General features: G+C 70.0%; 57 protein-coding genes (1 of these 57 running past the window's edge). 26 read left to right on the top strand and 31 right to left on the bottom strand.

Annotated elements, in window-relative coordinates; all coding sequences use genetic code 11:
• The 3 genes from BLQ91_RS19280 to BLQ91_RS19270 all read right to left on the bottom strand — a co-directional run.
• Nucleotides 1-871 carry the 5' portion of an alpha/beta hydrolase gene (locus BLQ91_RS19280; protein WP_090098304.1) on the bottom strand. 590 nt of this gene lie to the left of the window's left edge, so only the first 871 of its 1,461 coding nucleotides appear in the window; it begins with the start codon at nt 869-871; its stop codon lies off the left edge, out of view.
• A 54-nt stretch (nt 872-925) separates the two neighbouring features.
• Nucleotides 926-1,642 (bottom strand): MerR family transcriptional regulator, encoded by a 717-nt coding sequence (locus tag BLQ91_RS19275; RefSeq protein ID WP_090098302.1) that lies wholly within the window; start codon nt 1,640-1,642, stop codon nt 926-928.
• A gap of 177 nt (nt 1,643-1,819) precedes the next feature.
• On the bottom strand, nt 1,820-3,532 hold the full coding sequence (locus tag BLQ91_RS19270) for a S8 family serine peptidase (protein ID WP_090098300.1): 1,713 nt from the start codon (nt 3,530-3,532) through the stop codon (nt 1,820-1,822).
• A 246-nt stretch (nt 3,533-3,778) separates the two neighbouring features.
• Between BLQ91_RS19270 and BLQ91_RS19265 the strand changes: the two genes are divergently transcribed.
• Nucleotides 3,779-4,867: a sugar ABC transporter substrate-binding protein gene (locus tag BLQ91_RS19265; protein ID WP_090098298.1), complete on the top strand. Its 1,089-nt coding sequence runs from the start codon at nt 3,779-3,781 to the stop codon at nt 4,865-4,867.
• A 91-nt stretch (nt 4,868-4,958) separates the two neighbouring features.
• Nucleotides 4,959-6,062, top strand: a complete 1,104-nt coding sequence (locus BLQ91_RS19260) for a sugar ABC transporter substrate-binding protein (protein WP_090098296.1) — start codon at nt 4,959-4,961, stop codon at nt 6,060-6,062.
• A 4-nt stretch (nt 6,063-6,066) separates the two neighbouring features.
• On the opposite strand, the gene BLQ91_RS19255 is transcribed toward BLQ91_RS19260, so the two are convergent.
• Both BLQ91_RS19255 and BLQ91_RS19250 read right to left on the bottom strand, forming a co-directional pair.
• On the bottom strand, nt 6,067-6,834 hold the full coding sequence (locus BLQ91_RS19255; RefSeq protein ID WP_245733667.1) for a hypothetical protein: 768 nt from the start codon (nt 6,832-6,834) through the stop codon (nt 6,067-6,069).
• A 12-nt stretch (nt 6,835-6,846) separates the two neighbouring features.
• Complete coding sequence (locus tag BLQ91_RS19250; RefSeq protein ID WP_176959826.1) at nt 6,847-7,059, bottom strand: hypothetical protein; 213 nt, start codon at nt 7,057-7,059, stop codon at nt 6,847-6,849.
• Nucleotides 7,060-7,315: 256 nt separating this feature from the next.
• On the opposite strand from BLQ91_RS19250, the gene BLQ91_RS19245 reads away from it, so the two are divergent.
• Both BLQ91_RS19245 and BLQ91_RS19240 read left to right on the top strand, forming a co-directional pair.
• A complete protein-coding gene (locus tag BLQ91_RS19245) occupies nt 7,316-7,522 on the top strand; it encodes a cold-shock protein (protein ID WP_090098292.1) in 207 nt (68 codons plus the stop codon).
• A gap of 256 nt (nt 7,523-7,778) precedes the next feature.
• Nucleotides 7,779-8,678, top strand: a complete 900-nt coding sequence (locus BLQ91_RS19240; RefSeq protein WP_245733666.1) for an asparaginase — start codon at nt 7,779-7,781, stop codon at nt 8,676-8,678.
• Here BLQ91_RS19240 and BLQ91_RS19235 read toward each other — a convergent pair.
• Entirely contained in the window at nt 8,675-9,115 is a 441-nt protein-coding gene (locus BLQ91_RS19235) for an ester cyclase (protein ID WP_090098288.1), read from the bottom strand. The two genes, BLQ91_RS19240 and BLQ91_RS19235, sit on opposite strands and share 4 nt — an antisense overlap.
• Before the next feature lie 68 nt (nt 9,116-9,183).
• Here BLQ91_RS19235 and BLQ91_RS19230 point away from each other — a divergent pair, with 68 nt between their 5' ends.
• Nucleotides 9,184-9,813: a TetR/AcrR family transcriptional regulator C-terminal domain-containing protein gene (locus tag BLQ91_RS19230; protein ID WP_090098286.1), complete on the top strand. Its 630-nt coding sequence runs from the start codon at nt 9,184-9,186 to the stop codon at nt 9,811-9,813.
• Here BLQ91_RS19230 and BLQ91_RS19225 read toward each other — a convergent pair.
• A complete protein-coding gene (locus tag BLQ91_RS19225) occupies nt 9,810-11,492 on the bottom strand; it encodes an acyl-CoA dehydrogenase family protein (protein ID WP_090098284.1) in 1,683 nt (560 codons plus the stop codon). The genes BLQ91_RS19230 and BLQ91_RS19225 overlap by 4 nt on opposite strands.
• 147 nt (nt 11,493-11,639) lie before the next feature.
• Between BLQ91_RS19225 and BLQ91_RS19220 the strand changes: the two genes are divergently transcribed.
• Nucleotides 11,640-12,719 carry a WD40/YVTN/BNR-like repeat-containing protein gene (locus BLQ91_RS19220; protein WP_090098282.1) on the top strand — a complete coding sequence of 360 codons (1,080 nt, stop codon included), beginning with the start codon at nt 11,640-11,642 and terminating at the stop codon, nt 12,717-12,719.
• A complete protein-coding gene (locus BLQ91_RS19215) occupies nt 12,716-13,000 on the top strand; it encodes a MoaD/ThiS family protein (RefSeq protein WP_090098281.1) in 285 nt (94 codons plus the stop codon). Before BLQ91_RS19220 ends, BLQ91_RS19215 begins: the two co-directional genes overlap by 4 nt.
• 367 nt (nt 13,001-13,367) lie before the next feature.
• Here BLQ91_RS19215 and BLQ91_RS19210 read toward each other — a convergent pair whose 3' ends face one another.
• Nucleotides 13,368-14,897 (bottom strand): aromatic amino acid ammonia-lyase, encoded by a 1,530-nt coding sequence (locus BLQ91_RS19210; RefSeq protein ID WP_342670653.1) that lies wholly within the window; start codon nt 14,895-14,897, stop codon nt 13,368-13,370.
• Nucleotides 14,898-14,927: 30 nt separating this feature from the next.
• Between BLQ91_RS19210 and BLQ91_RS19205 the strand changes: the two genes are divergently transcribed.
• Together BLQ91_RS19205 and BLQ91_RS19200 are read left to right on the top strand one after the other, a co-directional pair.
• Nucleotides 14,928-17,903, top strand: a complete 2,976-nt coding sequence (locus BLQ91_RS19205; RefSeq protein WP_090098280.1) for a DEAD/DEAH box helicase — start codon at nt 14,928-14,930, stop codon at nt 17,901-17,903.
• Nucleotides 17,896-18,744: an SWIM zinc finger family protein gene (locus tag BLQ91_RS19200; protein WP_090098279.1), complete on the top strand. Its 849-nt coding sequence runs from the start codon at nt 17,896-17,898 to the stop codon at nt 18,742-18,744. The genes BLQ91_RS19205 and BLQ91_RS19200 overlap by 8 nt, the downstream gene beginning before the upstream one ends.
• Here BLQ91_RS19200 and BLQ91_RS19195 read toward each other — a convergent pair whose 3' ends face one another.
• The 4 genes from BLQ91_RS19195 to BLQ91_RS42125 all read right to left on the bottom strand — a co-directional run bounded on the left by BLQ91_RS19195 (nt 18,745) and on the right by BLQ91_RS42125 (nt 21,757).
• On the bottom strand, nt 18,745-18,933 hold the full coding sequence (locus BLQ91_RS19195) for a hypothetical protein (RefSeq protein WP_143022717.1): 189 nt from the start codon (nt 18,931-18,933) through the stop codon (nt 18,745-18,747).
• Nucleotides 18,934-19,845: 912 nt separating this feature from the next.
• Nucleotides 19,846-20,070, bottom strand: a complete 225-nt coding sequence (locus tag BLQ91_RS19190; RefSeq protein ID WP_090098277.1) for a GlsB/YeaQ/YmgE family stress response membrane protein — start codon at nt 20,068-20,070, stop codon at nt 19,846-19,848.
• Nucleotides 20,071-20,133: 63 nt separating this feature from the next.
• Entirely contained in the window at nt 20,134-20,616 is a 483-nt protein-coding gene (locus tag BLQ91_RS19185; RefSeq protein ID WP_090098276.1) for a hypothetical protein, read from the bottom strand.
• A 94-nt stretch (nt 20,617-20,710) separates the two neighbouring features.
• Nucleotides 20,711-21,757, bottom strand: a complete 1,047-nt coding sequence (locus tag BLQ91_RS42125; protein ID WP_245733665.1) for a DUF2786 domain-containing protein — start codon at nt 21,755-21,757, stop codon at nt 20,711-20,713.
• 62 nt (nt 21,758-21,819) lie between these two features.
• Here BLQ91_RS42125 and folP point away from each other — a divergent pair, with 62 nt between their 5' ends.
• Both folP and BLQ91_RS19170 read left to right on the top strand, forming a co-directional pair.
• On the top strand, nt 21,820-22,644 hold the full coding sequence (folP, locus tag BLQ91_RS19175; RefSeq protein ID WP_090098274.1) for a dihydropteroate synthase: 825 nt from the start codon (nt 21,820-21,822) through the stop codon (nt 22,642-22,644).
• Between the two features lie 14 nt (nt 22,645-22,658).
• Nucleotides 22,659-23,597, top strand: a complete 939-nt coding sequence (locus BLQ91_RS19170) for a hypothetical protein (RefSeq protein WP_090098273.1) — start codon at nt 22,659-22,661, stop codon at nt 23,595-23,597.
• A gap of 117 nt (nt 23,598-23,714) precedes the next feature.
• Here BLQ91_RS19170 and BLQ91_RS40360 read toward each other — a convergent pair whose 3' ends face one another.
• Nucleotides 23,715-24,359, bottom strand: coding sequence for a cytochrome P450 (locus BLQ91_RS40360; RefSeq protein ID WP_143022716.1), 645 nt, complete (start codon nt 24,357-24,359; stop codon nt 23,715-23,717).
• A 59-nt stretch (nt 24,360-24,418) separates the two neighbouring features.
• On the opposite strand from BLQ91_RS40360, the gene BLQ91_RS19160 reads away from it, so the two are divergent.
• Both BLQ91_RS19160 and BLQ91_RS19155 read left to right on the top strand, forming a co-directional pair.
• A complete protein-coding gene (locus BLQ91_RS19160; protein ID WP_176959825.1) occupies nt 24,419-24,886 on the top strand; it encodes a helix-turn-helix transcriptional regulator in 468 nt (155 codons plus the stop codon).
• Between the two features lie 69 nt (nt 24,887-24,955).
• On the top strand, nt 24,956-25,465 hold the full coding sequence (locus BLQ91_RS19155; protein ID WP_090098270.1) for a hypothetical protein: 510 nt from the start codon (nt 24,956-24,958) through the stop codon (nt 25,463-25,465).
• Here BLQ91_RS19155 and BLQ91_RS19150 read toward each other — a convergent pair.
• The 9 genes from BLQ91_RS19150 to BLQ91_RS19110 form a co-directional block, all read right to left on the bottom strand.
• Entirely contained in the window at nt 25,462-29,235 is a 3,774-nt protein-coding gene (locus BLQ91_RS19150) for a TIGR02680 family protein (protein ID WP_090098269.1), read from the bottom strand. The genes BLQ91_RS19155 and BLQ91_RS19150 overlap by 4 nt on opposite strands.
• The gene (locus tag BLQ91_RS19145; RefSeq protein ID WP_090098268.1) at nt 29,228-30,304 is read right to left on the bottom strand and encodes a TIGR02678 family protein; all 1,077 of its coding nucleotides are present in this window, start codon (nt 30,302-30,304) and stop codon (nt 29,228-29,230) included. Before BLQ91_RS19145 ends, BLQ91_RS19150 begins: the two co-directional genes overlap by 8 nt.
• Nucleotides 30,301-31,695 (bottom strand): TIGR02677 family protein, encoded by a 1,395-nt coding sequence (locus tag BLQ91_RS19140; RefSeq protein WP_245733664.1) that lies wholly within the window; start codon nt 31,693-31,695, stop codon nt 30,301-30,303. Before BLQ91_RS19140 ends, BLQ91_RS19145 begins: the two co-directional genes overlap by 4 nt.
• 115 nt (nt 31,696-31,810) lie before the next feature.
• The gene (locus tag BLQ91_RS19135; RefSeq protein WP_090098267.1) at nt 31,811-32,857 is read right to left on the bottom strand and encodes a hypothetical protein; all 1,047 of its coding nucleotides are present in this window, start codon (nt 32,855-32,857) and stop codon (nt 31,811-31,813) included.
• A gap of 32 nt (nt 32,858-32,889) precedes the next feature.
• The gene (locus BLQ91_RS19130) at nt 32,890-33,333 is read right to left on the bottom strand and encodes a DUF6346 domain-containing protein (protein ID WP_090098266.1); all 444 of its coding nucleotides are present in this window, start codon (nt 33,331-33,333) and stop codon (nt 32,890-32,892) included.
• Nucleotides 33,330-34,631: a WXG100 family type VII secretion target gene (locus BLQ91_RS19125; protein ID WP_090098265.1), complete on the bottom strand. Its 1,302-nt coding sequence runs from the start codon at nt 34,629-34,631 to the stop codon at nt 33,330-33,332. Before BLQ91_RS19125 ends, BLQ91_RS19130 begins: the two co-directional genes overlap by 4 nt.
• On the bottom strand, nt 34,628-35,113 hold the full coding sequence (locus BLQ91_RS41410) for a DUF6346 domain-containing protein (RefSeq protein WP_090098264.1): 486 nt from the start codon (nt 35,111-35,113) through the stop codon (nt 34,628-34,630). The genes BLQ91_RS19125 and BLQ91_RS41410 overlap by 4 nt, the downstream gene beginning before the upstream one ends.
• Nucleotides 35,110-35,418, bottom strand: coding sequence for a hypothetical protein (locus tag BLQ91_RS19115; RefSeq protein ID WP_090098263.1), 309 nt, complete (start codon nt 35,416-35,418; stop codon nt 35,110-35,112). The genes BLQ91_RS41410 and BLQ91_RS19115 overlap by 4 nt, the downstream gene beginning before the upstream one ends.
• Nucleotides 35,415-35,867, bottom strand: coding sequence for a YbaB/EbfC family nucleoid-associated protein (locus BLQ91_RS19110; RefSeq protein WP_090098262.1), 453 nt, complete (start codon nt 35,865-35,867; stop codon nt 35,415-35,417). The genes BLQ91_RS19115 and BLQ91_RS19110 overlap by 4 nt, the downstream gene beginning before the upstream one ends.
• Before the next feature lie 57 nt (nt 35,868-35,924).
• Here BLQ91_RS19110 and BLQ91_RS19105 point away from each other — a divergent pair, with 57 nt between their 5' ends.
• From BLQ91_RS19105 to BLQ91_RS19095, 3 genes are all read left to right on the top strand, one after another.
• Entirely contained in the window at nt 35,925-36,476 is a 552-nt protein-coding gene (locus BLQ91_RS19105; RefSeq protein ID WP_090098261.1) for a hypothetical protein, read from the top strand.
• A gap of 62 nt (nt 36,477-36,538) precedes the next feature.
• On the top strand, nt 36,539-37,183 hold the full coding sequence (locus tag BLQ91_RS19100; RefSeq protein ID WP_143022714.1) for a hypothetical protein: 645 nt from the start codon (nt 36,539-36,541) through the stop codon (nt 37,181-37,183).
• A gap of 75 nt (nt 37,184-37,258) precedes the next feature.
• A complete protein-coding gene (locus BLQ91_RS19095; RefSeq protein WP_245733645.1) occupies nt 37,259-38,587 on the top strand; it encodes a purine-cytosine permease family protein in 1,329 nt (442 codons plus the stop codon).
• 2 nt (nt 38,588-38,589) lie between these two features.
• Here BLQ91_RS19095 and BLQ91_RS42740 read toward each other — a convergent pair whose 3' ends face one another.
• The 3 genes from BLQ91_RS42740 to BLQ91_RS19080 form a co-directional block, all read right to left on the bottom strand.
• Nucleotides 38,590-39,648 (bottom strand): sensor histidine kinase, encoded by a 1,059-nt coding sequence (locus BLQ91_RS42740; RefSeq protein ID WP_245733638.1) that lies wholly within the window; start codon nt 39,646-39,648, stop codon nt 38,590-38,592.
• A gap of 328 nt (nt 39,649-39,976) precedes the next feature.
• On the bottom strand, nt 39,977-40,294 hold the full coding sequence (locus tag BLQ91_RS42120) for a class I SAM-dependent methyltransferase (protein ID WP_245733636.1): 318 nt from the start codon (nt 40,292-40,294) through the stop codon (nt 39,977-39,979).
• Nucleotides 40,249-41,079, bottom strand: coding sequence for a DUF4082 domain-containing protein (locus BLQ91_RS19080; RefSeq protein ID WP_090098258.1), 831 nt, complete (start codon nt 41,077-41,079; stop codon nt 40,249-40,251). Before BLQ91_RS19080 ends, BLQ91_RS42120 begins: the two co-directional genes overlap by 46 nt.
• Nucleotides 41,080-41,274: 195 nt before the next feature.
• Between BLQ91_RS19080 and BLQ91_RS19075 the strand changes: the two genes are divergently transcribed.
• The 9 genes from BLQ91_RS19075 to BLQ91_RS19035 all read left to right on the top strand — a co-directional run bounded on the left by BLQ91_RS19075 (nt 41,275) and on the right by BLQ91_RS19035 (nt 49,294).
• Entirely contained in the window at nt 41,275-42,540 is a 1,266-nt protein-coding gene (locus BLQ91_RS19075; RefSeq protein WP_090098257.1) for an SLC13 family permease, read from the top strand.
• Nucleotides 42,541-42,542: 2 nt separating this feature from the next.
• Nucleotides 42,543-42,968, top strand: coding sequence for a universal stress protein (locus tag BLQ91_RS19070; protein ID WP_090098256.1), 426 nt, complete (start codon nt 42,543-42,545; stop codon nt 42,966-42,968).
• A 53-nt stretch (nt 42,969-43,021) separates the two neighbouring features.
• Nucleotides 43,022-44,008 carry a glycoside hydrolase family 113 protein gene (locus BLQ91_RS19065; protein ID WP_090098255.1) on the top strand — a complete coding sequence of 329 codons (987 nt, stop codon included), beginning with the start codon at nt 43,022-43,024 and terminating at the stop codon, nt 44,006-44,008.
• 43 nt (nt 44,009-44,051) lie between these two features.
• Complete coding sequence (locus BLQ91_RS19060; protein WP_090098254.1) at nt 44,052-44,837, top strand: TIGR02452 family protein; 786 nt, start codon at nt 44,052-44,054, stop codon at nt 44,835-44,837.
• A 99-nt stretch (nt 44,838-44,936) separates the two neighbouring features.
• Entirely contained in the window at nt 44,937-45,449 is a 513-nt protein-coding gene (locus BLQ91_RS19055) for a ribbon-helix-helix protein, CopG family (RefSeq protein WP_090098253.1), read from the top strand.
• Between the two features lie 67 nt (nt 45,450-45,516).
• Nucleotides 45,517-46,359, top strand: a complete 843-nt coding sequence (locus BLQ91_RS19050) for a DUF4097 family beta strand repeat-containing protein (protein ID WP_090098252.1) — start codon at nt 45,517-45,519, stop codon at nt 46,357-46,359.
• 10 nt (nt 46,360-46,369) lie between these two features.
• Complete coding sequence (locus tag BLQ91_RS19045; RefSeq protein ID WP_090098251.1) at nt 46,370-47,305, top strand: ATP-binding cassette domain-containing protein; 936 nt, start codon at nt 46,370-46,372, stop codon at nt 47,303-47,305.
• Complete coding sequence (locus BLQ91_RS19040; RefSeq protein ID WP_090098250.1) at nt 47,302-48,084, top strand: ABC transporter permease; 783 nt, start codon at nt 47,302-47,304, stop codon at nt 48,082-48,084. Before BLQ91_RS19045 ends, BLQ91_RS19040 begins: the two co-directional genes overlap by 4 nt.
• Before the next feature lie 13 nt (nt 48,085-48,097).
• On the top strand, nt 48,098-49,294 hold the full coding sequence (locus BLQ91_RS19035; protein ID WP_218130321.1) for a cytochrome P450: 1,197 nt from the start codon (nt 48,098-48,100) through the stop codon (nt 49,292-49,294).
• A gap of 3 nt (nt 49,295-49,297) precedes the next feature.
• Here the strand turns inward: BLQ91_RS19035 and BLQ91_RS19030 are convergent, their stop codons facing one another.
• From BLQ91_RS19030 to BLQ91_RS19005, 6 genes are all read right to left on the bottom strand, one after another.
• On the bottom strand, nt 49,298-49,999 hold the full coding sequence (locus BLQ91_RS19030; protein WP_090098249.1) for an SDR family oxidoreductase: 702 nt from the start codon (nt 49,997-49,999) through the stop codon (nt 49,298-49,300).
• Between the two features lie 51 nt (nt 50,000-50,050).
• Nucleotides 50,051-51,898 (bottom strand): hypothetical protein, encoded by a 1,848-nt coding sequence (locus BLQ91_RS19025; protein WP_143022713.1) that lies wholly within the window; start codon nt 51,896-51,898, stop codon nt 50,051-50,053.
• A 50-nt stretch (nt 51,899-51,948) separates the two neighbouring features.
• Nucleotides 51,949-52,953 (bottom strand): fatty acid desaturase family protein, encoded by a 1,005-nt coding sequence (locus BLQ91_RS19020; RefSeq protein WP_090098247.1) that lies wholly within the window; start codon nt 52,951-52,953, stop codon nt 51,949-51,951.
• Between the two features lie 79 nt (nt 52,954-53,032).
• Nucleotides 53,033-53,383, bottom strand: a complete 351-nt coding sequence (locus BLQ91_RS19015) for a VOC family protein (protein WP_176959824.1) — start codon at nt 53,381-53,383, stop codon at nt 53,033-53,035.
• 44 nt (nt 53,384-53,427) lie between these two features.
• A complete protein-coding gene (locus BLQ91_RS19010; protein ID WP_090098246.1) occupies nt 53,428-54,159 on the bottom strand; it encodes an anti-sigma factor in 732 nt (243 codons plus the stop codon).
• Nucleotides 54,156-54,767: a sigma-70 family RNA polymerase sigma factor gene (locus BLQ91_RS19005; RefSeq protein WP_090098245.1), complete on the bottom strand. Its 612-nt coding sequence runs from the start codon at nt 54,765-54,767 to the stop codon at nt 54,156-54,158. The genes BLQ91_RS19010 and BLQ91_RS19005 overlap by 4 nt, the downstream gene beginning before the upstream one ends.
• A 214-nt stretch (nt 54,768-54,981) precedes the next feature.
• Here BLQ91_RS19005 and BLQ91_RS19000 point away from each other — a divergent pair.
• Nucleotides 54,982-55,481, top strand: a 500-nt coding sequence (locus tag BLQ91_RS19000; protein WP_090098244.1) for a fasciclin domain-containing protein, incomplete at its 3' end; no start/stop codon positions are given.

Raw genomic sequence — 55,481 nt, 5'->3', positions numbered from 1 at the left:
TCTCGTCGAGCCGTGCGGCGAGGTCGAAGAACTTGGCGCGCACCTGCTGCGGCGTGGTGCCCAGGCCGTGCTCGGGGTGCGCCGCCGCCCACTTCGCGAAGTCCGGGAACGTGTCCTCGACGCCGCGGCCCATCAGCCGGCCGCCCTCGACGTCCCAGCCGCCCTTCGGCAGGTTGCTGTCGATCACGACGCGGTCGGAGGTCTTCGGGAACAGCGTCGCGTACACCGAACCCAGGTACGAGCCGTACGAGTAGCCGAGGAACGACGCCTTCTTCTCGCCCAGCGCCGCACGGATCGAGTCCAGGTCACGCGCGATGTTCGCGGTCGTGTTGTACGGCAGTTCGTCCGCGGAGGACGAGTTCAGGCACTGTTCGGCGATCTTCCGCACCTCGCCGGCGCGCTGGCGCACCTCGGCGGAGTTGTTGGCGTACGGCGGCACGCTGCCGTCCGCCATCTGTTCGTCGGTCATGTCGCATGTGGACGGTGAGCTGTAGCCGATGCCACGCGGGTCCACACCGATGACGTCGTAGGCGTCCTGAACGCTCTGCGGCAAGCCCACCGCCTTCAGCACGGCCGGGAACGTGAGGCCCTCGCTCGGCCCGCCGGGGTTGGTCAGCAGGATCCCCTTGCGCTTCCCGGGATTCTTGCTGGCCAGCCGGCTGAACATCACCTCGGTCTTGCGGCCCCGCGGCTCGCGGTAGTCGAGCGGCAGCTGGAGCTTGCCGCACTCCAGACCCGGAAGCGCCACGTCGGCGGGACAGGTGACCCACTGCACCTCGGGCTTCGGCGTGCCGGCGGACGACACCCCCGGCACCGCCACCAGGCCCGCGGCGGCGGTCACGACCGCGGCCAGTGACAACGTTTTTCGCATTAGCAAATCCCTCCCCGACGGCACGCCCCTTCGGCGTGCCGAACCGATGAAAAGTCAGCCGCTCAGGCGGACGAGGACGTCGAGCTGCGCCTTGTTGTAGAGCTCGGCGATGGTCTTGACGATCGTCTGCGCCACGAACTTCTCGCTGTACGGCGAAGCGCCGTACAGGCTCGCCGGGACCGGGAACGCGGCCCGCATCTCCAGCACCTGCGGATGCACGCGCATGCGCTCCGCCAGGTCCTGGCGCGTCGCCTCGTCCGCGTCCGCGGGCAGTTCGTCGAACTCGACGAGCACGGGAACCCTCGCGTAGCGCTTGAGCACCTCGGCGTACGAGGACAACGCCTCCGGCGAGACCAGCTGGGCCAGCACCACGGTGAACGAACGGTCCTGCGGTGACAGCTCCACGTTCGCGAGCATCGCCGCGACGTCCGGAGGCAGGTCGGTCGGTGACTCCTGCCGCAGGATCACCGCGATCTCGCCCCGCACCCGTTGCAGGCGCTCGATCGTCGCCGCCAGTTCGGCGTCCATCTCGCGCAACGCCTCACCGGGGTGTTCGTCCCCGTCGCCCAGGTCCGCGATCTGCGTGAGCGACAGCCCGAGACCGGTGAGGCGCTTGATCCGCAACACCCGCACGAGGTGCGGCACGCCGTAGCTCTTGTAGCCGTTGGCCTTGCGTTCCGGCTCGGGGAGCAGGCCCACCTCGTGGTAGTGCCGGATCGTGCGCAGCGTCGTGCCGGCGAGGTCTGCCAACTGACTGGTGCTCCACGCCACGACGCCTCTTCCCGGTTCCCCTGCTTGCTGACAGGACCAGTGGAAACCATGCCGCTACGGCACGGTCAAGGCGCGGCGGGAGGTGGGGACGAAGGTGGACGAGGCGAACTACTTTCGTCGCATGCGAAAGGCTCCCGATCGAGACGACCGGGAGCCCCTTCGCTGTCCAGCTGGGACTTACAGGAACTGACCACCGCGGGTAACAGCACCGTAGGCGTCCACGATGCCGTGACCGTAGAAGCCGTTGAACTTCGCGTCACCCTCACAGGTGGCGTCGAACTCCGGCGTGCGGCCCACGTTGACGTACGAGACAGTGCGCGGGTTGGGGCAGGCGCGCTGGATCGCGGTCTTGTAGAGCACCTTCTCGACCTTGTCGGGGTCGAGGGTCAGGCCGGGGTTCTTCTTGTCCTTCTTGCCGTACTGGCTGACGACCAGCGCCGCGACACCGGCGGCGTGCGGGGCGGCCATCGAGGTGCCCTGCAGGAACTGGTAGTAGCCGACCTTGTCGCCCTGCACGGCCTTCTTCACGCCGGCGCTGAGACCCTCGTCCGTGATGTTGCCGGCCTCGTCGATCGCGCCTTCGGCGAGAGCGACGTTGCGCGGGTAGGTCGACAGGATCATGTTCTCGTTGGTGCGGTACCACGGCGTGCCGAAGAAGTCGCGGAAGTAGCCACCCGGAGCCGAGAGCGCGGTCTGCTCGACGCCGTAGTTCGAGTAGTCGGCCTTGGAGGTCGACGGGCCGAGCGACGACACCGAGATGACGTGGTTGCCCTCGGTCGGCAGGTTCAGGCAGGTCGCGTTGTCGATCGGACGCGGACGGGCGTGACCCGGCGGGTAGTTCGGGCTCTGCACGTCCTGGCGCGGCTTGCCCAGGTCCTCGTGGTTGTTGCCACCGGCACCGATGAGCGTGACGCCCTTGCGGTGCGCGTAGTTCAGCGCGCGCTGCACGGACGCGATGATCGTGCGCTGCTCCAGCTGCTCCTCGGCCGAGGCCGTGGGGTCGTTGGCGCAGTTCATGTACCACGGGTCGACGTAGAACGACATGTTGATGACGTCCAGGCCGACGTCGGCACCGTAGGTCAGGGCGTCGACGACGGGCTGCAGGAAGAACGAGCCCGCGTCCTGCCCGCCGCGGATGTTGACCAGCGACACGTTCGGCGCGACACCGGAGATGCCGAAGCCGTTGGCAGCGGCGCCGATGGTGCCGGCGACGTGCGTACCGTGGCCGCCGTCGTCCCAGTTGGCCGGGTCGACGCAACCGCGGAACTCGCACGGGCCGTCGAACTCGCCACCGTCGGAGTCGTTCGGAATGTCGACGGTGAAGTTGCGCGACAGCTCGTTGTTGAAGTTGGGCGCGATGTCCGGGTGCGAACCGTCCACACCGGTGTCGAGGATGCCGACGTACACCCGCTTGTCACCGGCCTGCTTGGCGCGCGCGATGTTGGAGCGCACCAGGTTCAGGCCCCACAGGTCGCCGTCGAGCGGGTCCATGCCCGCGGTCGACTGCGACGACGCCGGAGCCTTGTTCGGCTTCTCGGCCTTGTTCTCCTTCTCGACGTTGTCCCGCTTGGCCTTCTCGGCCTTCGCCGCGGGCGCGTGCCCGATCGGCTTGGTCCGGGCGGCACCGACGATCGCGCTCGAGGCGGAGACCTTCTCCACGAACCCCGTCGCGGGCGCCTTCACCGTCAGCAGGCCCACGGCCTTGTTGTCCCGCACGACCTCGCCGCCCGCCGCCTCGACGGCGTCGATCGCGAAGTCGCGGTTGCCGGGTTCCTCCAGGAGCACCGTGTACTCCGTGTCCGCCGCCTGGCCCGCGGTGGCCGAGGCCGGCGCTGCCCCCGCCGCCGACGTACCCGCGGCGATCAGCGACACCGTTGCCGCCACCGCCATCACGGTTCTGCGCGTTCTCACCTAGCTGTCTCCTCACACCCGGTCAGGGCTGGATCCAACAACACGGGAGCGGCCCCCGAATTGCCGCTCGAGTCCGTCACACTGGCACGAAATTGCGTCCCGCATCAGCGCCTTTCGTACGGAATCGAACTGTAGCCGATCGAAAGCGGAGCGTGACGTTATGGGAACAAATCTTGACTTGGCGATATCGAGAAGATGGACTTCGCGGCTATGCGGAGTCGGGTAATGGCAACGTCGGCATGCCTGCTCTTTCTGCTCTCGGCCTGCGGGGACGCGGGCGAGGGCGCTCTGACGTTGCCTTCGCGTGGTCCCAAACCGATCGTCGGGGTAATCCTCCCCGACCAGACGAGCTCCACGCGTTGGGAGGCGCAGGACCGCCCTCTTCTGACGCAAGCCTTCAACTACGCGGACATCGAACCGTTGATCGAGAACGCGAACGGCGACGAGGGGAAGTTCCTCCAGATCGCCGAGGAGATGATCCGCCGGAAGGTCAAGGTCCTGGTGACGACGCCGTTGTCGTCGGCGGGCGGTCTCGCCGTGCAGAAGAAGGCCAAGGAGGCCGGCATCCCGGTCATCGACTACGACCGGCTGACACTCGGTGGCCAGGCCGAGTACTACGTGAGCTTCGACGGCGTGAACGTCGGCCAGCTGCAGGCCGAAGGCATGCTGAGCTGCCTCGGTGCCCGGCCGGGCGCCCAGATCGTCGAGATGGAGGGCGCGCCGACCGACCACAACGCCACGCTGTTCGCCCAGGGGCACAACTCGGTGCTGGGGCCGAGGTACGAGAGCGGCGCGCTCAAGCTCGTGAAGACGCAGTCCGTGGAGGGGTGGAAACCCGACATCGGCGGTCCGCTGTTCGAGCAGATCCTGAACGGCAACGGCGGCAAGGTCGACGGTGTGATCGCGGCCAACGACGGCCTGGCCGGCGCGGTCGTCGAGGTGCTCAAGAAGAAGAACCTCGCGGGCAAGGTCCCGGTCACCGGCCAGGACGCCACTGTGGAGGGTCTGCGGGCCATCCTGCGCGGCGAGCAGTGCAACACCGTCTACAAGCCGGTGCGCGACGAGGCGGAGGCGGTCGCCCGCCTGGCCATCGCGGTCGCCAGGGGTGACCTGGACGGTGCCGACGACCTCGCCACCGGCAACCTCAGGGACCCCGTCGCCCGGCGGGACATCAAGTCCGTGCTGCTCGGCGCCACTCTGATCAAAAAGGACAGCGTCAGGAGGCTCGTCACCGACGGCGTGGTGAAGGCACAGGACCTCTGCACCGCCGACCTCGCGGCGGTGTGCGCCAGTCAGGACATCGTCACGGGCTGAGCCCGACCACTGGTGACCGGTCGGCAGCGGAGGGTGATGTTATGAGAACAAATCTTGACTTAACAAGATTCAGGGGCTGAACTCCGCGTTTATGCGAAGACGGGTAATGGCATCGTCGGCGTGCCTGCTCTTTCTCCTCTCGGCCTGCGGTGACGCGGGTCAGGGCTCTCCGACGCTGCCCGCGCGCGGCCCCAAGCCAATCGTCGGGGTAATCCTTCCCGACCGAACGACTTCCGCGCGCTGGGAAGAGCAAGATCGCCCGCTGCTGACCCAGGCGTTCAACTACGCCGACATCGAACCGTTCATGGAGAACGCGGAGGGCGACGAGGCGAAGTTCGCCCAGATCGCCGACGAGATGATCCGCCGCAAGGTGAAGGTCATGATGATCACGCCGCTCTCGGCGGCAGGTGGTCTCGCGGTGCAGAAGAAGGCGAAGGCCGCGGGCATCCCGGTCATCGACTACGACCGCGTCACGCTCGGCGGCCAGGCGGAGTACCACGTCGGCTTCGACAGCGTGAACGTCGGCCAGCTGCAGGCGGACGGCCTGCTGGACTGCCTCGGCGCCAGGCCGGGCGCTCAGATCATCGAGCTCGAGGGCGCGCCGACGGACCACAACGCGACCCTCTTCGCCCAGGGCCAGAAGTCACGGCTGTCGTCGAAGTACGACAGCGGCGCGCTCAAGCTCGTGAAGTCCCAGCCGGTCGCCGACTGGAACAACGACCTCGGCGGGCAGCTGTTCGAGCAGATCCTGAACGACAACGGCGGGAAGGTCGACGGCGTGGTCGCGGCCAACGACGGCCTGGCCGGCGCGGTCATCGGGGTGCTCAAGAAGAAGAACCTCGCGGGCAAGGTCCCGGTCACCGGCCAGGACGCCACTGTGGACGGCCTGCGGGCCGTGCTGCGCGGCGACCAGTGCATCACCGTCTACAAGCCGGTGCGCGACGAGGCCGAGGCCGCGGCCAGGCTGGCGATCGCGGTCGCCAGGGGTGACCTCGACGGTGCCGACGACCTCGCCACCGGCAACCTCAGGGACCCCGTCGCGCGGCGCGACATCAAGTCCGTGCTGCTCGGCGCGACGCTGATCAAGAAGGACACCGTCCGGACGCTGGTCACCGAGGGCATCGTGAAGCCGGCGGAGCTGTGCTCCGGCGACCTCGCCCCGGTGTGCGCCCAGCAGGACATCCTCGGAGGTTGACCCGTCACGACCTGTCGTGATCCGGCAGGTCGTGACGCCCCGAGATGAACTCCTGCACGGCGATCTTCGCCCGGATGATCGGCTGCCGGATCCGGGCCTCGCGGCGGTACGCGCGGGTGAGCTTGCGCGAACCCTCGAGGTAGCGCCAGCGCGCCCACGGTGATCCCGGCCGTGCCAGCCGCACGGCCCCCACGGCGGGGACGACCGGCACGAGCAGGCCGAGCAGCCCCGTCCAGATCTTGCCCTTGAGCAGCGCCACGATCGCGAAGCACAGGTTCACGCCGATCGTGATCAGCCGCAGCGTGAACGTGGACGCGGGTGTCGTGTCCGGGTTGAGCTGCAGCACCTCGTCGTAGCCGAACGGCCGGGCGCCGAGCAGGAACGTGCCGGTCAGGCCCACCGCGAGGAACACGGCGTCCACGGACAGGCGGCCCGCCTTCGTCCAGTACACGTCGCGCAGGTGCAGGATCAGCGCGAACTCGTCCAGCACCAGCGCCGCGCCCACGCCGAGCCCTACCGCGGCGGCCAGGCGGGCGCCGTGCAGGTCGTCGGGGATCACCAGGCTCGTGACGCTGGACAGCAGGAGCAGCACGGTGCCGAACACGACGTGGTGCACGTGCGTGTCGCCCGCCACGATGTTCCCAGGCCACCAGCGGACCTTCGCCCTGATCATGCGCACGCTGATGCGGATGAACACGAACGTGGTCACCAAACCGATGAAGAAGAAGAGCAGTCTTTCGCTGCCGGTCAAAGTCACGGCCCCCTGGGTCAACGACCCACCAGGTTACCGGTCGCCGTACCGGTTCACGTTCCCGTGGACGGTGCCGATCTGGAACAGGGTGCCGTGGACGTCGCCGAACGACTGGTTCACGATCGACCCGCGCTCGCCGGGGCGATCTTGTGGCTCGGGCCGCACGGGAGCGCTCGCCAGGTGCTCCCGGACGAGAGCGTGCAGGCCGCGCTCGACCTGCGGTGTGACCGAAACTCTGATCGACAAGGTTGTCAGCTCGGGCACGGGTACCTCCGCGTGGTCGTTCGGGGCCTCACGTTAGCAGTGAAATCGATGGCTCGACTGAGGACGGGGAACCGTGGTTGACTGTCCGAGGTCGTACGTTTCGTGTTCGTGGATTACCCCGCTCGCGGAACGAGGTCGCGGGTTGTGCGGGTTCTCCAGGTTCCGGAGAAGAAGCCGCCGTGACTTGACCCGGTGGTCGCGAGCGCGATCCGGCACCTGTTAGAGGAGAAGTAGCAAGATGGCAGTACAGGGCACCGTCAAGTGGTTCAACGCGGAGAAGGGCTTCGGCTTCATCTCCCCTGACAACGGTGGCGCCGACGTGTTCGTCCACTACTCCGAGATCGACATGAACGGCTACAAGGCTCTCGAGGAGAACCAGCGGGTCGAGTTCGAGATCGGTCAGGGCCAGAAGGGCCCGCAGGCCCAGGGCGTTCGCGCCGTCTGAGTCTGACTGGTCAGCACTTCTGATCTGACACCGGAGCCGCTTGTCCCGTATCGGACAAGCGGCTCTGTTGTGTCTTGTGCCGCCTGGTCGTGATCGGTAGCTTGGCGGCATGGGTGACTTTCCGTAGCGATTCAGTTGCTCTTGGTGTCCGATGCGCGGTCAGGCCATCGCCGTGCGCAGGGCAGGTCCGGCTGCACGAAGCCCGCCGATCTCCTGGTGCCGCTGTCCGGGCCGGCCGACCGGCTGGAGGCTTCCCGTGCCCGCACTGCTCGCTGAGGTGACCCGGTCGGGGTTCGTGGAGAGCCTGCACCACGGCAGCGTCATCGGCTTGCTGCCGACCGGTGCCGTCGGCGTGTCCGCCGGCGCGGTGGAGGACCCGGTACTGCCGCGGTCGTGCACGAAACCGTTCCAGGCGTTGGCGTGCCTGTCCGCCGGGGCACCTCTCGCGGGACCGGCGCTCGCGATCGCGGCAGGGTCGCACACGGGGGAGAACCGGCACGTCGAGCTGGTGGTGCGGTTGCTCGGCGGCCTGCCGGTGGGCCTGCTGCGCTGCCCTCCGTCGTGGCCGGAGGACGAGGAGACGCGGCGGCGGGTGTCCGAGCCGTCGCGCGTGCGGATGAACTGCTCCGGCAAGCACGCGGCGATGCTGGCGGCGTGCGTGGCGGCGTGGTGGCCGACGCAGTCCTACCTGGAACCGACGCATCCGTTGCAGCATCTTGTGTCGAGGACCGTCGCCGAACTCGCCGGTGAGGACATCGCGCACACTGCGGTCGACGGCTGCGGTGCGCCCGTGCACGCGTTGTCGTTGCGCGGCTTGGCGCGCGCGATGCAGGGGTTGGTGCGCACGCCGGTCGCTGATGCCATGCGCCGGTTTCCCGAGTACGTCGGCGGCACCGGACACGTCAACACGGCGGTCATGCGGCTGCTGCCGGGCGTGGTCGCCAAGGGCGGCGCGGAGGGCGTGCTGGTGCTCGCGACGGCGGCCGGGCACGCGGTGGCGGTGAAGGTGCTGGACGGCAACCCCCGTGCCACCACGGCGATCGGGCTGACGGCGCTCGCGGCGATGGGGGTCGACGTGTCACCCGCCGAGGAGCACCTGTCCGTGCCGGTGCTGGGCGGGGGAGAGGTCGTCGGCGAGGTGCGGGTCGTCTTCTAGAACTGCTCCGGCAACTCGAGCATGCCGAGCTGGGCCATCACCGTCGCGGTGTCGCCGTAGACCCGTTCGCAGATCAGCACGTCCTTGTCGAACAGGAAGAACCCGACCATCCTGACCTTGAACGACCGTCCGGTAACTTCTTCCCCGATGAGGCTGCCGAGGTGCGTGCCCTGGAACTCGAACTCGAGGATCACGGCGTCGTCCGCGTGGTGGACGTCGATGACCTTGCTGCGCTGGTCGGGGAAGGCCGCGCGGGTGCGCTGCCAGTAGTCGCGAACCGCGTCCACGCCCTCGAACACCTGGCCGGACGCCATGATCTCGTAGCGGGGGTGTGGGAACGTGTTCAGGGAGGTGTCGAAGTCGTGGTCGTTCTGCGACTCCATGTGCTCCAAGACGATCGCTTCACGCAGCGCTCTGAGCGCCTTGGACTCCGTCATGCGGCGAGACCCTCCTACGTACGCCGTACGTCGCACGGAAGCTACTCCACGCCACAGGGTCTACGCCAGTGTCACCGCCCCGTGAACCGCTGACGCGCGAACGCATCGTCGACGCGGCGGTGCGGCTGATCGAACGCGAAGGCGTCGAGGCCGTCTCGATGCGGCGGCTCGCCGCCGAGCTCGGCGCGGGCACGATGTCGCTGTACAACCACGTGCCGAACAAGGCGGTGCTGGTCGACCTCGCCGCCGAGCGGATCATGGCCGACGCCCGGCCGTACCAGGTGGACAGCGACGACTGGCGCGACCACATCCGGGCGCACGCGCGGGCGGTGCGCGAACTGGCCCGGCGGCACCCGCGCGCGTTCGTGATGCTGGCGACGCGGCGGCTCAGCAGCGAGGCGGGGTTCCGGACGATCGAGGCGGCGCTGGGGAACTTCGACCGCGCCGGGTTCCGGGGCGGGGTCGCCGTCGGGATGATGCGGGCGATGGTGTCGTACCTGCTGGGCACGCTGATGCGGGAGGTCGCCACGTCTCCCGAGCTCGGCGGGATCGCGTTGTCGCCGTACGAGGACGTCGACATGTCGGCGTTCCCGTTGTCCGCCGGCGTGATGGACGAGCTGGGCACCTACGACCACGACCAGGAGTTCGAGTTCGGGCTCGAGCTCCTGATCGCGGCTTTGGAGCGCTACCGGTCCTAGGGGCGCATCTCGTAGCGGCCGGAAAGCGCTTCCACCTGCTGCCACACGGCGTCGAAGCGGGCCTGGTCGACGTGCGGCTTGCGGATCTGCGCCACGGCCCACCGCTGCTGGGCCTCGGTGCTGCTCGCCTTGCCGTGCAGCGCGGTCGCGTAGCCCGCGAAGTCGCGGACCAGCACGTCGAAGACCTGGTCGAGGACCGCGTCGTCGGTCCCCGTGATCTTGGCCTGCTCCAGCACCAGCTGCCCGTAGACGACCAGCGTGAACAGGTGGCCGAGGTTGAGCAGGAAGTCGAGGTCCTTCTGCTGCTCGGCGTCCGGCGCCGCGGTGGTGAGGAGGGTCTTGATCGCGTTCGCCTGCTCGTGGAACAGCGCGACGTTCGGCAAGTGGGCGTGCTCGGCGTAGATCGGCTCCCAGTCGTGGAACTGGATCTTGCCGAGACCGCGCGCGGGACCCTGGTGCCAGAAGAAGTCGTCGTCCGCGGCGTCGTGGCGGGTCGGGACCTCGTCGTACCGCGCCGGGTTGAAGAAGTAGTTCGGCATGAACTTGAGCACCAGCGCGAGGTTCACGTGGACGGTGCCCTCGAGCTTGGGCAGCGCGCGGATGTCGGCCGTGGCGCGGGTGAAGTAGGTGTCCTTCTCGAAGCCCTTGGCGGCGATGACGTCCCAGAGCAGGTCGATGACGTTCTCGCCCTCGCTCGTCACCTTCATCTTCGTGATGGGGTTGAAGAGGAGGTAGCGGCGGTCGTTCTCGTTGGCGCTGCGGAAGTAGTCGACGCTGCGGTCCGAGAAGAGCTTCATCGCGGTGAGGCGCGCGTACGCGTCGACGAAGTTCTGGCGCACGTGCGGGAAGTCCGTGACCGGGTTGCCGTAGAGGATCCGGTTGTGGGCGTGCGTGATCGCCTCGTAGAACGAGTGCTCGCAGATGCCGATGCTGGCCGTGCAGAGGTTGAACTTGCCGACGTTGACGGTGTTCAACGCGGCGGAGAACGCGTCGGGGCCGCGGTGCAGGACGTCGGCGTCGGTCAGCGGGTAGTCCTCGAGGCGGAACTCGCTCACGAACATCTGGCTGTCGACGACGTTCTTGACCAGCTTGAAGTTCTCGTGCCCGCTGTCGACGGCGAAGAAGAGGTACTCGTCGTCGATCTTGCCGAAGACGCTGACCATGCCGGCGACGTTGCCGTTGCCGATGTAGTACTTGCTGCCGTTGGCCCGGTAACCGTCATCTGTCTTCGTGACGATCATGTCGGTGCTGTAGACGTCGGCGCCGTGTTCCTTCTCGGACAGGCCGAACGCGAAGACCGCGCCGCTGTCGAGCAGGGCCGCCGCCTTCTTCTTGGCCTCGGCGTTGCCGCTCATCCAGATGGGACCGAGGCCGAGCACCGTGACCTGCCACGCGTACCAGTACTGCAGGCCGTAGAAGCCGAGCACCTCGCTGAACGCGGCGTTGCGGGCGGCGTCCCAGCGCTTGGCGGGGTCGACGCTGCTCGGGGTGCAGAAGGTGGCGAAGAGCTTCTCCCGCTTCACGAAGTCGAGGAACTCGGTGTACCAGACCCTGTCCTGCGCGTCCGCGATCAGCTGCCGCTTGCCGCGAGCCTCGAACCAGTCGACGGTCGCCCTGAGCAGGCGGCGGGTCTCGTCGTCGAGGTGTGCGGGGTCGTAGTGGTTCGGGTCGAGCAGCACTGGCGCCTCCTTGCGTCTCCTGCTCCGGACGCTACCAGTCAGTAACTTGCGGGTCTACGTGGGGTTTCCCGCTCATCCGGAAATTGTCGGACCTCCGGCGTAACGTGCTCCGCATCACATCCCGCCTGGCTTGGAGGCTGCGTTGCGATGACGGTGGTCGTGGCGATAGGTACGCGCAAAGGGCTGTGGCTCGCCCGCAGCGAGGACAGGGTCACGTGGGAGGTCGACGGCCCCCACCACCCGATGCAGGAGGTGTACGCGGTCGCGTTCGACACGCGTGCCGGCGTCCGCCTGCTGGCCGGCGTGGCCTCACCGCACTTCGGCCCGGGCGTGTCCATTTCGGACGACCTGGGCGCCACGTGGGAGGAGTCCGCCTCACCCCCGATCGCGTTCCCGGTCGAGGGCGCCGCGCTCGAACGCGTCTGGCAACTCCAGCCGGCACCCGCCTCCCAGCCGGGCGTCGTCTGGGCGGGCACCCAGCCCTCGGCCCTGTTCAAGTCCGCCGACGGCGGCCGCTCGTTCGAGTTCGTCGAGGGCCTCTGGAACCACCCGCACCGCCCGGAGTGGGACGCGGGCTTCGGCGGCCAGGCCGTCCACACGATCGTGCCGGACCCGGTCGACCCGGACAGGGTGCTCGTGGCGATGTCGACCGGCGGCGTCTACCGCACCGCCGACGGGGGGAAGTCCTGGGAAGCCCGCAACAAGGGCATCAAGGCGTACTTCTTCCCGGACCCGTGGCCGGAGTTCGGCCAATGCGTCCACAAGGTCGCCCAGCACCCCTCCTCGCCGACGCGCTTCTACGCCCAGAACCACCACGGCGTCTACCGCAGCGACGACGGAGGCGACACCTGGCAGTCGATAGCCGACGGCCTCCCGACGGACTTCGGGTTCGCCATGGTCGTCCACCCGCACGACCCGGACACGATCTTCACGTTCCCGATCGAGGCCGACGGCCGCCGCTTCCCGCCGGAGGGCAGGTGCCGCGTCTACCGCTCCCGCGACGCGGGCGAGTCCTGGGAGCCGTTGTCGGCGGGCCTGCCGGACAACTTCTGGACAGCCGTGATGCGCGACGCGATGTGCACTGACACGGCCGAGATCCCCGGCGTCTACTTCGGCTCCCGCTCGGGCGAGGTCTACGCGAGCCCCGACGAGGGCGAGACCTGGCACCAGGTCGCCGCCCACCTGCCGGACGTGATGTCGGTGCGAGCGGCGGTGCTGCCCACGTGAAGGTCACGGTCCTGATCCCGGGCGTCCTCCGCACGGCCACCGACGGCGCCGCCCACCTCGACGTCGACGTCGACGAACCAGCCACCCTGGCCGCGGCCCTCGACGTCCTCGCAGACACCTACCCGGGCCTCGACCGCCGCCTGCGCGACGAACGAGCGGGTCTGCGCCGCTACGTGAACTTCTACGTCAACGGCGAGGAGTGCCGCCGCCTCTCGGGCCCGGCGACACCGCTGGCCGAGGGTGCCGAGATCCAGATCCTGCCCTCGGTGGCCGGCGGCTGACCGGACGCGGTCGGGGTGCGCCGATCGGGGTTGGCGGCGCACCCCGGACGTGGAGGTGGGAGTTGGATGCTCGCCCTTCCGGCCGCATCGCGGCCCTCGCCATCCCGTCCGTCGGGGATCCACCCGCCGCCAGAGGGTGTGGGCTGGGTGACGCGGTGGAGCGGCGCGGTGTGGTCGGGTGGCGCCGGCTGAACCCGGAGACGTGGTGCGGCCCGGCGCTGTCCGAGAACTCCAACCCGCTCACGTGCCGACCCGCTCCCGCGCCCACCCCTGGTCGCCGCGTCGCCAGCCTCACCACTTCGAGGTCGGCGGCCGAGCCAGGCCAACGCACCGCTCGCACCCGCTGCCGCCGAGCGGTTCCGTTCCCTCACCCTGCCTTCGCTCTTGCCTCGAACTGACAGCCGCCCACCCGGCCTGGCCACCGGCTCGTCAGCACGCCGCGAAGTCGTCGAGCAGCCCCGAAGCCACCTCCACGTCCGGGCTCAGCTGCCGGTCCGCCATGTCCGGGTTCAGCTTCGACTCCGCGGCCTCGAAAGCCGCCCGCAACGACGGCGTGTCCGGCGTGATCCCCCCGCAGCCGCAGCGCGCGGACGGCGGCCACCACCTCGCAGGCCAGCACCAGCCGGAACGCGCTCAACGATCGCAGCGCCTGCGAAGCGGACTGGAAGGCGAAGCTCGAGTTCTCCTCCTGCCCGCGCGACACGACGGCGTTGCCGATGCTCGCGGGCTCGGCGAGGGTGCGGACCTCGGCGAGCGCGGAGTTCGCGCTGTACTCGAGGATCATCACGCCCGAGCTGCCGCGCACACCCTCCGCCAGGAACGGACGCAGGCCCGTGAAGTTCGGTTCGACCAGGGTGGCCAGACGGGCGGTGGACAGGTGGCCGGTGTGCAGCATCGACAGCCGCAGGCGGTCGAGTGCCTGGCCGAGGTACGCGCTGTGGAAGGCGCCGTGGTGGTAGGCGGCGTCGTCGGACGGGCCGAAGTGGTCGGCGACGATCAGCGGGTTCTCGGCGGCGGCGTTGAACTCGACGTCGAGCACGCGGGCCAGGTCGGTGGCGGCGTCCACGGCCGGGCCGTGGATCTGCGGGAAGCAGCGGTAGCCGAACGGGTCCTGGATGCGGGCCGCCGGGCGCGGTGGGTCGCCGATCAGGCGGCGCATCTCGGCGGCGACCGCCACCTGGCCGGGGTGCGGGCGGCCCTGGTGGACGCGTTCGTCGTAGGCCTCGACGGCGCCGTCGACGGCCAGGAACGAGAGTGCGGCGACCACGCTCGTGGCCTTCAGCAGCTGGTGCGCGTCCTTCCAGGCGAGGCCCGCCATGCCGATGGTGAGGGCGTTGCTGCTGATCAGGGCGAGTGCGTCGCCCGAGTCGAGCTCGATCGGGTCGGGGGTCTGGGTCGAGCCGAGCCAGTAGCGCTCGCCGAGCAGGGTCAGGCCGGTTTCGGCGAGCGCGGTGAGGTCGCCCGTGCCGATGGCGCCGTACTCGTGCACGCCGGGGTAGCAGCTGCTGTTCAACGCGGCGAGCAGCGCGTCGGCGACGGCCGGGCGAACGCCGGCGCCGCCTGCGAGGAGCTGGTTGAGGCGCACGACCATCATGGCGCGCACCTGTTCCTCGGGGAGCATGCCGCCCAGGCCGCCCGCGTGGCTGCGCAGCAGGCGCAGGCCGTGTTCGGCCCAGCCCTCCGTGCTGACGATCTGGTCGCGGTTCGCACCCACGCCGGTCGTGCGGCCGTAGACCTGTCGTCGCACCACTAAGCGCTGGCTCGCGCGCCACGACGCTTCGAGGCGTGCGAGGCCGTCAGCGTGCAGCGCCACCGGGGAGTGGTACCGCGCGACGCGCACCACGTCGTCGGCGCTGAGGGACTGACCGTCCAGCACGACAGGGGAGGCTTCGACCATGGCGCCAATGTGAGCACATAGGGTTCACAGGTGCTCGTACTGCATGGCCTGTGCACGACCGACGGCGCGCTCGCGCTGTGGGCCGAGGATTCCGGGCTGCCCGCACGCAGCGAGAGCACGCGGCGGGACGCGCCGCACCCGTTTGCTGCTGCGGCCGAGGTGCTGGCGGGCGCGCTCGGACGGGAACCCTCCACAACGACCACTCGCGCGTTGCTGTTGCCGTCGTACTCGTCGGGGCCGATGGCATCGCCGGAGCTGGTGCGCGACCCGTTGACGGCGGGACGGGCGCCGCGGGGCAAGGTGCAGCTGCGGCAGTGGGGTGTCCCCACGATCCGCCTCGAAGGTGCCCCGGAACTCGGCGTCGAGGTGCGGCTCAGCGACTCCGCACGGTTCGTGTTCGATGTGGCGGGGTTCGCCGCCGACCTGGTCGACCGCGGACGTGTGCTCCCCTCGGTCGCACCGGACCGGGCCGTCGCGCGGTGGGTGCCGGTGCTGTCGGGCACGGACTCGGCGCGGTTCGCGGCACTCCAGGCCGCGATGCCGCCCGCGTGCCGGTGCGAGGAGATCGTCAGCGACCCCGCGGAACTCGTGCGCGCCGCGCTCGCGACAGCGATCGACGAGCAGGTCAGGGCCCGGCTGAACGGGCTGGACATCGCGCCGCGCCGCCGCGGCCGAGCGACGACCGCGGAGTCGTGGCTCGCCGCGCTCACCGGCGAGCCGGCGTTCGACTCCGACCCGGTGGAGCTCTACGAACTGCGCGAACAGCTCGACCGGTGGCAGGACAGCGCGGGCAACGAGAGCCCGGTGCGCACGTGCTTCCGGCTGCGTTCGCCCGAGCAGCGCGAAGAGGACGAGTGGGCCGTCGAGTTCCTGCTGCAGGCCGTCGACGAACCGAGCGTGCTCGTGCCCGCGCACCAGGTGTGGTTCGCGGACGACGGCGTGCTGCGGCGCTGGATCCCGGCACCCCAGGAGCACCTGCTGGCCGACCTCGGACGCGCCAGCAAGCTGCACCCGGACCTCGACGAGGCGTTGCGCGGCTCGCACCCCGCCGAGATGGAGGTCGGCGCGGAGGGCGCCTACCGGTTCCTGCAGGCAGCGCCCGTGCTGGCGCAGGCCGGGTTCGGCGTGCTGCTGCCGTCGTGGTGGCAGCAGACGACGAGGCTCGGTCTGAAGCTCACCACCAAGAGCCGCGGCACGGCGGGCACCGTCGCCAAGGAGAGCGAGATCGGCTTGAAGTCCATTGTGGACTACAGGTGGGAGCTCGCTCTCGGCGAGGACGCGCTCACGGACACCGAACTGGCCGAGCTGGCGAAGGCCAAGGTGCCGCTCGTGAAGGTCCGCGGCCAGTGGGTGCAGGTCGACCAGAAGCGGCTCGCCGCGGGGCTCGCGTTCCTCAAGCGCGGTGGCGGCCAGATGACGGCGGCCGAGGTCGTGCTCCACAGCGGACTGACCGAGGAGGACGAGAGCCTCCCGCTCCCGCTCACCTCCGTCGAAGCCGACGGCTGGCTCGGTGACCTGCTGTCCGGCAAGGCCGACGAACAGCTCGAACCCGTCGAACCGCCGGAGAGCTTCGGTGCGCGCCTGCGCCCGTACCAGCAGCGGGGCCTGGCGTGGCTCGCGTTCCTTGACAAGATCGGCCTGGGCGCGTGCCTCGCCGACGACATGGGCCTCGGCAAGACCGTGCAGCTGCTCGCCCTGGAAGCGCTCAGCCGCGCGCGAGGCAAGCGGCCGCCCACGTTGCTGGTCTGCCCGATGTCGGTCGTCGGCAACTGGCAGCGCGAGGCGGCCCGGTTCACCCCGGAGCTCTCGGTGCACGTGCACCACGGCGCCGACCGCCTAGACGGCGACGCCCTGCGCGAGGCCGTCGAGAGCAACGACCTGATCCTCACCACCTACGCGCTGGCGGCCCGCGACGCGGAGGCGTTGAGCGACCTGACCTTCGACCGCGTGGTGCTCGACGAGGCGCAGAACATCAAGAACAGCGCCACGCGCCAGTCGCAGGCCGTCCGGCAGCTCAAGGCACGCCACCGGGTCGCGCTCACGGGCACGCCCGTCGAGAACCGCCTGGCCGAGCTCTGGTCGATCATGGACTTCGCCAACCCCGGTGTGCTCGGCACGGTCAACACGTTCCGCGCCCGCTTCGCCGTGCCGGTGGAGCGCCACAACGACCAGGACGCCGCCGCCCGCCTGCGCAAGATCACGAACCCGTTCGTGCTGCGCCGCGTCAAGACCGACCCGCGCATCATCAGCGACCTGCCCGACAAGGTCGAGATGCGCCAGCTGTGCAACCTCACCACCGAGCAGGCCTCGCTCTACCAGGCTGTCGTCAACGACATGCTGGAGAAGATCGAGGAGGCCGAGGGCATCGGCCGCAAGGGCCTGGTGCTCGCGACCATGTCGAAGCTCAAGCAGGTCTGCAACCACCCCGCCCACTTCCTCGGCGACGGGTCCCGCGTCGCCGGCCGCTCCGGCAAGCTCGCGCGCCTCGAGGAGGTGCTGGAGGAAGTGCTCGCCGAGGGCGACAAGGCGTTGTGCTTCACGCAGTTCACCGAGTTCGGCAGCATGCTCGTGCCCTACCTGGCCGCCCGTTTCGACACCGAGGTGATGTTCCTGCACGGTGGCACGAACAAGGCCACCCGCGACCGCATGGTCGAGCGGTTCCAGGACAGCAAGGGCCCGTCGCTGTTCCTGTTGTCGCTCAAGGCGGGCGGCACCGGCCTCAACCTCACCGCGGCCAGCCACGTGATCCACCTCGACCGCTGGTGGAACCCCGCCGTGGAGGACCAGGCGACGGACCGCGCGTTCCGCATCGGCCAGCGCCGCAACGTGCAGGTGCGCAAGTTCGTCTGCATCGGCACGCTGGAGGAGCGCATCGACACCATGATCGAGGAGAAGCGCGCCCTCGCGCAGCTGGTGGTCGGCGCCGGCGAGAACTGGCTCACCGACCTGTCCACCGCGCAGCTGCGCGACCTGCTGACGTTGTCCGGGGAGGCCGTCGGTGAGTGAGCACTGGTCCGGCGAACGATCCCGCTACGGCAAGACCATCAAGGTGGACAACGGCATCAAGGCCAGGAGCAAGCGCGGTGACATCGGTGCCACCTGGTGGTCGCGCCGCTTCATCGAGGTGCTCGAGTCGTTCGGCATGGGCGGCCGCCTGACCCGCGGCCGCACCTACGCCCGCCAGGGCCAGGTGCTCTCGCTGTCGTTGTCCACCAGCATGGTCATCGCGCTGGTGCAGGGATCGCGCCCCACGCCGTACAAGACCCGCATCGCCATCAAGGCCTTCACCACCCCGGAGTGGCAGCGCATCGAGCACGCGCTGGCCGGCAAAGCCCTCTACGCCGCGAAGCTGCTGGCCGGCGAGATGCCGAGCGACATCGAGACGCTGTTCGCCTCGCTCGGCCTGCAGCTGTTCCCCGCCACGCAGCGCGAGCTGACGATGGACTGCACCTGCCCGGACTGGGAGGTGCCCTGCAAGCACCTCGCCGCCGCCTGCTACCTGCTCGCCGAGTCGTTCGACAACGACCCGTTCGAGATCCTCGCCTGGCGCGGACGCAGCCGTGAAGACCTGCTGGAACGCCTGCGCACCCTGCGCGGCGCCACCCGTGCGGTGGCGGCGCGCGAGGAGGCGCCGCCGCTGACGAAGTGCCTGGACACGTTCTGGCAGAAGCAGACGGCGACGAGCCTGACCCTCGGTGATCCGACGGCGGTCGTGCGCGCGGACGCGGTGCTGGACCAGCTCGACGCCGTGCCGATCACCGTCGGGCGGTCGGACCTCGTCTTGCTGCTGCGCCCCGCGTACCTGTCGCTGCCGCCGGACCGCGGCCCCGAGGGTGCCGGCTCCTGATCAGAGCCGGCCGAGCCGCAGGAACACCGACTCGCCGGGAGCGTCGTCCAGGCCGTCGTTGTCCACCACGCCCACCAGCCGCTTGGAGCGGCCGTCGCCGATCACGGCGAGGCCCTCCGGCTTGTCGTGCGCGGTGGCGCCGCCCGCCCGGAGCTCGGGCAGCAGGTCCTTGGCGAGCCCCTTTCCCACCAACGGCTTCACGACGCCGGCCGGCACCGGCGATCTCGGCGGCCGTGTGCTCGGCCGCCGAGCTGTTGCGGAACACCGGCATCGTGTCGAAGCGCTGGAACCGCTGCGGCGCGGACGCCGAGGCGGGTGCGACCGACACCAGCACCACGAAGGCCGCGAGGCCTGCGCACAACCGGACCACTGGTCCTCCCCATCAGCTCGGAGGCGCGCAGTGTGGCTGACCGAGTGGGCGCCGAGGTGAACGCTCGCTGATCATCCGGGGTGGATCGGCCTGGGTCGGTCTGGGGCGGTCTGGAGGCGGGTGTGGCTTCCACTGTTGAGTTTTCGCGACAACGGGCACGCCAGTGGGGACTGGGTGGCGGGGTGTTCGGCAGTTCGCGGCTGCGGTGGTGAGCGACCTGGTGGGCCGGGCACGTCGTGGTCTGCACGCGGGTGGCGTGGCTTGCGGACGTGGGCGGCCGATGTCGGTGGTCTGGTGGGCCGGGCGGACGTGGGCGTGTGGTGCGTGGATGTGGGAGGTAGGGGCGGTCAACGGCGAGGCGACGCCGTGTGGTCCGTTGCGCGCTGTGCGTCCGGAGTGGTCGCTGGGTGAGGCGGTGGGCTCAACCGGGCGTCGTGGAGTCCGGGCGCGGCCTATCCGTTGTGGTGTGGGCGCGTTCGGCACGAATGCGGCGGCGGAGAGCCAGGCGGGCCGGGCGCATCGGGGGCCGCGCGCGTGAACGGCGCGGTGGGCGGATGCGGGCGGCCGGGGCGGTCACCGGGTGCGGTCGGGGCCGTGGACCCGTTGGGTGCTCTGCGGTCCGGGCGCGGTGGTCGCGGGCGGAGGCAAGGCGGCTCGGGTCTGCGGCCTGGTGGTGGTGGACGGGTGGGTGGGGCGGGCGGTTGGGGGCCCGCCCACCCCCGGCTCGAGGGTCAGTGGTGGATCTTGGGCCTGGCGCGGTTGGCCAGGGCGGTCACGCCGGCGCCGGCGAGGCCCACCTGCAGGGTCGGCTCGATCCAGTCGATGCCCGGTGTGTCCGCCACGCCGAGGACGGTCGCGAGCAACGAGATGTGCTGCCTTCCGGGGACCACGAGGCGGCCCAGACCGCCGATGGCCGCTCCGAAGACCAGCGCCGTGAACAGACCGCTGGTTTCCACTGCGCACCCCCTGCGACTCCGGTGCCTGTCACTCCGGAGTCCGCCGGGACGGGGTGTGACGAATCAGGTCTTCCCCTGACCCACCCCTGAGTTTCCCCCGAGCAGTGCCGCGGCTGTGGCGGAGAGCTCGCGGCCGGGCACGTCCGGATCGCAGCCCACGCGGGCCAGGCGGGCCCGGATCGCGGTGGGGGAGCGCTGCATCCCGTCGGCCAGGGACCTGATTAGCTTCGGCGACGACTCCTCGGACGCGGTGAGCCAGGCGGTGCGCAGTTCGGTGTCGAGGGCTTCGGTCCAGGGCTGGTTGGCGTTCGCGTGGCGGGGCTGGCGGCTGCGCAGGCGCGTGTGGGCGCCCAGGACGCGCGAGAGGAGCTTGCCGATCGTGGCGCCGCCCTCGACCGGCAGGCGCAGCCGGCCGTCGGCGACCACCTCGCCGGAGTCGAGCGACCCCAGCAGCTCCAGCACCAGGGACTCGTCGGAGTCCGTCGTCGCGCTCAGCCGGTAGTGGACCTCGCCGAGCTTGATCTCGTTGTGGAAGGTGGATGTCATGGGGGTGACGTTAGGGAGGGGGTCTGACGGTTTTCCGGGGTGAGCGGCCCCGGAGGCCTGTGTGCGGGCGGGAGTTCACTCGAAGGGGTGGGGGCTAACCCGACGTCACCGAACTCCGGCCCGTGCCGATGTCGGCGACGTCCGCGGCGGCACGGCCCGCGCCCCAGCCGGCGGCCGAACGCACCGTCACGCGCGAGGTGCGGGTGCGCGTGAACATCTCGTCGAACAACGTGTCGACGGCCTTCTTGCGGTCCGCGAGCACCGGCAGCAGCCGCTCGTCTTCGACCACGTCCGCCGAGGGCACCGCCGCCAGCCGTTCCCCGATCCGGGACGCGTAGGCCACCAGGAACGACTTCCGGAACGGCCGTGAACGCGCCTCGCTGCCCTTGCCCGCCTTGCCGCCCGCGGCGACCATCGCCCGTGTCGCCTGCACGAGCAGAGATGTCGACAGCAGCTCCACGCTCTCCAGGTCCACCTCGTCGCCCACGAGCGCGACGAACCCGAACCCGTCGTAGGCGACCGCCCGCGACCGGAACGCCTCCGCCACCACGTGCACCAGCTGGGACTTCTCCTTGAAGTAGCTCTTGTCCAGCCACATCCGCCGCGACGTCGCCTGGGCCGGGAGATCGGCGTCGAGCATCGCGCGTTCCAGGGCGTGCCGGTTCATCAGCTCCTGCGCCTTGGCCGACAGCGCCTCCGCCTCCTCGGGGAACGCCGTCGACTCGGCCTTCGCGAGGAGCCCGCGCACCCGGTTGAGGACCTTAGGGTCGAGGCCCGCGCGCACGGCGGACATCAGCACGTCGCCCGGCATCGGCAGGATCTGCGGCAACGAGGGCAACCGGCCGAGGAACTTCAGCAGCTCGGCGGCTGTGCGTTCGGCGTACGACCGGGTCTCGATGTGCCGCGTCGCCCACGCCTCCAGCAGCGGACCCTCCCACCACACGGAGGCGCCGATCTCCTCCAGCTGACGCTGCCACCGCGGGTGCACCGTCGCCGGAGGATGCGGCGAACAGGACAAAGCGATCACGTCCACCGCGAGAGAGGTTGCCGACTCGTCGAGTGACCGCGCCACGATCTCGCGGATGTCGTACGGCAGCCAGCCGCGCTTCCAGAGCGCGTCGACCGCTTTCACCAGTTCCACGCCAGGCAGTATGAGACGTCCGCCATGTGCACAGGTCGGGGACCACCTGGTAGACACGGGATGTGATCGAGCTCCAGTTCCGCGGCCGGACCGTCGTCCGCGAGCACGCGCTGGTGATGGCGATCATCAACCGCACCCCGGACTCGTTCTACGACAAGGGCGCCACCTACGCCGAGGACGTGGCGATGGAGGCCGTGCATCGCGTCGTCGACGAGGGCGCGGACATCGTCGACATCGGCGGCGTGAAGGCGGGACCGGGCGACCTGGTCGACTCCAGCGAGGAAGTGCGTCGCGTCGTGCCGTTCATCGCGCGCGTGCGTGAGGCGTACCCGGACCTCGTCATCAGCAGCGACACCTGGCGCGCGGACGTCGGCCGGCTCGTCTGCGAGGCCGGTGCCGACCTGCTCAACGACACGTGGGCGGGCGCGGACCCGGGACTGGCCGAGGTCGCCGCGGAGTACGGCGCCGGCTACGTCTGTTCGCACACGGGGGGTGCCGTGCCCCGCACACGTCCGCATAGGGTGAGCTACCCGAACCTCGTGCAGGACGTCATCGCGGAGACGACCACGCGCGCGGAGAAGGTTGTCGCACTCGGCGTGCCCCGCAAGAGCGTGCTGATCGACCCCACACACGACTTCGGCAAGAACACATGGCACAGCCTCGCGCTGGTGCGGCACACGGACGCGTTGGTGGCGACCGGGTGGCCGGTGCTGATGGCGTTGTCCAACAAGGACTTCGTCGGGGAAACCCTCGGCGTGGAACTGCACGAGCGCGTCGAGGGCACCCTCGTCGCGACTGCGATCGCGGCGTTGGCGGGCGCCGCGGTCTTCCGCGCGCACGAGGTGGCGCGCACCAGACGAGTACTCGAGTCCGTCGCTCGACTGTGAGCTGGAGGTATCAGGTGGACGACGTCTTCGCCCGGTTTTCGGATGACCGGTGGGACGACTTCCTCGACGAACTCGACAAGATCCGCGTGAGCGTGGTGGATCCCGCGGAACGACAGCAGGTGAAGGCGACCGCGCGCCGCGACGCGCGGGAAGCGGCGGGCCAGCCGCTGCTCGTGCGGATGGCCCTCACGGACCGCTACCTGAACCTGCTCGCCATCGGTATGTGGGCGGGCGACGAGAGCTGGCGCGGCGAGCTGCGCGACCTGGTCGCCTCTCTCGTGCCCGAAGACGACGAGCCGCGCGATGACGCCCTGTTGAGCTCTGTCATCGCCGTAGCGCTCGCACAGCTGCTGCAGGACGCACGGCTGCGTGGCGGTTCCGAGGCCGACGTCATCGCACAGTCGGCGTGGGAGAAGGCGCAGGAGTGGGCGGCCTACGCGGAGGACCGCCACGTCGAACGGCTCCTGCACGCCTCCACGGAGGCCGGTGCGCGCGTGGTGACCGCCTCGGAGGTCCAGGAGGTCGTCGAACTGGCCACCGCCGTGGCGGACGACCAGCACGCCGAAACGATCGCCGCGCTGGAGACCGAAGGCTTCACCGCGGAGTTCATGAACGGCGTGTGGGTCGTCGAGGGCGAGTTCCGCAACGCCGTGCGGGCTGCTGCGCGCGCGATCACGCTCACGGGCCACGGTTGCGTCCTCGCGCGCAACGCCAAGCAGTCCGCCGTGATGCTCTGGCAGGAGAACACGCTCGCGATGGCGGACTCGAAGGTGCCGCGCTGGCGCGTCTACCCGATCCTGGCCCCTGTCACGCCGCAGTCGAAGTTCTCCGGCGGTGAAGGCCTGCCGTTCACGCGCGAGACACACCCGTTGGCACCCGCTCCGGAAGTCGTGCGCCGGTTGGCGGACGCCGTGGGTGTCAACGTGTCCCATCTGCTGGCTGCATTGCGGTGAAAGGGTGATCTTTGCCTTTCCGCTACCTCGACTCGTTATCTTGGTGTCATGCCCAGATTTGCCGAGTTCGATGTGGAAGGCCTGCGCAAATCCAGCGCCGTCGCGGACTTTCCCTGGTCAGAGACGTGGGTCACGTTGATCCGCGTCGATGCCAAGGGGGTGGTTCGACAAGCGAAGTCGTTGACCGAGAAGGTTTCTTTGCTGACCGTCGCGTCGGACAAGGACCTCGTGATCGCCTCCTGTCCGGAAATTTACGCCGTCGACGACCTGTCGGCGGCCCGTGCTGCCGTCAGGGCTTCGGTCGCACGCGAAATGACGCCAAGCCTCGGATGAAAGACTCCCGCCACTCGTGCTCAGCGGCGAGCGCGAGTTCCGGGACGGATCCCGGTTCGCCGCTCCATGTGAGACGGTCACCTGCGAGGACTTCGGAATCGTGACCCCTCCGACGACTACGTCACCGGTGGCGACGCGAACGATGCCCGTGGCGAACGGGCCGTCGTAGCGCAGGAGCTCCTCGACGACCTCCGGCAGCGCGATCGGATCGTCGATCACCCTCCGCTTCATCGCGGGATCGCGCAGCAGCGCCAGCAGGCCGTTGCCGATGAGCTGCACGGTGGTCTCGTGTCCCGCCGTGATCAGCAGCACGAGGTTCGGGACGAGGTTCGGTTCGTCCCGGAGCTCCGTGATGACGTCGTCGCCAGGCTCCTTCATGTCCAAGAGCTGCCGCACGTATCCGGCGAAACGGACAAATGCGTCGGCCATCGTCTGCGGTGCGAGCAGCTCGCCGGAGAGTCGGCGGAGCTCGTCCCTGTCCTCCTCGGTTGGGTCGTGCGGCTGAAGCCGTCGAACGGTTGCGAGAGCTCGCTTCCACCACCACCGGTCTGCTGGTGCTGGTGTTCGCGGCGCACGCGGAGGCGTTGGTGCGCCACGATCCTGCTGGGCTGGCCGAGGTGGCTTCGCGGTTCGAGGAAGCCGGGTTCCTGCTGCACGCCGCAGAGGCCGCTGCCGAGTCGGGTGATCGAGTGTTGTTCGGGCAGCTGATCGGGGCGTGCGAGGGGGCGCGGACGCCTGCGTTGGCGCGGACGTCCCTGGTGCCGCTCACGCAGCGGGAGCGGGAGGTTGCGGTGCTGGCGGCGCGGGGGCTGACGAACCGGCGGATCGCCGAGTCGCTGGTGATCTTGGTGCGGACCGTCGACAACCACCTGTCCCACGCTTACGCGAAGCTCGGGATAGCGACGCGCGGAGAACTGGTGCCGCTTTTCGCGGACGACCTCGCGGGCAGGGGCTAACGCGAAGCACCGGCCAGAACGACAGTCCCGGCAAGAGGGCAACGCGGTGCTGGTCGACGGGGTGTTGACGTGACGGAGATGGATCGGGTGGCCGCGCTCATCAAGGAGCGCAACCGCATCGACGCCGAGCTGGCGGCGCACATCGGACGGCCGGCCTTGACCGGGCACCTCGGCGAGTGGATCGCCGCCCAGGTCTTCGGCATCGTGCTGGAGAAGGGCCCCAAGGGGGTGAACGGCAGGCTGGACGACGGCCGGTCGGTGGACGTGAAGTGGTACCTCAAGCGGGAAGGCCTCCTGGACGTGAGGGAAGACGGGCCGGACCTGTACCTGGTGCTCGCCGGACCCAAGGCGGCTGCGGCCAGTTCCCGTGGCACGACGCGGCCGATGGTCGTCGACTCCGTGTACCTGTTCGACGCGGCGGCCGTTGCCGCTGACCTGCGGGCACGCGGCCGCAAGATCGGTGTCGCGGCCAGTGTGCGGGCCGAGCTGTGGGAGGCCGCGGAGATCTACCCGCGGCACAACCCGTCGTTCCCCGTCACCGATGAGCAGCGCGCACAACTCGCCCTGCTCGGCAGCTAGTCGTCGGCCGTGAGGCTGTGCCCGTCCCACGTGAAGCGCACGGTCGTCACGGCGTCATCGCCGTCGGTGCCGGTCGTGAGCTGGTGGATGGCGATGCCGGTCAGCTCCCGGTAGTCGCACCACTCGTGGTCCGAGGTGAGGACCAGGTCCAGGTCGAAGTTGACCAGCAGCTCCAGCAACTGGCCGCGGTTGGTGGCGTCGACGCCCACGAAGACCTCGTCCAGCAGGATCAGGCGTGGTGCGTGCGGGGCCGAGTGGTAGTGGGCCGCGGCCGCCGCGAAGAGCGGGAGGTGCAGGACGATCGCCTTTTCGCCGCCGGAGAGGGCGCCGTGCACTCGCTTGGTGACCGGGACCCAGCCTTCGCCGCGGTCCACCTTCACGACGAACTGGTGCCACGTCGTGTAGTCGAGCACCTGGGCTAGTTGTTGTTCCCAGCCCGTCGCGGTGTCGTTGGCGCGTGCTTCTTCTACGCGTTCGCGGAAGAACTGGTGCAGTTGCTCGTGCTCGTCGGCGTTGAGGTCTGAGCGGAGCAGGAGGTCGCGGGCCTCTCTTGTGCCCGGCGGTAGCTGGGCGTCCACCTGCCAGTCGAGCTGCACGCGGATGCCGGAGGCGGTCTGGACGCGCTCCAGGCGTTGGTTCATGGTGCGGACCAGGTCTGCGGCGTCCTGGATGCGTTGGGCGATGTGCCTTCTCGTGTCGCCGGTGAGGGTCTGGTCGAAGAGGTCGCGTTCGCCGTCGGTGATGTGTGTGCGCATGCGGTCGCGTTCGGCCTGAAGCCTGTGAAGCAGGGCGTGCGCGCCCATGCGCGTGCCGTCGAGGGCCGCGGTGAGGATGGTGACGTCGTCGTCGGCGTCCAGGGACAGGGTGATGCGGCCTGCGAGTTGTTGTTGTGCCTCGTGCACGGCCATGCTGAGGCGCGATTCGGCGTCGCGGATCAGGCGTGGGTCGACACCGCCTTCGGGCACCTCGCCGGCGTCGGCGGGCAGGTGGCCGCCCGTCAGGTGGCGGTGGCGGGCTTCGGCCGCCTCGTGGGCGATGGTGGCTTCTGCGGCGCGTGCGGTGTCTATCTTGCGCTTTTCCTCCAACGTGCCGAGGGTGCGCGCCAGGCCGGTTTGCTTGTCTTGCAGCAGCTCGCGTTGTTCGGCCAGTTCCAGTGCCTTGGCTCGCAACGAGATGAGCTGCTGGTCGAGGGCGTGGAACTCGGAGCCCGTGGACCGTTCGACGGTCTCCAGCTTGATGGTCAGGTCGGCGGCTTCCTGCTGACGGGCGGCCGCCGTCTCCTCGGCCTCGTCGGCCAGGGTGCTGCTCAGCGACGCACGGCTGCCGGCCTCGACCGACGACGTCTCCGCCGCGAACGCCGCCTGGCGGTCGTCGAGCCAGCGGTGGCAGGCGGTGCCGAACTTCGCCAGCGCCTCCACGTCCGGCAGGGCGGCGGGGGAGCCGAGGCGGGCCAGGGCGGCCTCGGCGTCGGACACGCGCTGGGCGGCCGCGGCGACGGCGTCCTTGCGGGCCGCGCACCGCAGCTGCGCCTTGGTCCGCTGCTCCTCGGCGATCTCGACCGGGTCGGTCGACGGCTGCCGCGACAGCTCGCCCGCCAGAGTCGCGCGGCGCACGGCGATCTGGTTCAGCGCGGCGTCCACCCCGGACACGTCCGTGGCCAGCTGCTCGATCAGGCCCGTGAGCTCGGCGATGCGGCCCGCACGGGCGCGTTTGCGGGAGTCCGCGCCGATGTAGGTGGGGAAGTCTTTGCTCCAACGGCCGTGCGCGTTCGCGAGGCGCCATGTGCCGTCCGCGCCGATGGCGGTGGTGTGACCGGAAGCCGTGTCGCCGAACGCGATGCTGTCGAGGAAGTGCCGGCAGCGCTCGTCGTCGGTGACGAGCACCTCCAGCAGCGTGGTGCCGGGCGCGGGGCCGGAGAGCAGCGGTTCGGCGAAGCGGTCCAGGTCGGAGACGCCGAACGAGCTGTCCGGGGTGAGCCACGCGTCCAGCAGACCCGAGGCCTCCAGCGCCGCCTCGACCGCGGCGCACACGTGCGGTGGCGTGCCGGGACGGAAGTCGACCAGTCGCCACAGGGGAGCTCCTGCGGCAGACGCGCGGTACTTGACGTCGCGCGTGTACGGAGCGGGCGGTGGCACGTCGATCTGGTTGGCGAGCTTCTCGCGGATGGAGGTGTACTGCGAGAGCTGGCCGTTCAACGCCGTGCGCGTCTCGTGCAGACGTGCCTCGATGCGGCTGAACTCCTCGCGGGCGAGCGCGGCGGCCTCGACGATCTCGCCGTGGTCGGACACGTTCAGCTCGGAGCAGCCGTGTGCCCACGTCTCGAAGTCCGCGCGGAACTTCGCCAGCGCCTGCTCGAACGCCTGCTGCGCCGCGACCTCCGCCTCGGTGGCGAGGTCCAGCTCGTCACGGGTCTCTTCCAGCCGTTGACGCGCGGCGTCCCGTGCCTCGACGGCTCTCCCGTGCGCGGCAACGGCACGCATGATGGAGCCGATCTCGGCGGAACGGGAGTCGACGGCGGCGGTGAGCAGCTGACGTCCCGCCCGTGCGTCGCTGCCCGACTCGATCTCCTCGAACACCGACGGCATGCCCGCCAGCTCCGCGGCCTCCCGCGCCTGCACAGCCGATCGGCGCACGTCATCGGCTCGCGCGGCCGCGTCGGACTTGGCCTGACCGGCCTGCTCCTCCTCGGCGACGGCGCGCGCACGGAGCTTCGCGGCGTGCGAGGCGGCCTCGGTGGCGCGCTGGGTCGCGGCGGACAGTTGCTGCCGCAACAGGTCGAGCTGCTTGCCCTCCTGGTAGGCGGGCAGGTCGGAGATGCCGGCGATCTGCGCGCCGACCGCGCTCGCCTCGCGTCCCAGGGCCGCGAGCTGGTCGAACGCCTCGTCGGTCAGCGTCACCTGGCGCTGGTAGCGCCGTTCGCTCATCCGCGCGGCCCGCGTGGCGTCCTCGAGCTGCTCGGACGACGTCTCGAGCGCCCAGGTCGCCGCCCCGAGAACGCGCTGGGCGTAGGTGCGCTGGACCTCCGCGAGCCGTTCGGCGGTGGTGATCTCCTCGTCGAGACGGCGGAGGTCCTCGCGCCGGCGGTCGAGGCGTTCGAACCCCTCGGCGATCTCGGTGAGGTCGGACTGGTCCAGCGGCGGAAGTGCCTTGGACAGCAACGACGACAGCACGCCGGGGTCGAGCCGCTCGGACAGCTTCGGCGTGCGCAGCTGCAGCAACGCCGTGATCAGCGAGTCGTACCGCTGCTCACTCACACCGGGGAACAACGTCGTGCGCACCGTGTGCCGGTAATCGGCCGGTGAGGCGTGCACAACGCCGTGTTCACCGATCGCCTCGACGAGGTCGGTCTTGGTCAACGGCCGTCCGGCCTCATTCACCAGAGCCAGGTCACCGACCCTGAGCGACGTCGTGAAGTACGTGGCGTTGACGTTCGACGTGTTCGTGGTGGCCTGAAGGCGCGCACCGCACGTGAACCACTGCTCGCCGTGCTGGAACTCCAGCCACACGTACCCCACGCGGGTGCTGCCCTGGTTGCCCTCGCCCATGAGGTTCCAGTGCATGGTGCGGTCCGCGCTGCCGAACGTCGACAGCCGGTGCGGGCGCAGGTTCGCGTCGAACAGGTACGGCAGCAGCAGCTCGAGCGCCTTCGACTTGCCCGTGCCGTTGGGACCCCTGAGCAGCAGTCTGCCCTGGTAGAACGAGAAGATCTCGTCGTAGTAGCGCCAGACGTTGATGATCCCGGCGCGGCTGGGTTGCCACCGGTCAGTCATGCAGCTCCTCGACCGCGTACCGGGCTGCCGCGGGCAGCCTGCGAACGACGCCGTTCTCCGTGCGCGCGAGACCGAACGCTTCCAGCAGTTCGATCCCGTCCGCCGCGAGTCTGCCCGCGCCACCGTCCGACTGGTAGGCCTTGGCCCAGTTGCGGAACTTCGTGAGCAGCTCGCGCGTCTCCTCGACCAGGTCCTCGAACGACGCGGGTCCCTGTGCCAACCGGTCGAGCAACAGCAACGCGGCGACCTTCGCGTGGCTGTCGTCGTCCGGGAACCTCGTGTCCGTGGCGATGGCGTCGGCATCGACCACGAGAAAACCCTCGGCGCGTTCTTCGAGCGTGCAGCCTGCGAGCCCGATGCCGGTCCTGACGACCTTGCGCCCGGACGGCGACGTGAGGAACGCGATCTGGCTCTCGCTCAGGTCTTCCTTGTAGACCACGGGGTCGTCGATCAGCCTGCGCATCACGGAGTGCCGTTGCCACACGCTGCGATGCGCGTTGTCGTACCTGGTCTCGCGGGTGAGGTCCTCGACCGTGTCCACTGTGGAGGCGGGAACGGGAGCGGACAGCAGACGCGTGATGAGCGCCGGGTCCGCGCGGACCTGCTCGCCGACCTCGACCGCGCCGTGCTCTTCGAGGAAGTTCAGCACGTCGGCGAACGCGTTGCGGTCGGCACGCCGGGCAGGCTCGAACGGCGGAAGTCCCTCAGCGGCGGCGGCCTGTTGCGTGCGTGCCGTCAGCGCGTCGAGCGTGATCGTGGGCGTGGTCAACAGTTCCGCGCACACGAGACACAGCACGATGTAGCGCCGCCGGTCGAACACCGGACGCGTGCTATCAGGCCGTTGCGTCGTCTTGAACAGACGCGCGTATCCGGCGCGTGGCTCGACGTGCACGCGCCAGCCGCAGTAGTAGTCGAACCACTTCACGATCGGTTCGCGGCGCCTTCTGATGAGGTCGAAGCCGTCGTGGTCCTGCCTGGCCGTGACCAGTGGACGCGCGAGCAGCAAGCGGACGCCACGCGCGATCTCTTCGCTCTCCAGCCGTGCGAGCTGGTTTCCCGTGCGGCTCATCGGCTCTGCACGTCGATCACGTAGTCGGGCCCGCTCAGCGTGCCCTTCTGGGTGGTCATGGTCGCCCAGCCGCGGGCGTTGCGGAGGTTGATCTGCATGCGCCCGTCGCTGGTGCCGGCCGTGCGCGTGCCCGTGCTGTCCGGATCGCTGCCCAGCGCGCGTCCGACCAGGTCGATCAGGCGGTGGAACGTGTCGTGGTCCAGGTTCGTGAGCGTGGAGATCCGGACGGCGCCGTCGGTCTTGATCTGCGACCACGCGTGCTCGAGCTCGGCGCGCTCCTTCTCCGCCTGGACGCGGCGGTTGCGGCGCACCTCGTCGACGTTGCGGACCTTGCCGGTGCTGCCGATGTGCTCCTGCTTGCCCGTCGCGCGCAGCTGCGGCGACACCGGCACCGGCGGCGTGTTCTCCCACGCCTCGCCGCTGGGGATCAGCTCGCCGTCGGCGTGCGCGAGGTGGGCGTGGCGGGAGGAGTAGAGCCCGAACGCGGCGTTGAACAGCTCGTGCGCCTCGGCCTCGGTCCCCGTGCGCCCGAACCACCTGGCGAGCGCCCGGAAGTCGGCCGCGGTGTTCGTGGGCTTCCTGCGCTGCTCGCTGATCCGGTCCAGGACCCTGAGCAGCTGCACGATCGCCTTGCGCGACACGTCCTGCAGCTCGTCGGCGCTGTCGAACCACGTCTCGAGGCTCGTCCAGTTCGCCGCGCGCTGCCGCAGCCACGCTTCGGGGTCCAGGTGGGGACCGGCACCGCTGCGCGCCCGTTCGTGCAGCTCGGCGGGGTCGATGGCGCTGATCGCGTCGCGGATCCGCTGCTTGCGGTCGTCGAGGTCGGCGATGAAGTCGCGCAGGTAGGTGATCGTCGTGCGCTTGAGGTCCTGGAACGTGGCGAGGTCGGCGTCCTCGTCGCGGAGCAGGCGCTGCAGGTCAGCGTTGAAGCGGGTGGTGTTGACCTTGAGCGTGTCGAGGTGGCCTTCGAGCTCCATCAGCTTCGTGAAGGTGCCGCGGTCGTCCAGCGGCTTGCCGAGCTCGTCGAGCCGGTTGGCGATCGCGTCCAGGACGGCGGTCTGCAGCGAGCCGCTGCCCGTGAGGGTCTCCAGCGCGTGCTTCAGGCCCGCGTACGCGGCCTCGCCGAGCTTCGTGAGCCCGTACTGCTGCCGGCTCGCGTCGAGCAGGCCCCAGCCGCGCAGCGCGGTCAGGGAGGCGGCGAGCTCGTCGTCCGCCACCTGCTCGGACCAGCCGACGCTGCGGAGCCGTTGCTGCACGTCATCGGCCGTGAGGACGGTTTCCAGGCGCTCGTTCGCCACCCCGAACACGCGGACCACTGCGGTGTGCAGCTCGGCGTGGCCGGTCGTGGTGAAGCGGAACAGGTCCGCGGGCACCGGGGGAAACGTCGTCACCTGTGTCACCGTAGCTTGTCGCCGCGGGGCTCTCGGGCGACAGGGCGGGCGTCCGATATGTGCAGTGTTACCGGGACACGAGGGGGACCGAGGGCCCTGGCGCGCCTCCGTCCGGTCAACCCTTGCCGCGCCACACCACCAGCATGTACCTGCGGCGCTCCTCCGGAGCCTCCTCGCGGATGAACGCACCGTCGCCCGATCGGTACACGCAGTCGATGCCGAGACGGTGGAGGAAGTCGACGCTGTACTGATCGGGCCGCAGCGGGAACAGTGCACTCAAACGTGTCACCGGGTGAGGGCTTTCCGCTGCGTAGTCGAGCAGCTGTCCTGCGGCCTCGCGCACCTTCTCGTGGATGGCCAAGCTCTTGGCCTCCAGGATCTCGACCTCGTCGTCCTCGACGCGGTACAGATCGGCGCGTTTGCCGTTGTGCGTGCGAAAGCTCGTGAACACGACGTTCGAACGGAATTGCTGATAGCGGCAAACGAGGCGGCTTTCCACCCGTTCGTGCCGAGTGATCCGTTCGGTGATGTGCAGCGACACGGAGTCTGTGTGGAATGTTTCCACGGGAATGATGTGCGATCCCGTGGCGAGCGCACGGTCGACCGCTTCGAGCTGTGCGCCGATCAGCGCCTGCGCAAGGCTCGGCACGATGCGGAGCTCTGCCAGCATCCTCTCCACTCGCTCACCCGTGACGAGACGTTGCCCTGCGACGTTGTCACCCTCGTCGAACCCGAGATTGCGCCAGACCTCCCGTCGGGGCCGTTCGATCACCTGGACGTTGCGCACGCTGTAGATGTTCACGAAGCTTCGCTCATCATCGAACTGGTCCCACATCAGGTCCGCCAGCGGCGGGTTGCGGAACAAGTGTCCGATCTCGCCTGCGGCCTTCACCCTGTTGCCTCCGGTGAACACCACGACGTCACCGGTGCGAAGCTTGTTCATCGTCTTGTCGTGAGTGGCGATCGCTCCCCAGAAGCGAGCCGCTCCGGACGGGTGAAGAGCCCGCAGCGCGGTCAGGTCGGCGGGCGCGAGCAGTTCGGCGTATTCCCTCGACTCGAACTCGACACCGGCCTCGATCGTCTGGTGGTAACGGCGTCGGGTCTTGGAATTGCCGTAGCACGGTGCGAGGAGGATGTGAGGCCGCGATCGCTGATCATCCACCGGCGTGATGGTAGGGCGGATGGATCGCCTGGTCACGTCGCCGGGTTCTTCTCGCGGAAGATGCGGAACGTCACGACGAGGGCGACGACCGGAATGCCCATGAGGCAGAGCATGTACGCGACCTTGTTGGGCTCGCGGCGCTCGGCGAGGGCCCATTCGACGGTGGCCTGCGACGATCTGCCGGACCGGACGCGGTTGTTGGTCATGGGGACGCTCCTGCCGACGTCGGCGGGAGTGAGGCCCGAGTTGTCGCTGCGGTAGGGGATCCGCTTGCCGTCATCGGCCACGATGGTGGCCTCGCACGACCACAGGGCGCCGAAGGCCCACCAGTTCCGGGAACAGGAGATGTTCTCGGCGTGCCCCTTGGGCTCGCCGCCCGAGCCTGCTTCGCCGTCGAAGAACAGCGTGCCTGCCTGGGCGGTGTAGAGGGCGATGATCCACAGGACAACGGCGGCGGCGATTCGTTTCGCCTTCATTTCCGACCTTCTTCCGCGGGCTTGTGGCCACCGCCTTCGGCCTTGTTCAGTTCCTTCGACAGCTCCTTCACCGGGTGGACGAGGTCGCCCCAGTTCGGCACGAGGTGACTGATGTCCCTGCTGGAGACCGCGCGCACCCAGTTCTGGCCGTCGAGCAGGCCCTTGCTCAACGGGGCGTCCACTCTGTCCGCCGCACGGCCGACAGGCGCCTGAGGACCACCCATGTTCTCCTTGCGCGTGTTCAGCGGTGGCTGGTTCATCCTCTCGTAGAAGTCCTTGACGGTCTGTTTGCGCGCCGGGCCGTTCTCCTTCACACGAGCCGCCCAGTCGTCGACCTTCTGGCTGGTGCGCTGGGCGAAGTCGTCGACCTTGTTCATCACGTTGTCGACACCGTCCTGGACGCGCCTGCCCGCGTTGCCGAGCCCGTCACCGACGTTGTCGAGCGTGTCGGCCCTGGACACCTTCGTCGCCGAATCGGAGGCGAGCTCCGCGGCGCGCTGGTTGCCGTAGCGGCTGTTCGGCATCTGCCTGCTCAGGGCGGCGAGGTCGTCGGCCTGCTTCCGCATGGCCGCGCCTGCCGTCTTCGCGAGGGAACCGAGCTTCTCCAGCGCTCCGAACAATTTGGCGACGAACCGGGCGATCTTCGTGCCGATCTCGACGGCTTTCATGACGGCTCGGGTGATGAAGGCCGCGATGGAGGCGCCGGCGGTCGGGATCGCCGAGGCGGCGGCCGGGATGCCCCACACCAGCAGGGTGCCTGCCAGGTCGGCGAGCAGGTCGCGGATCAGCGCCCTGGTCGCGGCCACCACAGCTCCGGCGACCTTGATCTTGTTCGCGGCGGATGATGCCGCGGCCGACGACCCGCGGAGGTGAGCGACCAGGCTGGCGCAACGGGTGCGGTAGGCGTCAGCGGCGTTGCCTGTCCAGTCGTCGAGCGTCTTGGCGTGGGACTCGTATGCGTTGGCCTCGTCGCTCAGCCGTTTGGAGATGTTCTCCCAGGTGGTGCCGATGGCTTCGATGGCGGGCGGGTCACCCATGAGCTTGTCGAACGGTTCCCGGATGAAGCCGACGTTCTCGATGATCCAGCCCACGACCGACGAGGCCAGGGTGCCCAGCGGGTCCGTGAGGTAGCCGGCCACGTCCAACGCCAGCGCGGCACCGTCGATGCCGAGGGCGACCCCGTCGACCTCCTTGCCTTCGGCGAAGGGCTTGACCAGGTCCTCGGCGGTGTCGAACATGCCGGCACCGGCGAGGCGCTTGTTGTCGTCTTCTTTTTTGGCGATCAACGGATTGCTCATCGGTTCCTCCCCTGCGGGTTCGGCCGCTGCTGGTCGTGGTCTTCCGCATCGCTGGTCTTCCTGGTGCGGAACATGCGGTAGGTGACGAAGAGCGCGACTGCCGGTGCGCCGACGAGGCAGAGAACCACCAAGCCTTTGCTGGTGGGGCGCTCTTCGGTGACCCCCCATTCCACGGACGCTGCTGACGACCGGGTGGTTCGCACGCGGTTGTTGGTCATCGGGACGCGTTTGCCTATGTCAGCGGGTGTGAGTGAGGAGTTGCCGTTGCTGTAGTGGTAGCGCTCGCCGTCGTCGGCGACGATGGTGGCTTCACAGGACCAGAGAACTCCGAAGGCCCACCAGTTCCTCGAACACGAGATGTCCTGGGCGTAGCCCTTCGTCTCTCCGCCAGAACCCGCCTCACCTCCGAAGAACCGCGGGCCTGACTGGGCGATGTAGAGCGCGACGATCCAGAGGACGGCCGCGATCGCGATGCGCTTCACCCGTCCGTCCCCCGGAACGAGGCGCGGTTGCCGTCCTCGGTCTGCTGGTAGGTCTCCGCGGTCGAACAGAGGCTGTCGCCCGTGGCCTCGAACGCCTTGGGCAGCTCGGCGAGCAGTTGCTTCGCCTTGTCCAGCTCGTCGTTGAAGATCCACGACCAGCGCTGGCAGAGTTCACCCATCACGGCGGGGCCGAGGCTCACCTGCGAGGCGGACGCGGCCTCCTGCAGAGACGGGGAGAGCTGCCCGACGAGGTTCTTGCCGTGGGCCGCGATGGCCTCCGCCTGGGCCTGGAAACCGCCGGTCATCGCAGCACCGAGCTCCCGCCGAAGTCGTCGTCATCGCCCTGCGGCGGTGCGGGACGGCCCGGTGCCGGCTTCGGCTCCTCCACGGTGCCCGCCGGGTCGATCACGGCGATGCCCCGGTCGATCTGCTCGCGCAGGAACGCCATGCCCTCGCCGTCGCCGAGGATCGGGCGCATCGTGTCCTCGATCTTGCGGGCGGCTTCGACCTGGGCGCGGCGGATGGTGTCCATGATCGTGCGGCCGAGCGCGGTGTGGCCCAGGTCGTCGGCGCGCGGGGTCAGTTGGAGCGACTCGATCCGGCCTCCGGAGCCCACGGTGACGAGGACGGCGCCGTCGGGACTCTGGGCCTCGGTGCGGGACTCGCGGAACGCGGTCTGGATCGCGTTCGCCTGTTCCTGGGCTTGCTGGAGGCGTCCCTCGAAGTTCGCGAGGAACTGGTGCGGATCGGTCATGATCCGGATGTTCTCATTCGCGCTGACTGCACGTGGCCGATTCAGCACAATGTGTGCATGGTCAAGCCGCTCATCACCCGGGAGATGCGGGAACGCGCCCGCCGCGCGCCCAGCAACTGGCTGCACGTGATCGACCCGGCGTACGACGAGGTCTCCGCCGAGGCGGTGATCGGGCGCTACCTCGTGGACGAGCGGGGCGAGATCACCGACCAGTACGTGCCGAACCCGCGGTACCGGCCTCGGGAGGTCGTCTTCGACAACGACCTGGAGTCGGTGATGTACCTCGTGCGGCGCGGGTACGCGGACAAGGGCGAACTGGTGGACGCGGTGCTGGCGGCCGAGCTCGTGCTGCCCGCCGATCCTTCCCGCCGGCCGCGCGAGCACCTGGTGGTGCGAGGGGACGTGGTCGACGTCTTCGCGTCGCGACGAGCGTGTCCGCGCGACTGGCCGCCGTACTGGCACCGGTTCCTGGGGGTCGAGCTGGCGGTGGTCGTGAACGCGCTGGAGCGGCCGGTCACGGTGCTGGTGACCGCTCAGGGCGGGGTCCAGTTCGAGCTTCCGGGCGAGGTGCTGGCCGACGGGGTGCGGGAAGCGGTCTCGATGGGGTGATCCGCGTGATGGCGTGGGTGAACCGGGCCTTCGCGTTGCGCCGTTCGGTCTAATCTCCGCCCGTGCGGACGAGGCTGACCCCCATGCAGCAGGCGGTGGTCGATGCCGGGCGTCCGCTGCCGCAGCTGACCGATCCGCTCGACGTCGAGTTGCAGGTCAGCGCGATGGTGGGGCCTTTCGCCCGCAACGAGGAGTTGTGGGAGGTCGTCGTCCGGCACCTGGAGAAGGTGCCGAGCCGGCGGAGTGCGGCGCTGCTGACGGCACTGGGGCACCTGTTGCCCGGGCGGCCCGGGACGTGGGCGAAGGAGGCGGCGGCGCACCAGGAGCCGCCGCGGTGGGACCTCGCCGGGTTGCGGTTCGGGGAGTGCTGGATCGGCGACCGGTCGATCGACGCGGGATACCTGGCGCTGCTGTGCAGTTACGCGTACGGGGACGTGCCGCACGCGATGGTGTTCATGGTCGACGAGATCAACGGGAGCCTCACGCGGCACGCGTTCCTGACGAGGCAGGTCGACGAGGCGCTCAGCCGGTTGCGGGACGAGGTGCGGCTGGAGCTGATCACTCCCGAGGCGGCTCACTGGCTGCTCAGCCGCAGTTACGACCGGTTCGAGCGGCGGCCCGCGCTCGGGTTCGGCGTGGACGTGCACCAGACGCGGCTGGTGGCGCGCCGGCGGATCGCGTTGGCGATGAATTGTGTCGCTGTGTGAATTGCGCGGTGGTGATTCACCCATCCGTGCCGCGTGTCCGTAGCTCGATCGTGGGGTGGCCATTACTGTCCGGGTGTGATCCGAGGGATGGTCGAGGCCTCTCGCGCCGGGCGTGATGATCAGGCCCTCAGCCGTGTCCCCTGTGGTGCCCGGCAGCGGTGGTGGTCGGTCGCGGTTCAGCGGTTCGGGCAGACGACCGCGCTCAGCCAGGTGCTGCTCGGCGCGACGCTCGGGTTCGGCATGTCGTTCTGGGGTGCGTTCGTCGCGCTCACGGTCGGGGCGGTGCTGGTCGGCGTCGTGGCGGTCGCCGTCGGGACCATCGGGTGGCGGGAAGGGCTGCCGACCGCCCTGCTCAGCCGGTGGACCGGGTTCGGTCACGCCGGATCGGCGGTGCTGGGGATGGTGGTCGCGCTGTCGTGCACCGGGTGGTTCGGGGTGCAGACGGGCCTGGCCGGGGCGGTGCTCGCGAACGTCGCCGGGGTGGTGCCGGCACCGGTGTGGGCGCTGGTGTTCGGGGCCGTCGTCACGGTCATCGCGGCCTGTGGTGCGCGGTGGACGGCGTGGCCGTCGTATGTGGCCGTGCCCGCGTTCCTGGGGTTGCTCGCGTGGGTGGTGCTCGCCAACGTCAACGATGTCAACGTCCTGGGCGGTCCCGCTCCCGGTCCGTCCATCGAGATGCTGACGGCGATCACGCTGGTCATCGGCAGCTTCGCCGTGGGCGCGGTCGTCTCGCCGGACGTGACGCGCTTCCACCGCGACGGGAGCGACGTCGTGAAGCAGGCGGTCCTGGGGGTCACGGCCGGCGAGTGGGTCATCGGCCTGGTGGGTGTGGTCATCGCGCACGCGCTGGGCACCACGGACGTCATGGGCGTCATCGGCTCGACCGGCGGCTGGGCCGGGGCGCTGATCGTCGTCACGGTCGCGCTGAAGATCAACGACTGGAACCTCCTCTCGGCCTCGCTCGGGCTCGTGAACTTCTTCGACGCCGTCCTCTCGGTGCGGGTCAGCCGGGCGCAGGTGACGGTCGTGGCGGGGTGCGCGGGCAGCTCCCTCGCGGCTGCGGGCGTCGCGGCCCACTTCAGCCACTTCCTGGTCCTGCTCGGCGTGGTGTTCCCGCCGGTCGCCGGGATCATGGTCGCCGAGTACCACGTCGTGCGGTGCTGGCGGAACGAGCTCGTCTCCACCCGCCCGCTCGTGCCGAGGTCGGCGCCCTCGTGGGTGCCCGCGACGGTGGGCATCTGGCTCGTCGCGGCCACTGCCGGCGAGGTGATGCCGTTCGGGCTGTCCGGTCTGAACTCCTTCGTGCTCGCGTTCGCGCTGTACGTCGCCGCTGGGCGGTGGGACCTGCTGCGCATCAGGACGCGCAGGGCCACCCGCCGCGAGGTGACCGGGAAGGCCGCCTGAGGTCAGGTCGGCACGAACGCGGGCAGGACGGCGTCCACCTCGAAACCGCCGTCGTCGGTCGGGCCGGCGGTGAGGGTGCCGCCGACCATCTCCACGCGGCCGCGCAGGCCGAGCAGGCCGCCGGAGCCGGACAGCGCCGGACCCGGAGCCGACGGCCGGGCGTTGCGGATGACCGCGCGGGCGCTGCTCGGTCCACAGTGGATCGTGATCTCGGTGTGGGCGCCGGGGGCGTGCTTGTGCACGTTCGTGAGCGACTCCTGCACCACCCGGTACATGGTGCGGCGCACGGCGGGGGAGATGGTGTCCGCGTCGCCGTGCTCGGTCAGGGTGACCTCCAGGCCGGTGGCGGCGGAGTCGGCCACGAGGCGGGACAGGCGGTCGGGCAGCACGTCCGGGATGCGCGGGGCGCGGCCGGACCGCAGGACGCCGACGAGGTCGCGCAGTTCCGCCAGCGCCTGGCGGCCCGCGGTGCGCAGCTCCTCCGCGGCCTGGCGCACACCGTCGTCCTTCGCCGCCATCCGCAACGCCCCGGCGTGCAGCACCATCAGGTTCAGCCGGTGCGTGACGACGTCGTGCATCTCGGCGGCGAGCCTGGTGCGTTCGTCCGCGCGGGCCTGCTCGACGCGCAGCTCGCACTCCCGCTCGGTGAGCATCTGCCGGAGCGTGCGCCGCTCGCCCAGGTACAGGCCGGTCAGGCCGGCGATCACGACCGCGCCGGGGCCGACGAGACCGTCCGGCACCGTCCACACGCCGGCGCCCACCACCCACGTCAGCGCGTGGACCGGCACGAGCCAGCGGTGCCGCGCCGCGTGGGCGACGGAGAACGCGGACGCGAACGACGCGAAAGTGGGGGTGAGCAGGGTCAGGAAAGCGATTGCCAGGCCCGACGCCCCCGGACGCGTCCGCCGCCACCACAGCGCGCCCGCCGCGAGCAGGTGGACCACGACGTAGAACGCCGTCGACGCGACCACCAGGCGGGACGGCGCGGGCACCACGAACTCGCGGCAGACCCCCGGCGCTGCCACGAGGAGCACCAGCGCCAGATCCCGGGCCCGTGTCACGCGGGTGACGATACTGGCGGTTTTGTGTTCCGGATCACCTACTGGAGCAGGGGATTGTCCCTACTTTCGCAGGTGGCGACGGCCGGCCTTTCCGCCTGCCGGACACCGGCGTTCGGAGGCTGCACCTGCTGCTTTCGGAACAGCCCCGTCCAGAGGAACGACTTGCCGAAGAACGCGCTGTCCGGGCCTCCTCCGTCATCCGGCGGAGCTCGACCTCGGCGAGGTCCTGGAAGACCCACCGGAGGTCGTCCGGGTCGTAGGAGCCCTCGGTCGTGAACGCGTCACCGTGGCGGTACCGGATGCCGAGGCCTTCTGACCGCTCCTCGGCTCACTCGATGGCGGTGGCCGAGACGTCCACGGCGTCGACCTGGAACCCGTGGCGCGCCAGGAACACCGCGTTGCGGCCGGGTCCGCAGCCGACGTCCAGCGCCCGGCCGGGCGTGACCAGGCCGCGTTCCAGGTAGCCCGCCAGGTTCTCGTCCGGCTCGGCCGCGAAGAACGGGACCTCGCGCGAGCGGTCCGCGTAGAAGCCGTCCCACCAGTCGCCCGCGCGAGCGGTCCAGCGGTCGGCCGCCTTCGCTGAGCCTCTCGCGCACCGGGTCAGGGGCGGAAGATCGGCTGCACCCAGTAGTTGCCGGCGGCCCACGTGGCGGTGGGGAAGCCGCCGCCGTAGCGGTACACGCCCGCGTTCGCCGGCAGGAGGAACGGCGTCTGCACCAGGTTGCCCACGAAGTAGTTCTCCGTGACCTTGTAGCCGCCCGACGGCGTGTAGTACGAGATGACGTACTCGGTGTCCGGCACCACGGGAACCGGTGTCGTGAAGGTGATCCGCTGGCTGTAGGTGGCACCGGGTGCGTCCTGCTCGGCCAGCAGCGTGCCGTTCGAGGTCCAGACGCGCGCGGTCACGGGACCGGTGTAGGCGCCGCGCCGCAGGAACACGCCCGTGAGCGCGCCGGGACGGTCGACCTTCGTGCGCAGACCGAGCTCGACGCCCTCGGTGTCGGGGTCGTCGACCGTCGGGTTGTGCGTGTCGTGGAAGACGAGCGAGGTCTCGTGGGCGAGTGCGGGAACCGTGGTGCCGCCGACGTGGATCGTGCGGGACGCGGTGACCGGGCTGGTCGTCGAGGCGGTGTGGGCGCGGGCGTGGATCGTCAGCGGGCCGGGGACGGACGGCCACAGCACGACCGACCACCGTTCGCCGGTCGCGTCGACGGTGGTCCAGTTCGTGCCGTTGTCGGTGGAGAAGCCGACGTCGGTGATGCCGCCGGACTCGCCGTTGACGGCACCGCCGATCACCAGCAGCGGCTGGTTCAGCGGGACCGAGGCCTCCGCGGTCGGCGAGAAGATCATCGCCACCGGGGCGTCCGCCGCGAGGGCGGGAGCGGGGGAGGCCAGGACAAGTGCCAGGAGCAGAACGGCCAATCGTCTCATGTACGGCAGATCGTCCCTGGTGGAGCCGCGGTTACGGTGATCCTCCGATCGGTCGTGCGGTCGCACCCTGGCTGGAGCAGGACGCCGCCCCGTGCGGTACGCACTTCCGCATCCGGCAGGCGATCAAGAGCGCGGCGGCCGAGATGAGCCGGTTCGGGGCACGACCTAGAGTCTGCGGCGGCCGAGAAGCCGGAAATGCCGCCGGCGCAGGAGGATCCCGTGCTGGCGCTGTCCGTTTTGTTGCTTGTCGCCGTGCTCGTCTGCGCGGTGGTGCGGCCGTGGGGCCTGCCGGAGGCGGCGGTCGCGGTGCCGGCGGCGGTGCTCGTGGTCGGGGTCGGGGCGCTGCCGGTCGAGCACGCCGTGGACGAGGCGGTGCGGCTGGGACCCGTGATCGGGTTCCTGGCGGCCATCCTCGTCCTCGCGCAGCTCTGCGACGACGAGGGCCTGTTCCACGCCTGCGGCACCTGGATGGCGCGGGCGTCCGGCGGCAGACCGCGCACGTTGCTGGGCAGCGTGTTCGTCACGGCCTCGGTGACCACGGCGGTGCTGAGTCTCGATGCGACGGTCGTGCTGCTCACGCCCGTGGTGTTCGCGACGGCGGCGCAGCTCGGCGTCCGGCCGAAGCCGCACGTCTACGCGTGCACGCACCTGTCCAACAGCGCGTCGTTGTTGCTGCCCGTGTCGAACCTGACGAACCTGCTGGCGTTCGCGTCGAGCGGGCTGAGCTTCACGCGGTTCGCGGCGCTGATGACGTTGCCGTGGCTCGTGGCGATCGCGGCCGAGTACCTGGTGTTCCGGCGGTTCTTCCGCACCGACCTCGACGCGCCGGTGCACGCGCCCAGGTCGTCGCCTCCGCGGGAACTGCCCGTCTTCGCGCTGGCCGCGGTGGCGCTGACGCTCGTCGGGTTCGTGGTCGCGTCGGCCACCGGGGTCGACCCGGCGTGGGCGGCCTGCGCGGGGGCGCTGGCGATGGCGGTCCGGGCGTTCGTGCGGAAGCGCACGACGGTGCGGAAGCTCGTGCGGGCCGCGTCGTTGCCGTTCCTCGCGTTCGTGATCGGCCTCGGCGTCGTGGTGCGGGCCGTGGTCGACAACGGCCTCGACGACCTGCTCCGGAACGTCATCCCGGGCGGGCACGACCTGTGGGCGCTGCTCGGGGTCGCCGCGGTCGCCGCCGTGCTCGCGAACGTCATCAACAACCTGCCCGCGGTGCTCGTGCTCCTGCCCCTGGTCGCGCCGATGGGGCCTGGGGCGGTTCTCGCGGTGCTGCTGGGCGTGAACCTCGGCCCGAACCTGACCTACGCCGGGTCGCTCGCGACGTTGCTGTGGCGGCGGATCGTGCACGACCACGACACCGAGGTGCACCTGCCGGAGTTCACGAAGCTCGGCCTGCTCGCCGTGCCCGCCACCCTGGCGGGCGCCGTCGTGGCACTGTGGGCGTCCCTGCACGTGATCGGAGGATGACCATGACGGTGGTCGTGTGGATCGCCGACGACACCTGGCAGGACTGCGTCGACGCGGCGAGCGCTCAGCCGGGGGAGTTCCTGCTGCTGCACGTCAGCGACGTGGCCGGCGCGGCACACGCCGCCTTCGCCGGGCTGCTCGGCCGGCACGCGTCGCGCGACCCCGGCACGCGCCTGGACCACCTCGCGACAGACCACGCGGCACAGCTCCTCGACGCGGCGGCGGAACGTCTCGGGCGCCCGTGCGCGAAGGAGGCCCGTGTCGGCCGGGTCGAGCACGAAGTCGTTGCGGCGGCTCAGAACGCGTCGTTGCTCATCCTCTGCCGGGACGGCGATGTCAGCCACGCCGGTCCGCGCAGCCTCGGCCCGGCGACGCGGTTCGTCGTCGACCACGCGCCCTGTCCGGTGCTCCTCGTCTGGCCCTCGTAGCTGCGCGACTGAAAACTTGCGTGCACGCACTTTTCTCCCTTAGTCTCGCGGCCATGCGAGCCAAGGGCATTGCGTACGACACCGGTTTCGTGCGCCACGGGGAGATTTCGCTCGAGGAGTTCGACCTCGACGTGGTCAGGCGAGACCTGACCGTCATCCGGGACGACCTGCACTGCAACGCGGTCCACCTGGTCGGAGGTGATCCGGAACGGCTCGAGCGGGCCGCGGGGGTCGCAGCCGGGCTCGGGTTGGAGATCTGGTTCTCGCCCTACCCGCTGGAGCTGACGCCCGCCGAGGTCCTGGAGTTGTTCACCGACTGCGCGCGCAGGGCGGAGCGCGTCCGGCTGCGGGGTGCGGAGGTCGTGTTCGTGACCGGTGTCGAGGTCAGCATCATGAACGTGGGCTTCCTGCCCGGCGACGACGTCGGTCAGCGGCTGGGAAATCTGCTGGGGCGGCCCGAACGGATGAGGGAGGCGGCGGAGAAGCTCACCGCGTTCCTCGCCGAAGCCGTCGCCGTGGTGCGGCAGCACTTCCGGGGGAGGCTCACCTACGCCTGCATCCCGTTCGAGAACCCCGACTGGGACCTGTTCGACATCAGGTCGTTCGAGCTGATCCGCTCCGCCGAGGTCGCCGGCGTCTACGCCGAGAGCATCAGGAACGTGGTGGGGCAGGGGAAACCGGTCGCGATCACCGGCTTCGGCACGGCGGCCTGGCGCGGCTCGGGTGCCGTGGCTCCGCGCAGCATGGAGATCGTCGAGCACGACGACGCCGGGGTGCCGGTGCGCGTGAAGGACGGGTACGTGCGTGACGAGGAGGAGCAGGCCACCTACCTGCGCGAGGTGCTGGAGACCTTCGAGGCCGAAGGCGTGGACGGCGCGTTCGTCTACATGTTCGCCCTCGGCAACTACCCGCACCGGCCGGACGACCCGGGTCGCGACCTCGACATGGCGAGCCCCGGCATCGTGAAGGTGTACGACGACGGCCGCTGGGAGCCCAAGGCCGCGTTCGGTGCCGTCGCCGAGGTATACGGGCGGATTTAACCGGCTTGGCGCAGCGGTCTGCGGCGGTCAGACTCGGGGCACCATGAGCAGCAGGTTGCGCGCCATCGCCCACGACACCGTCGAGATCTCGGAGCGGGGCTCCTACGCCACCGGCGCGGGCGAGGTCGCCGTCGACGTCTCCCACGCCGTCTCCGGGACCCGGCTGCACCTGCCGGACGAGGTGCTGTCGCTGCCCTCCGAGACGGCGGGCGTCCGGGTCGAGGTCACCGGCGAGTCCACCCTGGAGGCCGCGCGCCGGCTCGGCGGCGACATCGCCGCCCTGAACTTCGCCTCCGCCCGCAAGCCCGGCGGCGGCTTCCTCAACGGCAGGGTGGCGCAGGAGGAGAGCATCGCCCGTGCGTCGGCGCTCTACCTGAGCCTGAGCACCGCCGGTGAGTTCTACGAGCACCACCGCGCGCACACCGACCTCACCTACACCGACCGCGTGATCTACTCGCCGCGCGTCCCGGTGTTCCGCGACGACGAGGGCGAGTTGTTGCCGCGGCCCTACGAAGTCTCGTTCCTCACCGCCGCGGCGCCCAACCTCGCGGCGATCCGGCGGAACCAGCCGGAGAAGGCCGACGGCGTCCCGCTCGCGTTGCTGGGGCGCGCCATCCGCGTGCTGCACGTCGCGGCGTCGCACGGCCACCGCAGGCTCGTCCTGGGCGCTTGGGGTTGCGGCGTCTTCGGCAACGACCCCGCCACCGTCGCCCGGATCTTCGCCCTCGCGCTGCGCGACAACCGCTACTTCGAGCACGTCGTCTTCGCCGTTCTGGACCGCCACGAGGGCGCGCCGACCTTCTCCGCGTTCGCCGAGGTGTTCGTCTGAGCCGCGATGGCACCACCTCTGACCTGCACTGAGCCAGAATGATGCCAATCTGAGCCAGAATTGCTTGTTGGTGGTGCCACTGTGTGCCATAGTGATGCCATGGATCTGACGCCGTATGTGGCCTCCCTCGGCCGCGAACTGCTGACCGCCGTCGAAACCGGTGGCGGGGAAGCGAGTGCGCTGGTCGAGCGGCTGACCGTGACGATGGAGTCGGCGATCCGGCTGGCGCTGCTCGAAGCGCTCTCCGCCGCCGCCGACGAGATCACCGCGGACCTGGCACCGGACTCGGTGCAGGTGCTGCTGCGGGGTCGTGACCCGAAGTTCGTCGTGACGCGCCAGAAGCCCGAGCCGCAGGCCGCCGCCGCGCCGGAACCCGCCCCCGCCGAGGACGTGGCGGCCGGCTTCGACGACGGCACCACGGTGCGCATCAACGTCCGCCTGCCCGAGCCGCTCAAGGCCGCCATCGACGAGGCGGCGGCCAAGGAGGGCCGTTCGGTCAACGCGTGGCTCGTGCGCGCCGCGTCGGCCCAGCTGAGCCCGAAGCGCGACACCACCGCCGAAACGCTGTCGAGCATCACCGGCGCGCAGCGCTTCGTCGGCTGGGTCCGCTAGCTCCAGCCTTCACCACTTCGCCCCGACCTGCGGGGATGTTCCACCCACACCTTCTGAGGGGACAGCCATGCCTTCTTACGACACGCCGGAACCGATTTCGGTGCTGCTCGACATCTACGCGGGCCACGTCCAGGTGGTCGCGACGGACCGCACCACGACGAACGTCGACGTGCGGCCCTCCGACCCGTCCGACACCTCGGACGTCGACACCGCGCAGAAGACCAGCGTCGACTTCGCCGACGGCACGCTCACGGTGCGCGGGCCGAAGCGGACGTTCGACTTCTCCAAGAAGACCAGGTCGGTCGACGTCGTGATCGAGCTGCCGACCGGGTCCGAGGTGGACCTCGACGTCACGGCGGGCAGCGTCCGCACCAGCGGCGTGCTCGGCGCGGCCGAGGTCGACCTGTCCGCGGGCAACATCCACGTCGACCGCGCCGGTTCGCTCAAGGCCGACACCGGTGCCGGGGCGGTCAAGGTCGGCGCGGTCACCGGCAACGCCGAGGTCAAGACCGGCAGCGGCCACCTCCGCGTCGGCAGGGTCGACGGGGCGCTGGTCGTGAAGAACTCCAACGGCCACATCGAGGTCGGCACGGTCGAGGGCGCGCTGCGGGCCCGTTCGGCCAACGGCGACATCCACGTCGAGCGCGCCGGCGCCTTGGTGGAGGCCCGCACCGCGATGGGGGCCATCGAGGTCGGCGAGGTCGTCCGCGACACCGTCACGCTGAACACCGCGATGGGCGGCATCGAGGTCGGCATCGCCCACGGCACCGCCGCGTGGATCGACGCCAAGACCAGCTTCGGCCGCGTCTCCAACTCGCTCGAGGGCAGTGACGGCCCCGGCGCCTGTGCCGAGACCGTCGAGGTCACCGCCCACACGTCCTTCGGCGACATCTCCGTCCGCCGTGCCTGAGGGGAATCCCATGTACGCGATCGAAGCCACCGGCCTGCGCCGTTCCTACGGCGACAACGAAGTCCTCAAGGGCGTCGACCTGAACGTCCAGCGCGGCACCGTGTTCTCGTTGCTCGGCGCGAACGGCGCCGGCAAGACCACCACCGTCAAGATCCTCTCCACGTTGATCCGCGCGGACGGCGGCAGCGCGTCCGTCGCGGGCCACGACGTGACGGGCGATCCCGACGCCGTGCGCGCCGCCATCGGCGTCACCGGCCAGTTCTCCGCCGTCGACAACCTGATGACGGGCCGCGAGAACCTGCAGCTGATGGCCGACCTGCACCACCTCGGCAAGGCGGAGGGCAGGGCCAAGGTCGAGCAGTTGCTGGCGGAGTTCGACCTCGTGGACGCGGCCGGCAAGTCGGCCTCCACGTACTCCGGCGGCATGCGGCGCCGGCTCGACCTCGCCATGACGCTGGTCGGGTCGCCGCAGGTGATCTTCCTGGACGAGCCGACCACCGGCCTCGACCCGCGCAGCCGCCGCACCATGTGGCAGATCGTGCGCGGGCTGGTGGCGAGCGGCGTCACGATCTTCCTCACCACGCAGTACCTGGAGGAGGCCGACGAGCTCGCCGACCGGATCGCGGTGCTCGACCACGGCAGGATCGTCGCCGAGGGCACCGCGGACGAGCTCAAGCGCCGCATGCCCGGCGGTCACGTCCTGCTGCAGTTCAGCGAACTGCGGCACCTGGAGGCCGCGACACGGGTCGTGCGCAACGCCTCGCGCGACGGTGACGCGCTCGCCCTGCGGGTGCCCAGCGACGGCGGTGTCCGCTCCCTCAAAGCCCTGCTCGACCGGCTCGACGAGCACGCGGTCGCGGTCGAGTCGCTCAGCACCCACACGCCCGACCTCGACGACGTCTTCCTCGCCCTCACCGGCAAGCCAGAAACGGTGGCCCGCTCATGACGCACGCACTGACCGACTCGGCGACGATGGTGCGCCGCAACCTCAAGCGGATGATCCGCTACCCGTCCCTGACGTTCCAGCTCCTGGTCATGCCGGTCGTCTTCCTGCTGCTGTTCGTCTACGTGTTCGGCGGGACGCTCGGCGCCGGCCTCGGCGGTCCGTCCGGCGGCCGTGCCGAGTACCTGAACTACGTGACGCCGACGATCGTCCTGATGTCGATCACCGCCGCGGTGCAGGGCACGAGCATCTCGATCGCGATGGACATGACCGAGGGCATCGTGGACCGCTTCCGCACCATGGCGATCGCGCGGGTGTCCGTCCTGACAGGACACGTGATCGGCAGCCTGGTCCAGACCGTCCTCGCGATGACCGTCGTCTTCGGTGTCGCGCTGGCGATCGGGTTCCGCCCGCAGGCGAGCGCCCTGGGCTGGCTCGCGCTGGCCGGCCTGCTGGTCGCCATGTCGTTCGCGATGATCTGGCTCTCCGCCGCGCTCGGTCTCGCCAGCAAGTCCGTCGAGTCGTCGAGCAACGTCGGCCTGCCGCTGATCCTGCTCCCGTTCTTCGGCAACGGTTTCGTGCCCACCGACTCGATGCCGACCGTGCTGCGCTGGTTCGCCGAGTACCAGCCGTTCACCCCGTTCATCGACGCCCTGCGCGGACTGCTGATGGGCACGCCGATCGGCAACAGCGGCTACATCGCCTCCGCCTGGTGCCTCGTCATCGGGGTCGGCGGCTACCTCTGGTCCAAGAAGCTCTTCAACCGCGAATCCACCCGCTGAAGGAGATCCAGACATGTTGCACGGCCTGCCCATGGAACGGGACGTCACCCCGTTCGACCCTCCCAGCCAGATCACCTCGCTGCGGTCCACCCGGCCGGTCAGCCCGATGCTCTTCCCCGACGGCCACGAGGGCTGGCTCGTCACCGGCTACGACGCGGTCCGGCAGGCGCTGGCGGACCTCAGGTTCAGCTCGCGGCAGGACCTCGGCGTCCTGCACGTCCCGTACCCGACACCCGGCATGCCCGAGCAGACCGAGCCGTCGCCGCAGGAACCCGGCCTGTTCATCAGCATGGACCCGCCGGACCACACCCGGTTGCGCCGCAAGCTCACCGGAGCGTTCACGGTCAAGCGGATGAAGGCCCTCGAGGAGGGCATCGTCGAGATCACCGAGCGGCAGCTGGACGCGCTGGCGGAGCTCACCCCGCCGGTCGACCTGGTGCGGGAGTTCGCGCTTCCCGTGCCGTCACTGGTGATCTGCGAGATCCTCGGCGTCCCGTACGCGGACCGCGAGTCGTTCCAGCACAACTCGTCGCGGTTCATGGAACGGGACATCGACCTCCAGGACAAGATCGCCGTGTACGTGGAGCTGAGCACGTACCTGGCCGGGCTCGTCACGGCCAAGCGCGCCGAACCCGGCGACGACCTGCTGTCCGACCTGGCCCGCGACGAGGACCTCAGCATCCCGGAACTGACCGGCATGGCGTTCCTGCTGCTGCTCGCCGGCCACGAGACGACCGCGAACATGCTGGCGCTGGGCACTTTCGCGCTGCTGGAGCACCCTGAGCAGAAGGAAGCGCTGCGGTCGGCACCGGAGCTGATCCCCGACGCCGTCGAGGAACTGCTGCGCTACCTCACGGTCGCCGACGTCTTCTTCCGCTACGCGGCGGAGGACGTCGAGTTCTTCGGCGAGACCATCCGGAAGGGTTCGACGGTCGTGCTGTCGCTGCTGGCGGGGGACCACGACCCGGCGCGCTACGAGAACCCGGACACGCTCGACGTGCACCGCAACGCCCGCGGGCACCTGGCGTTCGGGCACGGCGTCCACCAGTGCCTCGGCCAGCAGCTGGCCCGCATCGAGATGCGCGCCGGGTTCGAGGGGCTGCTGCGCCGCTTCCCCTCGCTGGAGCTCGCCGTCGAGCCCAGCGAGGTGAAGCTGCGGACCGACATGAACATCTACGGCGTGCACGCCCTGCCGGTCACCTGGGCGTAGCCGTCAGACGGTGAAGCCACCGTCGGCGTTGATGCTGGAACCGGTGACGTACGCACCGGCCTCACCTGCCAGCGCCGCCACCACCTCCGCGATCTCCGAAGGTGTTCCGTAGCGTCCCAGCGCGGTCAGCCCGCGAATCGCGTCCGACATCGGCCCGTCCGCCGGGTTCATGTCCGTGTCGGTGGGACCCGGGTTCACGACGTTCACCGTGATGCCCGACGGACCCAGGTCGCGAGCAAGTCCCTTCGTCATCCCGATCAGCGCCGTCTTGCTCGCGGAGTACAACGCGAAGCCGGGGAACGGCGCGTGCACGGCGACGTTGCTGCCGATGCTGATGATCCGGCCACCCTCACGCATGTGCTTCGCCGCTGCGCGCGCGGCGAGGAACGGCGCGCGGACGTTCACGGCCATCGTGTGGTCGAACTCGTCGCGGCCGAGCTCGTCCAGCGGCCCGACCCGGAACACGGCGGCGTTGTTGACGAGCACGTCGAGTCGTCCGAAGTGGACAGCCGTCTCCTCGACGGCGGCCACCACGGCGTCCGGGTCGGCGCTGTCGGCCCGGATCGCGAAACCGTTGTCGGGCTTGGTGTTCTGGTACGTGACGGCGACGCGGGCGCCGAGAGCGGTGAGCTTCTCGGCGACCGCGGCCCCGATGCCTCGGCTCCCGCCGGTGACGAGAGCCGCTTTTCCTGCAAGTGGTTCCATGCCGTCCACCCTGGCGGAACAGCGGCCGGGGTTCTGGCGGGAATCGGACCGTCAGTTGGCGCCCCGCACGTAGGCCCACGCGGTGCGGTTGAGGGAGTCCTCGATCCCGGTGAAGCCCTCGCCGGGGTTGAGGACGTCCTCGTGGAAGTCGACGTCGACGTCGTCCGCGGTACCGCCGACGCCGTCCGGCCCGACGCCGAACATGCCCTTGGGGTTGCCGCCCTGGTCCATGAGGCTGTCGAGCGCGTTGAACTGGTCCTGGTGCCAGCTGCCCGACATGTGCCCGGCCTCGTGCGCGGTGATGTTGCCGATGGCCCTGCCGATGAACGCGATCTTGTCGCTGGCCGGCGTGATGTAGCCGTTCAACGAGGTGCGCGACTGCGTGGCCGGAGCGCTGAGGACGTCGAGCAGCACCAGCGAGGTCTCCTCCTCGCCGAAGTTGCCCGCGTCGATCGACTGCGCGATGCCGACGGTCTGGATGCCGGACTCGGCGATCGAGCCGCCGACGACGATCCGGCTGACGTTCGGCTGGCCCCACGGGTCGGCGTGGTCGCGGCTGTTCAGCACGCGCACGGCGAACCGCCTGTTGGTGCCCTTCGCGGCCAGGTCCTTCTCGACGTTCTCCCGCACGGTGGCGATCACGCCGTCGATCACCGCGTTCTCGTCGGCGCCGGTGAGGCCCCAGCCCGGCAGGAACTTCCTCAGCGGCGAGAGGTCGCGGTTGCCGGACGGGGTGACGCCGAAGACGCGGGTGTTGACGCGGGCGCCGTCGAAGTCGAGGAAGAGCGTCAGCGCCTCGGGTCGCTGGTTGAGCTCGGAGCCGGGCCGGTACGCCTCGACCGTGACGTCGTAGCGCCCGGTGCCGTTCTCGGCGCCGACGGTGTAGCGGCCGTCCCTCGGCGCCACGAAGTCCGCGACGGCGTTGCCACCGGCGGGCAGCGGGGAGTTCTCGGCGTACAGGAAGCTGAAGTCCTGCGACGAACCGAAGACCTCACGCCCGGCGGGGTCGTGGACGACGACCCTGGTGGCCCTGCCCGCCGCCGACGCGCCGAGCACGTCGCCGGCCCTGAGGTCGACGGAGAAGAAGTCCCTGTCCTGGCGCTGCGCGCCGTTCGTGATCGTCAGGTCGTACGCGCCTTCGGTGAGGACGCGCTTGCCGGTGCCCGGCGTGAGCGGGTCGGCCGGGATCCCGCCGGGACCGGCCGCGGCGACCATCACGTACACGTCCTGCCCCGCTCCCACCGAGAGCTGCAGCCTGCTGTCCGTGGTGCCCGCGAGGTTGTCGTGCTCGGCCAGCAGCCGCCCTTGCGCGTCGAACACGGCGAGCAGCGTGTCCAGGGAGCCCACCGGGGTGTCCGTCTCGACGGTGAGCACCGTGCCTTCCGCGCCGCCGGTGACCCGGTAGAAGTCGTGGTCGCCGGTGCCGTCGCCCGCGCTGCCGTACGGGCCGTCGCCGATCGTCCCGCTGGTCCGCGCGGGCGTGCCGAGGCTGCCGGCGAGCGGAACGGCGTCGTTGGTCTCGGGGGACGGCGGCACGACGGGGAGCGAGGGATCACCGGCCAGGTCGCCGGTGAGCCTGAGCTTCGCGTTCTTGCCCCGGCCGGTCCCGAACCCGGCCACGTGCTCGGCCCGGTCCGGTGCGTCGTTGGCGCCTTGGCCGGTTTCCTCCTCGGTGTAGGTCAACGGCTGGCCGGCGCTCTTCGCGGCCAGGCGCGACTGCTTGCGCGCCTGCCGGTCGCGGTGGACCGCGGCCCAGTCGACCTGGGCCTCGGTGGGCAGGAACGCGAGCATCGGCTCGGGCTGGCTGCTGCGCGGCACGGGCTCGGCCGCGGACTGCCCCGCGGCCACCAAAGTCAGTGCCACACCGGCCGTGAGCACGCCAAACAGGTGTTTTCGCATGGTAGAACCCCCAGTTCGGTCTCGAACCGAGGAAACCAGCGGATTGCGGGTCAGGCGAGCCTTTCGGCCGGCCTTTGTCCTTTTTCGGACAACGACGCCCCGACCTCGTGCAGGTGCTCCAGCACGTACCCGTACGAGCGGAACAGGCCGCACTGCGCGTAGGAGATGCCGCGCTGCCGGCAGAACTCGCTGACGATCGGCTGCGCGTGCCTCAGGTGCGGGCGGGGCATGCTCGGGAACAGGTGGTGCTCGATCTGGTAGTTGAGCCCGCCGAGCAGCACGTCGACGAACCAGCCGCCGCGGATGTTGCGCGAGGTGAGCACCTGCTTGCGCAGGAAGTCGAGCGAGTGCCCCGCCGAGAGCACCGGCATCCCCTTGTGGTTGGGGGCGAAGGAACACCCCATGTAGAAGCCCCACACGGCCTGGTGCACGAGGATGAACGAGACGGCGTACACCGGCGAGAGCACCCAGAACACGACCGCCAGGTACACGACGACGTTCGCGATCATCAGCGGCCGCTCGCGCCCGGAGTGCCGGATCGAGTGCCAGTGCAGCGCGAAGCCCTCCAGCAGCAGCAACGGGAAGAACAACACCGCTTGGCGCGAGGCGATCCACCGCAACGGCCCGCTCTTGGCGAGGCCCTGCCGCCGCGTGAACGCGAGCACCGAGATGTCGACGTCCGGGTCCTCGTCCTCGTGGTTGGGGTTGGCGTGGTGCCGGTTGTGCTTCGAGACCCACCAGTCGTAGCTGACCCCGACCAGTCCGCTGTGGACGTAGCCGGTGATCTCGTTCCACTTCCGGGAGGCGAAGATCTGCTTGTGCCCGGCGTCATGGCCGATGAACGCGAGCTGCGTGCTCATCACCCCCAGCGCCACCGCCACCGCGAGCTGCCACCACGAGTCGCCCAGCAGCGCGAACGCCACCCAGGCCGCCGCGTAGAGGGTGAGGTTCACGCCGATCCGCGCGTAGTAGTAACCGCGTCGTCGTTCGAGCAGTCCTGCCTGTTTCACCAGAGCGGACAGCTGGGCGAAGTCGCTCGCCTGCCGGGGCACCATTCGTCCAGGGTGCCCCACTACGACGAAGAAGATGCCACACGGTGACGAAGAAGTCGTGCACGGCCGGTGACGCCTGGTCTCACCACGAGACCAGGCAGAACGGGTGCCCGGCGGGATCGGCGTAGACGTCGAAGGACTCGCCGCCTCCCGGGAGCTCGCGCGCACCCAGTTCCCGCACCTGCCGGCCGGCGGCCTCCCGGTCGGCGACCCTCACGTCGAAGTGCATGCGCGCCGTTTCCTCCGGCCACTTCGGAGGCACCCACGCCTCGACCTTCGCGAAGGCCACGCCCGGCCGGTCGGGGGCGTCGCCGATGACGACGAAATCGCCGTCGTCCTGCACCCGGACCATGCCGAGCAGCTCCTCGTAGAAACCCGCGAGCGCCCGCGGGTCGGGGCAGTCGACCACCAGGCCGTGCCAACGTCCGATCATGCGCGGAATGCTGGCACGGCATGCGGACAACCACCGCCCTCGTTCTACGCCAGCGCCATCGCCATCACCGGAGGCGTGGTCGGACCCGGCGAGCCACCGTCCGGCTCGACCGTGAGCGCGACCTCCCGCGCACCGATCAGCCCGGTGACCACGACGGGCGACGACCCGGCCGCCAGCAGGCCCGCCGAACGCGGCCCGTCGTCGCCGATCAGCCACAGCTGGTAGGTGTGCCCGCCGGGCGCGGCGGGCAGGTCTCTGGCGAGGAACAGCGCCTCGTCCCTGCTCGCCGACACGACCGCGGTGCCCGTCGCCCCGTTCGGCGCGGTGCCGCTGATCAGCTTGGCGTCCGGAGAGGACAGGAGGTCCGAGAACCGGCTGTACTCGCTGGAGAGCTGCGCCAGCCGGCGTTCGTCGGCGGAGTCGGTGACCTGCACCGTGACGAACGCCGCCGCCACCAGGCAGGCGGCCGCGGCCAGCCCACCGGCCCACCGCCTGAAGTCGGTGCGCGGGGCGCGCACCGCGGTTCTGGCCGTCTCGGGGGGAACCTGCCGCGTCTCCGCCGCCGCCGCGAGCACGCGAGCACGCAGGTGAGGGGGCGGCGGGGAGTCGACCGCCGCGCCGAGACGCGCGGCCGTGGCGGTGAGCTCGGCGACCTCGACCGCACAGCTCTCGCAGCCGGGCAGGTGGGTCTCGAACGCGGTCCTCTCGAACTCCGACAACGCGTTGACGGCGTAGGCGCCGGTGAGCGTGTGCAGATCCGCGGATGTGGTCCTCATCCGGTCACCCCCATGCAGTCCCGCAGTCGGATCAGGCCGTCGCGCATCCGCGTCTTGACCGTGCCGAGCGGGATGCCCAGCAGGCTCGCGACTTCCGGGTACGAGTAGCCCTGGTAGTAGGACAGCAGCACGGACTCGCGCTGCAGTTCGGTCAGGAAGCTCAGGCACCGGCGCACCTGGCGTTGCTCGAGCCGGCCGTTGACCTGCTCGCTCACCTCGTCGAACGGCCTGGCCGGGTCGAGGCGGGCCGCGCGGTCCTCGCGGTGCGTGGCGGCCTGGGCGGAGCGGACCCGGTCGACGGCTCTGCGGTGCGTCAGGGTGAGGACCCAGGTGGTGGCGCTGCCGCGCTCGGGGTCGAACCTCGTCGCCGTCCGCCACACCTCGAGCATCACCTCCTGGAACACCTCCTCCGACTGCGCCTGGTCCCGCACGACGCGTCTGATCAGCCCGAACACCGAGCCGGACAGCAGGTCGTACAGCCGCTCGAACGCCGCCTCGTCACCCCGCGCGACCAGGGCGAGCAGGTCTTCCGCCGTCGGATCGGCCGGACGCCCGACGTCACGGGGGGTGCTTTGCAGGCTCTGCAGCGACTGCTCACGCTTCGGCATCCCGAGTCCTCTCCTCAGCGTTGTCCTCTGGTGTTCGCGGCCGGAGCGCTTTCGGATCGGTTTTGGGCGGGCCGTCACGGCCGGGCGAGAAATCCGCCCCGCCGTCAGGCGGACAGAGCGGTTGGTAACGGATTCATAACCGCACCCGTCCGCTTGCGGGGGAGCCCCGAATCACGAGCAGCAACCGCTCGACCACTCCGGGAGATGTCCTGTCATGAACAAGACCGTCCGCAAGACCGTCCTGGCCGTCGGCGCCGTCTCGCTCGCCCTGTTCGGCGCGGCGTGCGGCTCGGGTGACGCCGCCAGCACCGGCAGCAGCTCCTCCAGCGCCGCCGCCACCCCGACGACCTCGATGGCCCCGTCGTCGTCGGCGATGGCGGATCCGGCCTCGAACCTCGTCGGTCCGGGTTGTGCCGACTACGCGAAGCAGGTGCCGTCCGGTGCCGGTTCCGTCTCGGGCATGGCCGCCGATCCGGTCGCCACCGCGGCGAGCAACAACCCGCTGCTCACGACGCTGGTGAGCGCGGTGTCGGGCAAGCTCAACCCGAAGGTGAACCTGGTCTCGACGCTCAACGGCGCGGAGTTCACGGTGTTCGCGCCGGTCGACTCGGCGTTCGCGAAGATCGACGCCGCGACGATCGAGAAGCTCAAGACCGACGACGCGCTGCTGACCAAGATCCTGACCTACCACGTGGTTCCCGGCCAGATCACGCC

Origin of the sequence: Lentzea jiangxiensis (assembly GCF_900104175.1) — a bacterium.
GTDB classification, from domain to species: domain Bacteria; phylum Actinomycetota; class Actinomycetes; order Mycobacteriales; family Pseudonocardiaceae; genus Lentzea; species Lentzea jiangxiensis.
This window is presented reverse-complemented; position numbering and strand designations above follow the sequence as displayed.

Excerpts from the sequence above, each read along its gene's own strand:
- BLQ91_RS19185 (WP_090098276.1), bottom strand. The coding sequence starts at position 20,616 with ATGACATCCACCTTCCACAACGAGATCAAGCTCGGCGAGGTCCACTAC.
- BLQ91_RS19065 (WP_090098255.1), top strand. The coding sequence starts at position 43,022 with ATGCGAGCCAAGGGCATTGCGTACGACACCGGTTTCGTGCGCCACGGG.
- BLQ91_RS19145 (WP_090098268.1), bottom strand. The coding sequence starts at position 30,304 with ATGAGCCGCACGGGAAACCAGCTCGCACGGCTGGAGAGCGAAGAGATC.
- BLQ91_RS19210 (WP_342670653.1), bottom strand. The coding sequence starts at position 14,897 with ATGGTCGAAGCCTCCCCTGTCGTGCTGGACGGTCAGTCCCTCAGCGCC.
- BLQ91_RS19125 (WP_090098265.1), bottom strand. The coding sequence starts at position 34,631 with ATGAGCAATCCGTTGATCGCCAAAAAAGAAGACGACAACAAGCGCCTC.
- BLQ91_RS19110 (WP_090098262.1), bottom strand. The coding sequence starts at position 35,867 with ATGACCGATCCGCACCAGTTCCTCGCGAACTTCGAGGGACGCCTCCAG.
- BLQ91_RS19235 (WP_090098288.1), bottom strand. The coding sequence starts at position 9,115 with ATGACGGAGTCCAAGGCGCTCAGAGCGCTGCGTGAAGCGATCGTCTTG.
- BLQ91_RS19150 (WP_090098269.1), bottom strand. The coding sequence starts at position 29,235 with ATGACTGACCGGTGGCAACCCAGCCGCGCCGGGATCATCAACGTCTGG.
- BLQ91_RS19220 (WP_090098282.1), top strand. The coding sequence starts at position 11,640 with ATGACGGTGGTCGTGGCGATAGGTACGCGCAAAGGGCTGTGGCTCGCC.
- BLQ91_RS19270 (WP_090098300.1), bottom strand. The coding sequence starts at position 3,532 with ATGGCGGTGGCGGCAACGGTGTCGCTGATCGCCGCGGGTACGTCGGCG.
- BLQ91_RS19115 (WP_090098263.1), bottom strand. The coding sequence starts at position 35,418 with ATGACCGGCGGTTTCCAGGCCCAGGCGGAGGCCATCGCGGCCCACGGC.
- BLQ91_RS40360 (WP_143022716.1), bottom strand. The coding sequence starts at position 24,359 with ATGGCCGACGCATTTGTCCGTTTCGCCGGATACGTGCGGCAGCTCTTG.
- BLQ91_RS19045 (WP_090098251.1), top strand. The coding sequence starts at position 46,370 with ATGTACGCGATCGAAGCCACCGGCCTGCGCCGTTCCTACGGCGACAAC.
- BLQ91_RS19075 (WP_090098257.1), top strand. The coding sequence starts at position 41,275 with ATGCCGCCGGCGCAGGAGGATCCCGTGCTGGCGCTGTCCGTTTTGTTG.
- BLQ91_RS19265 (WP_090098298.1), top strand. The coding sequence starts at position 3,779 with ATGGCAACGTCGGCATGCCTGCTCTTTCTGCTCTCGGCCTGCGGGGAC.
- BLQ91_RS19030 (WP_090098249.1), bottom strand. The coding sequence starts at position 49,999 with ATGGAACCACTTGCAGGAAAAGCGGCTCTCGTCACCGGCGGGAGCCGA.
- BLQ91_RS19025 (WP_143022713.1), bottom strand. The coding sequence starts at position 51,898 with ATGCGAAAACACCTGTTTGGCGTGCTCACGGCCGGTGTGGCACTGACT.
- BLQ91_RS19130 (WP_090098266.1), bottom strand. The coding sequence starts at position 33,333 with ATGAAGGCGAAACGAATCGCCGCCGCCGTTGTCCTGTGGATCATCGCC.
- BLQ91_RS19055 (WP_090098253.1), top strand. The coding sequence starts at position 44,937 with ATGGATCTGACGCCGTATGTGGCCTCCCTCGGCCGCGAACTGCTGACC.
- BLQ91_RS19260 (WP_090098296.1), top strand. The coding sequence starts at position 4,959 with ATGCGAAGACGGGTAATGGCATCGTCGGCGTGCCTGCTCTTTCTCCTC.
- BLQ91_RS19020 (WP_090098247.1), bottom strand. The coding sequence starts at position 52,953 with ATGGTGCCCCGGCAGGCGAGCGACTTCGCCCAGCTGTCCGCTCTGGTG.
- BLQ91_RS19015 (WP_176959824.1), bottom strand. The coding sequence starts at position 53,383 with ATGATCGGACGTTGGCACGGCCTGGTGGTCGACTGCCCCGACCCGCGG.
- BLQ91_RS19050 (WP_090098252.1), top strand. The coding sequence starts at position 45,517 with ATGCCTTCTTACGACACGCCGGAACCGATTTCGGTGCTGCTCGACATC.
- BLQ91_RS19005 (WP_090098245.1), bottom strand. The coding sequence starts at position 54,767 with ATGCCGAAGCGTGAGCAGTCGCTGCAGAGCCTGCAAAGCACCCCCCGT.
- BLQ91_RS19060 (WP_090098254.1), top strand. The coding sequence starts at position 44,052 with ATGAGCAGCAGGTTGCGCGCCATCGCCCACGACACCGTCGAGATCTCG.
- BLQ91_RS19070 (WP_090098256.1), top strand. The coding sequence starts at position 42,543 with ATGACGGTGGTCGTGTGGATCGCCGACGACACCTGGCAGGACTGCGTC.
- BLQ91_RS19080 (WP_090098258.1), bottom strand. The coding sequence starts at position 41,079 with ATGAGACGATTGGCCGTTCTGCTCCTGGCACTTGTCCTGGCCTCCCCC.
- BLQ91_RS19010 (WP_090098246.1), bottom strand. The coding sequence starts at position 54,159 with ATGAGGACCACATCCGCGGATCTGCACACGCTCACCGGCGCCTACGCC.
- BLQ91_RS19245 (WP_090098292.1), top strand. The coding sequence starts at position 7,316 with ATGGCAGTACAGGGCACCGTCAAGTGGTTCAACGCGGAGAAGGGCTTC.
- BLQ91_RS19035 (WP_218130321.1), top strand. The coding sequence starts at position 48,098 with ATGTTGCACGGCCTGCCCATGGAACGGGACGTCACCCCGTTCGACCCT.
- BLQ91_RS19105 (WP_090098261.1), top strand. The coding sequence starts at position 35,925 with ATGGTCAAGCCGCTCATCACCCGGGAGATGCGGGAACGCGCCCGCCGC.
- BLQ91_RS19040 (WP_090098250.1), top strand. The coding sequence starts at position 47,302 with ATGACGCACGCACTGACCGACTCGGCGACGATGGTGCGCCGCAACCTC.